Source organism: Wolbachia endosymbiont of Wuchereria bancrofti (genome assembly GCF_002204235.2).
GTDB lineage: Bacteria > Pseudomonadota > Alphaproteobacteria > Rickettsiales > Anaplasmataceae > Wolbachia.
On record NZ_NJBR02000093.1, the window covers coordinates 1 to 56332 of the forward strand.

Genomic DNA, 56332 nt, shown 5'->3' on the forward strand with positions numbered 1-56332 from the left:
GATTATTGTGACATTGTAGAAACAAAGCTCATAATAGTTGAGATTAAAGCTAAACTGCTGTATAATTCATAGATATTGTTCCAATGACAAAATATGTTAAAATACACACATAAATAAATCAGAAAAAGCCCATTTAGGCCGGTTAAGTACAAAGGGATACATGACTTCACGCAACTATAATGTAGATTATGTTCAAAAAACGTTGAAGCAAGTATCCAGACACTATCTCTATGTCAAACAATTATTTCACTAAATTATGATTGAATGGTTGATTCTTTTTAAGAAGACCAAGAAAATGTGCTTTAAATTCCTCATCAATGCTAAAATTATAACTTTCAAGCATTTTCCCTTGTTAGCGAGAAGTTGACAAAATTTTAAAAAGTGAAGATTATGGCCTTTGCCCACTGTAGCTGGCATGCAAAGAGCTTTTTGAACACACTCAGACCCTATTATGAAATACTCAGCCCTTCTTGTACCTGTAATATACTCTAGCGAGCTTTATGATACACTAAACCAATATAACCAGTGGGATTGGTAGGTCTCGAACCTACGACCAATTCGTTATGAGCGAACTGCTCTAACCAACTGAGCTACAATCCCCTTCGTTAACACTTATAATACATACAAAAACAAATTTGTCTATTAGCTTATTTCATCATCAACCCAACTTGACAGATCATTTATGGTACCAATTTTGCGTGCAATTTCTTTACCGTCTTGAAATATGATTAATGTGGGTATAGATTGAATCCCATATTTACTTAGCACTTCAGCCCCTTCATCTATATTGAACTTGCAGATTTTGATCTTACCTTTTTTATCTTTAGCCAATTGCTCAACACGCGGCATTAAATTTTTACATGGTCCACACCACTCTGCCCAAAAGTCTACCAGCACAAATCCTTTGTAATCAGTGACCTCAGACTTAAAATTTTGATCATTTACTGATGTAATATCATCACCCATAAAATACCCGATCTAATTTGCAAAATATAGCACATAAATCAGTAATTAATCAACTAAATTCTTACCAAAGAGCTTGAAAAACTGCCCCAAGTGCTTTGATAAGCAAAAAATTTTCCACAAACCACTACATTTGGTGATTAAAGATATCCACATCTTCCCATCCCATTAAATCTAATTCAACACGAATAGGAAGAAATTCAAAGCATTTTTGTGCTAACTCCTTTCTGTTTTCACGTTCCAACATTAAATCTAGCTTTTCCTTTATCTTATGAAGATACAAAACATCAGATGCAGCATAACTTTTTTGCTTGTCTGTCAAATTTTCACTTCCCCAATCAGAAGATTGCTGCTGCTTATTTAATTTAGTATCGAGTAGCTCTAAGCATAACTCTTTCAGACTATGATTATCCGTATAGGTGCGAACTAAACGTGAAGCTATTTTTGTGCAATAGCATGGAAGTGCCCAAGTTTCTAGATAATAACATATTATGCTGACATCAAATCGTGCAAAGTGAAATATTTTAGTTATATTTTTATCCCCCAATATTTTTCTTAAATTTGGAGCTGTATAATCATTTTTGAATTGAATCAGGTGAGCATTTCCATCATTAAAAGAGAGCTGTATAAGGCATAATCTATCTCTAACATGAAGTAACCCCATTGCCTCTGTATCAACAGCTATAGATCTTACATTATCTGGTATTGAACTAGCTGGCAAGTCGTCTTTATATACAAATATCCTCATAAGGCTCTGTAGAATAACAAAACGTCAATAATAATTGAAAGTGAGTTTTAAGTACACAAATATATAGACACAGTTCTTCACATTTCGGTATGTATGGGGTTTACAAATTATTACATATGCCTATAATTAAGAAGTAAATTTAGGTTAATTGCGGGAGTAGTTCAGTTGGTAGAACGCAACCTTGCCAAGGTTGAAGTCGAGGGTTCGAACCCCTTCTTCCGCTCTCTTTTCCGAGATAATGCCATAAAAAATTACTTTGCTTATTCAATTAATCTAATTACTCTGACAATAGAGAGGGTTTAAAGCTTTGAAGAATGTTATTATTATCAAAATTAGGGAAGTTGTATGGATAAAGATTTAATACTTTTAGGCATAGCATCAGTAATAGGAGCACTTACAGGTTTAGGGTTAAAAAAGTTTCACAGCTTTGTCACATTTGATAATAGGTGGAGTTATTGCCGCCATTCCTGTAATGTTATTGAGTGCATATTATATGTGCGATAGTGTAAGAAAAGGAAAGTTCTCCAGAAAAGATCTCTTCGAGTTTACTTGTGCATGCTTCACAAGTGCCACAATTGGAGTTGGTCTTGTTGTAAACGCAACTGCTTTTTTCCTGGTACGATGATTGGAATAGGTTATGCAACTTTAGCAGGTGGAGCAATAGCACCGATTGTATCGATATTTGCAATGTACAGTATTATAGTACCAATAGCTGAAAAAGTGAATGAATATATTATTTTCCCTATAGTTGAGTGTTTTTCTCTAAAAGGAAAAGAGCATGAGCCAGTTTAAGCTCATCAAAAAAGTTTCTATTTTCTGTTATTCTAGTGTGCAACATTGGAGTAACGAAGAAGCAACACTGTATTACTGTAAAATTTGACATTGATTATTGATAATTGGAATAATAGTAGAGTAAGAATTACTCAAGAAGGTATGCATAAATATGACGTAGTGGTGGTAGGTGGTGGCCATGCAGGATGCGAAGCAGCTGCGGCTGCAGCTCGCCTCGGTGCAAGTACGTTACTTATAACCCATAAAATTTCAACTATAGGAGAAATGTCTTGCAATCCAGCAATTGGAGGAGTTGCAAAGGGTATTGTAGTCAGAGAAGTTGATGCTCTTGACGGAATAATGGGAAGAGCAATCGATCAAGCAAGCATACATTCAGTCATTTTAAATAGCAGCAGGGGCGCAGCGGTGTGGGGGCCGCGGGCACAGGCAGACCGAGAATTATACAAGAAAGCGATACAGGAAATTATTCTAAATCATGATAATTTGACAGTAAAAGAAGAGTTAGTTGATGATTTTCTGATCGAAAGTAATAGCAATGGAGAACTGTACATTAAAGCTATCATAACAAGCTTAGGAAAACAGATACTAACAAGCAAAGTTGTTTTAACTACGGGAACTTTTCTGCAAGGTGTGGTTCATATAGGAGAACAAACAACCCCTTCAGGAAGAATGGGAGATAAATCTGCAGTGGAACTTGCAAATACATTGAAGAAGTATGATTTTAAATTAGGCAGATTGCGTACCGGAACCCCGCCGAGGCTTGATCGTAGTACTATAAACTGGTCAATATTAGAAGAGCAAGTAGGTAATAATCCACCCATGCCGTTCTCTTACCTCACAGAAAAAATTAATCAACCTCAAGTTTCATGTTTCATTACCTATACTAATGAGAATACACACAGAATAATCCAAGCGAATCTTCACAGGTCAGCTTCTTCTTATCTGAATGACATCGTCGCACCAAGATACTGCCCATCAATTGAAGCTAAAGTTAAAAAATTTGCAGAAAAAAATAGTCACCAAATATTTTTAGAACCAGAAGGGCTTGATAATATTACTGTATACCCAAATGGAATTTCAAATTCATTACCTATCGAAGTGCAGCGTGAAATGATAAATAGTATCAAAGGGCTTGAAAACGCAGAGATGTTAAGACCTGGATATGCGGTTGAGTATGATTACATTGACCCACGAGAGCTATTTCATACTCTCGAAACTAAGAAAGTTAAAGGTCTATACTTCGCTGGCCAAATTAATGGTACTACTGGATATGAAGAAGCAGCAGGGCAAGGAATTATCGCCGGAATCAATGCAGCACTCTCTGCATCTCAAAAAAAAGAAAGTTTTGTTCTTCATCGTACAGATTCATATATCGGCGTAATGATAGATGATCTGGTCACCAAAGGAGTGACCGAGCCTTATAGGTTATTTACCTCACGTGCAGAATATAGGCTAGCAATTAGATCAGATAATGCAGATAGAAGATTAACGCAAAAAGGTTATAACATCTCTCTTGTATCACATGAAAGATACTCTGCTTTACAAAATAAACTTAAATCCATTAAGCAGCTTGAAGAGAAGTTAGAAAGTCTGAAAATTACTCCTGAGCAGCTTAGGTTTTGTGGTATTAAAATATCTTATGATGGAATAAGAAAAACAGCATTAGATCTACTTAGCTACCCAAATATCGATTGGAACAAATTACAAGAAATATGGCCAGAGTTAACTAATGTTACACGCTGGAATGACAACAAAGCGGATCAAACTGTCATTCAAGCAGTTAACACTAGAATCCAGAAAAAAAATGCAGATTCTAGCGTCACGTGCTGGAATGACAAAATAGGGCACTGGAATAATAGTAAAACAACGAGCAACACAATTAAAAATGAAATATGTGAAGCAGTTGCAATTGAAGCAAAATACAAACCTTATTTAGTAAGACAAGAAGCAGATATGAAGTTTTTGCGAGAGGAAATGAATACTCAAATTCCAACCAATTTCAACTATTCACAAGTTAAAGGCTTGTCAAGTGAAGTAATAGAAAAACTGCAGGCAATTAAACCAGCAACGATTGGTATTGCAAAGCAAATACAAGGCATCACTCCAGCAGCAATAGTTAGCATATTGGTGTATTTGAGAAATAGGAAAACGAAGGTAGCTGCTAATTCTGCGTAAGGTATTCTATGTCAAAAATAGAAGAGTTTCGTTCTTTTATGTGTGAAATAAACGTTGATGCGTTTATGTTGCATACCAAAGACAAATATTTAAATGAACATTCAGACGAATTAACTAAATTGTGTGGCTTTACAGGAACACATGGGCTACTTATCGTTACAAAAGACAACAAGTGTCCATTTTTTACGGATGGACGCTATATCACACAAGCTCGTAATCAGCTCGACCAGGACAATTTTCAAGTATATAATATACAAGAAGAGAATCCATGCGAATGGCTAAAAGCAAACTTAACATTGACTACCTCACTAGGTTACTATTCGCAATATTTTACCGTAAAAGAGATAAGAAAATATGAAGATATTTGTAAATTGGTACCATATTCAATTAAAAAAGAAATTAGCCGTAGAGAACAAACGATAGTTTCGCATGCAGTTGAGCATTCCGGTGAAAGTAGTAAGAGTAAATGTGAAAAAGTAGCTAAAAGCATAAATAAAGAAGCTGAAGCAGTATTTTTAATTGATTCAAATTCAATTTCATGGTTATTAAATCTAAGAAATGAAAATGCTAAATATACTCCATGTATATTGGGCTGTGCTATATTGTACAAGAACGGCAACGTTGACTTGTTTGTTCAAGATAAAGAATACTCGACCATAGAAGCAAATTTAGATAATCATACAAACATCTTTGATATTAGTAAACTCAAAAGTTCACTATGCAAGTTAAATTCGATAATTATAGATCCAAACACAACTCCGATGAGTATTATGGCTATAATAAAAAATAAGCAGATAGTTGAAAGGGAGGATCCTTGCTTGATTTACAAAGCAGTAAAAAACCAAACTGAAATAGCTGGAGCTATAAAAGCACACATCAGAGATGGAATAGCAGTTACAAATCTTCTACATTGGCTTGAAAATAATACCAGTACAGAACTTGAAGCCGAAGAAAAGATTTTAGAATATAGAAAAGAGCAGGATTTGTTCAAACAAGCGAGTTTTCCAACAATCTCCGCATTTAATGAAAATGGAGCAATAATCCATTATCGTGCAAGCAGTGAGACAAACAAAGTCATTCAGAAAGATGGATTATATTTGATTGATTCTGGTGGCGAATACCTCGATGGCACAACCGATGTAACAAGAACTGTAGCAATTGGCAATCCAACTAATGAACAAATAACTCACTATACAATAGTATTGAAAGCTCACATCGCTTTAGCAAGTGCAGTCTTTCCTTCCGGCACTACCGGTGGAGAATTAGATACATTGGCACGCATTCACTTATGGAAATTTGGAATAGATTATATGCATGGCACAGGGCATGGGGTAGGAAGCTATTTATCAGTACACGAAGGGCCGCAAGCAATATCAAAAGGAAATAAAGTAAAACTCATGCCAGGGATGATACTTTCCAATGAACCTGGTTATTACATTCCAGAAAAGTATGGAATAAGAATTGAAAATCTGATGTATGTTGACAAGCAAGAAAATGGTTTTTTACACTTTAAACAACTGACCTCCATTCCATATGATAGAGGGCTAATAGATGTGCAAATGCTCACTAAAGATGAAATTGAATGGATAAATAGCTATCATCAATTTGTCTATAAGAGCTTAGAAAATAGTGTTAAAAATAAGGAATGGTTAAAGAAAATATGTGCTTCTTTATAAGCAAAAGAGCAGCTTTTTTATTATTTAATAAAATATTAATACAGTTGTAGTGGGTGTTTTGTATTGCTTTTAATTTTAAAACAATATATAATAGAAAACATATATTTTTAAGTAGGTGTAATCATGATGGATAAAGTACAAGAAGATGAATTTATGAAGCAGTATATGGATACTTGTAAAGAGCAAATAGAAAAATTAGCTAAGGATCCTGAATTACTTAATCAGGCCTTAAAGCCATTTATGCAAATGTCCCAGCAACTTATGGCTGGTGGTATGTTAGATACTTCTATACCTGAGATAGTATCTAGTTTAGGTAGTATGGATATTAACAAGATGATTGCTCAGATGAAGGAAATGATTGACTATATAAAAAGTAATTATAAGGAACTCATGAAAAAGGATAGCTTGCAGATTCAAGAGCTTGACGAGTCGAGTAAAAAACTAAGAGGCTTGGTCAAGAAATTAATGGAAAAGATCGAAAGTAACAAGTAGGTAGTAGTTGGTAGTTATTAATAGCGTAGCAGCACGGAGCCCCAGGTTAAGCCTGCACCTATTGCAACCAGTATCCCTAAGCTTCCCGGTTTTATTTTTGGTTTTTGTATTGCATAATCAAGTGCTAGCGGAATTGATGCTGCCGAGGTATTTGCATGTTGATCAACTGTATTAATTACTTTCTCCATAAGGAAATCTAATTTCTTTACTACAGCTTCAATAATACGAATGTTTGCTTGATGGGGAACTAACCAGTCAATATCAGTAATCTTCAAATTATTGCATCTTAATGTTTCTTCTATTGAGGCTGTTAACTTATCCACTGCATGCTTAAACACTTCTCTACCATTCATGTATATTTTTCCAGAACTACCAGTTGAGAATATCCCTCCGTTTGTGCATAACACGTCTACATTACCATCAGAATATAAGTTGGTTGATATTATACCTCTTGCGGAATTTTCTGTCATTTCATTACAATGTGCTGTAGATTTCATTATCACTGCACCAGCACCATCACCAAACAGTACACAAGTTGACCTATCTTTCCAATCAACAATTCTAGACATTATTTCAGCACCTATCACTAATGCATACTTAATTCTATCGTTAGATTTTATGAGCGAATCAGCAATTGTAACTGCATATATAAAACCAGAGCATGCTGCCTGCACATCAAAGGAAAATGCGTTTTTACATTTTAACTTATTTTGCGCAATCGTTGCACAGCTAGGCAAAGTTTTATCAGGCGTTGTTGTTGCAACTATGATTAACCCAATTTCATCTACTGAAATTTGAGCTTTTTCTATAGCATTTTTTGCTGAATTAACAGCCAGATCCGACGTTAACTCTGCTTCATCTGCTATATACCTTTGAGTTATTCCTGTTCTCTGTCTAATCCATTCATCACTTGTCTCAACCATTAATGCAATCTCATCGTTGCCCAACTTTTTTTTTGGCAGGTAAGATCCAGTGCTTAATATAAAACTTTTATTCAACTTGATTTACCTCACTAATTATCTTCTGGTTTAAATTTTCACTAATGGAATCTACTGCAAATTTTATAGCATGGGCAAAAGAAACAGCATCAGAATTCCCATGGCTCTTAATGACAATACCATTCAGCCCTAAAAACATAGCTCCACTTCTAATTTTAGGATTAAAACGTGTTAATGCCTTATTCAGCTTGGATTTTAACAACATACCAACAAGCATTTTCGTTGCCCATGAATTAAACACTTCCTGTTTTATTAGGTCAATAAAAGTGCTAGCAGTTGCCTCAGCTGTTTTAATCATCACATTGCCAACAAAACCATCAGCAACAATTACATCTATATTACCCTCTAAAAATTCACTTGCCTCTATATACCCTTTGAAATTAATGTCTGGAGCACTTTTTAGTAGCTCAAAAGCACCACGTACTGAGTCATTACCTTTAACTTCTTCCGTACCAATGTTTAGCAAAGCAACTTCAGGATTGTCAACTTTTAATGCTATTTTTGCAAATACGCTTCCCATTAATGCAAATTGAAATAACGAGCCAACATTGCAATCAACATTTGCACCAAGATCAAGCAATGCAAAGCTCTTTGCCTTAGTTGGACAGACAGATACTATAGCAGGACGATAAACGTTTGGTAATGTTCCTAAAATAAATCTGGAAATTGCCATCAACGCTCCCGTATTACCTGAAGATACCATCCCAGAAGCTTTACCTTTTTTCACTGCTTCAATGGCAGCCTTCATACTTGAATTTTTACGATGTCTCAGTGCAAAAGACGGCTTATCATTTGCAAGAACATTATTAGAGTAGTGAGTAAACTCAGAATTATCACTTACTTTTCTATATTTTAAAAGCAAAGGAGATATTTCTTTCTGATCTCCATAAATATGAAAAAAAACTTTTATGCCTGGATCAACAAGATTATCCAAAAAAAAACCAGCACCCTGAATCACTGAGAGAGGTGCAAAATCACCCCCCATAGCGTCAAGTGCAATGACTATGTTATTGTTAACCGTAGGTAACATATCATGATAATTATTCTGCCTGTTGTTTGACGAAAACCCGTTTTCCTTTGTAGCTGCCATCAACTGCTATACTGTGAGGTAGCATAAATTCCCCAGTTGTTGTGCATACTACAATATTCTTAGGCTTAATAGCATGATGAGAACGATGCATATTACGCCTTGACTTTGACTTCTTTCTTTTTGGAACTGCCAAAACTTCCTCCATTCTACTTAAAAACTCACTATTTATTAATAGCATGTTTTTTACAAAAAGTAAACAGCGATAGTAAAATAAGTAAGGTTTGTTTACACAATTAAGCTCCATAAGTTTCAAACTGAAGCATTTTGACCTAAGTATATTGAACTTAAGGCACATCTTAGCTATACTCTGCAATGAAGTTAACAAAAATTTTAACAAAATCAATAAAACTAATTTCAGCTGAGACAAATGCAAAGTGAGCTCGTTTGATATAAATGGCATTAGAATAATTGGTAGGTGTTTCATCAATCTCTTGTTGAGGCTTGGTAGCGCACTCATATTTTTTATTCAATCCCTATATCACTGCTTTGTGCCACCATATTATTTGGGTAATGTAGCAAAGCAAATCATAGAAATAGGCTTTTTCTCTCTGCCAATTGTTGGACTCACAGGGATTTTTATAGGGGCAGTGATAGTTTTGCAAAGTAGTTTGAGTGGCCCGTTGATTAGTCCAGAACAAATAATACCTAAACTTGTCACGGTCACCATTATTAAAGAGTTAGGACCAGTTTTAATTAGTTTAATAATGGTAGGAAAGGTCGGATCATCAATTGCTGCAGAAATTGGCACGATGCGCATCACCGAACAAATAGATGCACTTACAACTTTGAATATCAATCCTTTCAAATATCTAATTGCACCAAGGATTTTAGCATCAGTTATAGTATTTCCCATATTCACAATATGTGCAGATCTAATAGGAATATTCGGAGGATACATCACTGCAGTTTTCGAATTTAATCATAACTTAAATATATATATTAAATACACAACTCAATTCTTTAACATGTATAATTTTATCACTGGGTTAATAAAAGCAACTGCTTTTGGCGCTATAATTTCCTTCTCAAGCTGCTATTACGGTTACCATTGCCAAGAAGGAGCTCGAGGAGTTAGTATTGCTACAACATCAACTGTTGTTCTATCATCCATACTAATCATTCTAGCAAACTATATGATTACTTTGATCTATGCATAGCCCCATAATATCAATATCAAACTTGCACCTATCTTTTAATGATAAGACAATACTGAACGACATAAGTCTTGACATACCGAAAGGAGAATCACTAGTTATACTCGGCAGCTCAGGAAGTGGCAAATCTGTATTAACAAAAACGATTATCGGCCTGCTGGCACCGGATTTAGGGTCTATTAAAATAAATAGCAAAAGTAAAAACAAATTTGGGGTTTTATTTCAAAATTCCGCTCTATTTGACTATGTTGCAGTATGGGAAAATATATCTTTTAATTATAGAAAACGTTTCAATATCAGCAAAAAGGAGGCAAAGCAATTAGCAATTGAAAAATTAAATGATGTCGGGTTAGAGGAAAACATAGCAGATATGTTCCCAATAGAGTTATCAGGCGGAATGAAGAAAAGGGTAGCACTTGCAAGAGCAATTGCACACAACCCAGAAATTATTATGTTGGATGAACCAACTTCGGGATTAGATCCTATTATGTCAGATATAGTAAAAGAAACAATAGTAAAGCTGTCTAAAGACCCTAGCCCTACAATTATTACAATTACACACGATATTCATGGCGCATTCAAAATAGCTGATAAAATAGCAGTATTATACGAAGGAAGCATTATTTCTCATGGAACTGTTCAAGAAATAAAAAATACTAAGAATGAATACATAAAGAAATTTATTCGCTATGTAGGTACAAAATAATAAAATCCCCTGCCTTATCTCTTACTTTCGAGGCATATAATTCTCGTCATGTTTTGCAAACACCGTGTCTGCCAAAAAGGTATTGCCATCAAACATTTTACCTTGCACAACAACACCACTCTTTTCTGAGAACATTGGAGGGAGTATTCCCTGATATTTTATCACAATGCTCTTGTTAAAGTCTGTCATTTGAAAGACCACTTCACTCTCACTACGTATTACACTATCCTCAACAACCATTCCACCTATACGGATTGGTTTTTGATTGTTTGATAAAGTTATTGCTTCGCTTACTGTGTAAAAAAATGAGATATTTTCTCTGAGCATTGTTAAAACAAAGAAAACTATGCAATTTAAAAAGAAGAAAACTCCCGAAGCTATGAGTAATCTCTTATGTTTCTTCTTCATTATTATTTTTAAAACCTTCTAAATTTTTTTTACTTTTAATATAGCAAGAAATGGTAAAAATCAGCTCTCCAGCAATCAATGCAAAACTAATAAGGTAAGCAAAAATTACATATGTACTCATAATATATTATTAACAAATAACTCACCTGCATCAAAATAAATTAAGCTTCCATCTTTTTGTTGCAATACTAATCTACCACCTTTATCTATATCAATAAAAATCCCCTTATGCAATTTACTAGCAAACTTTACACTGATTTGCTCATTCATTTTGAATGCCCTTTTCAACCACATTTCTCTTATAGCACAAAACCCATCAAGTATCCACTGCTTTCTTAAATTATTAAAGTTTATTACTAATTCTTTTAGAATATATATATTTTGTAGAGTCATTCTAGCACGTGACATCGGAACCTGCATCTGTATTTCAGTGTCAGTTACTGGAACAACAGAAGATGAAAGAAGTTTATTAATGCACGTTGCTTCCAAAAGTGGTGCATGATCAATGTTAATTCCAATTCCTACTACCAGCCAATTTGAATTAGATTTTTTTTCAAGTAATATTCCACTTATTTTTTTTCCATCAACAAAGATATCATTTGGCCATTTATATTGAACGTTACTATCATTTATAAATGATAGTAACGTATTGCCAACAGCAAGAGCAGTAACAAAAGTCAACTCTGTTAATTTGCTTAAACTTTCTCTGTCATTCCAGCACTGGATTTTAGCGTCATGTGCTGGAATAACACCCAAGTGGGCTGCTACAGCTAATCTGCCATCCCAGTGTGTGATACTGGGACCTAGTGATGGAATTTGCAAGAGATCTATGATAAAACTTGCATAAAAATTACCCTCGGGAGAAATCCAATTCCTTCCAGTGCGCCCCCTACCTTCTGTTTGTTTATCGGCAATAATAACAGTTTCATTTGATATTCCTCTATCAATCAAATCCAACGCCTTCCCATTAGTGCTTGAAACTTCTTCATAATGATAAATATGAAAGCCCTCGAATGTTTTAGGGGTCATTTTATAAACTTTTAGTTACTAAATGAATCAGTGAATATAAATCCTCTACGCACATAAAAAGAACAATATTAATTAATGAAGCTACTGAAGTAATAATAAATAGACTCTTAGAATAAATAACTTTACTGTCACTAGGCTTATCGAAATACATAGCTTTTATGATACTTAAATAGTAGTAACATGATATAACACTTGCTACTATGAAAATCAAAGACATACCAATAAAGCCGGAATTCACCAAGCTTTTAAATATAAAAAGTTTAGCAAAAAAACCTGCAAGTGGAGGTATTCCTGCCATCGAAAATAATAGTATAGAAAGATGAAATGCCAAAACCGGACGCTTTTTTCCTATGCCAGATAAATTTGCAACACTGCAATCGTCATCATCAATTTGTATAAAATATGAGAACAATCCTATATTTGTAATGATATAGATAACCAAATATATCAAGGAACTATCTGTCCCCATTCGTGTAAAGATAGAAAGTGAAGCAAGTATAAAGCCAAGATGACCAATTGAACTGTAAGCTAGAAGCCTCTTTAGATTCCTTTGGCGTAAAGCTCCAAAAGCTGAAATAAGTACGGATAGTGCTGAAATGTATAAAAGAACAGGTTGAAAATATTTTTCTACACCTACTAACTCTTCACCCATAAAAAATCGAATTAAAAACGTCACAAGTGCCGCTTTTGGAACTGTAGAAAAAAATGCAGTTACTATAGTTGGTGCACCTTGATAGACATCTGGAGCCCACATATGAAAAGGAGCAATAGCAAGCTTGAAACATAAACCAATAAGGATAAGTACTAACCCAAAAACTATTCCATAAGTTATCTGATGATTTTCCAAAAATGAACTTAACTCAGAAAAATTGACCAGTCCTGTATATCCATAAAGTAGCGACATTCCATACAGCATGATGCAGGAAGATAACGCACTGAGTGTAAAATATTTTACTCCTGCCTCACATGAATAAACTGAATCCTTATTAAAGCTTGCAAGAACATATAAAGGTATACTCATCAACTCAAAAGCTAAATAAAAAGAAATTAAATTATTTGCTGAAACCAAAGTTATCATGCCAAACAGCGTAAAAAGAATCAGTATTGAAAATTCATACTCATAGTCATACTTTGATAAATTTAGCAGTAAAAGTACTAAAATTCCCGCAATAAGGATCAACCCCTGGGCTGACCTAATGTATAGATCGAGTTTCAACAATGAATTAAAGGGGAAAAACCCACTATCTTTCGCTGACAGAATTAAAATAATTAATGTGACCACTGTGCAGCCAAGCGCCAATAAGTTAATAGTGCGGCGGTTAAATACAATTCCAAGCAGCAGCAATACTAACGAGGAAATAATAGAAAAAGTTTCCGGCAATATCTGTATGTAGTTCATAGGGCATTATACTTGACTAACAAATTTACCATGCATGGCTTTAAATAATTCAGTGCAAGAGTTGGGTAGAATCCAAGCAAAATAACAAGCACTGCAAGCAGAACTAAGATAGAAAATTCTATCCTATCCAAGCGGTTATTTAACAATTTAGAATAGCTAACTCCCCATATTGTTTGCTTACATAAATTCAGCATATAAACTGCGCTCAAAATAGTGCCAAGTGCGATGAACCCTGTAAAAAATCCTATGCTTTTAAACATCCCAACCATAGCCAAAAATTCACCTATAAACCCAGATGTTCCAGGTAGCCCTATCGAAGACATTGAAAATAGAATAAACATAAAACCAAATTTTGGCATTGTATTTACTATGCCGAAATACTTCGAAATCTCTAAAGTTCCAGTTCGAGTATATAGCATTCCAACACATAAAAATAAAGCAGAAGAAATAAGCCCATGACTGATCATTTGAAATATAGCACCAAGCACTCCCTCTTCACAAAATGAAAAGAGGCCAGCAGTAACGATTCCCATATGTGCTATTGAAGAATAAGCTATTAACTTCTTTATATCATCCTGAGCAAATGCAACTAGTGAAGCATATATTACTGCAACCGCGCTTAACACAATAATGAAATTTGCAAAGTGGAAACTTGCCTGAGGAAGCATTGGAATCGAGAATCTTAAAAATCCGTATCCCCCCATTTTAATAAGCAACCCAGCTAAAACCACAGATCCAGAAGTTGGCGATTGCACATGTGCATCAGGAAGCCAAGTATGAAATGGAACCATCGGTACTTTTATTGCAAAAGAAGCAAAAAATGCAATCCATAGCAATGACTGCACTTCAGGATCAAGACTTGGTACTAATGTAGCTAATTTCCGTATATCAAACGTTCCAAAAATATTATGAATATATACTAATCCAAGCAAAAATAACAATGAACCAACCAGTGTATAGAGGAATAACTTAAATGCTGCATATATCCTCTGCTTCCCTCCCCAGATGCTAATAATAAAGAATATTGGTACTAAAACAGCTTCAAAAAATACATAAAAGCTTATAGCATTCAGCGAAATAAAGAAACCAACTACAAAACCCTCAAGCAGTAAAAATAATGCCATACATGACTTGAGGGTCGTATAACTCATTTTGCAATTGTAGAGCATACAAATAACAAACAAGAAAGTTGTAAGTAGAAGGAAAAGCAACGATATACCATCCACTCCTATTCCAGCATTTTTAATTGGATAGCTGACAAACTGAAAGTCTGTATTGTTATAATTAAACTTTATACAAACTACAACGTTAAGCAAAAATGGAAGTACAGAAAAAAGTAGAGAGATGAATCTTAGATATATTGATTTATAATCAATCTTGATTAAAGATAAAATCAATGCTCCTATTAGCGGAAGCAAAAATATGCTAAGTAATAACACTGTTTATTTAATTCCAATAATATACAAAGCACTGATTACTAAAGTAACAAACATAATAAACGCATAATCAAATATATAGCCAGTTTGTAACTTTATAGCATTCTTTGAACATTCATCAACTAACCTTACGACACCATTTGGTCCAAACGAATCAATAGCCTTAACATCAAATTTCCATAGGAGCCTAGATACAAACTTCACCGGTGCAACTATAATAAGTCCGTATACTTCATCAAAGTACCATTTATTCTGTAAAAACTTAAGTAAAAAACTACCCTTAATTTGTTTTATTATTTGATAGTGGTAAACCAAATATGCAAATGTTACTCCACTTAGGCTCGTTATGGTCGGTAATAATTTTATAAAGAAACTATGAACTGTATGCCCACCAACAACTACTAAACTTGACTTCCAGAATGTACTACTAGTTATGTTCAAAATATTTGTTCCCCACATTCCAGAAAATACTGATCCAAAAGCAAGTATCAGTAGTGGTATAAGCATAATCTTTGGTGCTTCATGCATATTGATTTTACTTTGTCTTTGGCTATGAAATACAAGAAGTAACAACCTCCAAGAGTAAAGCGCTGTAAAGAATGCAATAACTAAACTTACTACAAAAGCAAAACTATCCACACTATAAGCATGCTCAATTATTAAATCCTTTGAGTAAAAACCTGCAAATGGAAATATTCCAGAAAGTGCAAGAGATCCAATCCACATGAGAGCATAAGTGTAGGGAATTTTCTTCCAGCAATTTCCCATTTTTTGAATGTTTTGCTCATGATGCATTGTATGAATCACATTACCTGCACCAAGAAATAATAGAGCCTTAAAAAAGGCGTGCGTCATTAAATGAAAAATAGCAACATTGTAAGCAGAAAGGCCACACGCCATAAACATATAACCAAGTTGGCTGCAAGTTGAATAAGCAATTATTTTCTTTATATCATTTTGAGTAATTGCAACAGTAGCTGCGAAAAAAGCAGTGAGCGCACCAACAGTAACTATTAACTCTTGCGTTACATTTGATAGCTTAAACAATGGAGAACATTTTGCTACTAAAAATATACCAGCCGTCACCATCGTTGCTGCATGAATAAGCGCAGACACGGGAGTTGGCCCTTCCATCGCATCCGGCAGCCAAACATGTAAGCCAAGCTGAGCAGATTTACCCATACAGCCAATAAAAAGTAATACACATATTATATGAATTACTTTAAACTCACAGCAGAATGTCCTGATGTTCTGTGCACCAAAAAGGTCAGCCGTGTCAAAAACTTCAGTAAAATTCAAAGAATGAAACATATAATAAATAAGAAAAATTCCAATTAATAGCGCAAAGTCTCCTACCCTATTTACAACAAATGCCTTGACTGCCGCATTATTTGCAGAATATTTTTGAAACCAAAATCCTATGAGCAAATAAGAGCATAAGCCAACTCCCTCCCAGCCAAAGAAAAGTTGCACGAAATTGTCGCTTACAACTAGCACAATCATGCAAAACGTAAATAGTGATAGGTAAGAAAAGAACCTAGATTTCCCCTTATCATGCTCCATATAACCAACAGAATAGAGATGAACTACCAGCGAAATAGTAGTAATTATAATTAGCATCAAAGATGAAAGAGCATCAACATTAACTGCCCAATCTACTTTCAGGATGCTCAATGAAAGCAGAGGAAATAAAACGACATGATGATTTTTAGAGAAGTTGAGGAAAATATACCAAGATAAAACTGCAGATATTCCAATCCCTGCAATTGTAATTAACTGGCTAAAAATATCCCTTCTAAAGAACGCTGCAAATAATGAACCAAAAAGCGGCAAAAATACTATCAATTTTAGTATACCTGTCATACCTTCATTCTTTCATTAAATTTGCTTGCTCAACATCTATGTTGCCACGTCTTCTATAATACACAACCAGTATTGTAAGTCCTATACCCGACTCCGCTGCGGCAACAGTCAACACAAACATGACAAAAAATTGTCCAACTATATCATGCATAAAGGCAGAAAAAGCAACTAAGTTGATATTAACTGCCAGAAGTAATATTTCCACTGATAACAGTATATTGATTATGCTCTTACAGTTGATAAAAATACCGCACACTCCAATAGTAAACAAAATAGCAGCAACTACCAAGAAATGATTCAATCCTACTTCCATTCCGCTCCTTTTCTAAACTTAGCCTTAACCAACTTTACAGACGAAGACTGTGTCAATTGCTTTAATACATTCTGTCTTTTAATTCCCTTCTTCTTGTCCTGCAAAGTAAGAGCAATTGCACCGACAATCGCAACAAGCAGTAAAATACCGGAAAGATGAAAGGCATACATATAGTCAGTATATAACAAATCACCGATAGCTTTCACGTTATTAGCATTATAGTCTATAACATTGCTTATATTCAGTGCTGAGCTGCGGATTATAAAGCTGATAATCAGAAAAAACACAACACATAATATAACACTAAAAGTGAAATGCTTTGCAAAACCTTGGTGTACTTTTATATAGTCAATATCAAGCATCATAACCACAAAGAGGAATAATACTGCAACCGCACCGATGTACACTATCAATACCATCATAGCAATAAACTCAGCCCCAAGGAGGATAAAAAGCACTGTAGAGCTAACGAAGGTAAAAATCAAAAATAACACTGCATGCACAGGATTCCTTACGCTAATCACACAAGCAGCGGATAAAATGCTCAAAATTGAAAAAAAATAAAAGAAAAAAGGCATTAATACTTTAACTGCAATAACAGTTACTAATTTAAAGTAACTATTATTGTAAAGTCAACAAACTTCTCGCACAGCAGCGTATTGGATACATAGAAACTACTTGATAAATTTCAACAACCTCATTATCACAGTACCAAGGGTATTTGTGAACTCACAACTTATTTTTGACCTGCAGGTTTAACAATAAAATTCAGTAAAAAAACTCAGGTGTTTATTGGTGGATTACATCAAATTATCGTGGCTCCATGTCTTTTAAAATTTTCTACATACAGCCAAATCGAGCTTAAGCTAAGTGTCAACATATTACTACAGCGCTAGTTTAATTTATTATAGGGTCAAAACTCGCTATCCGGCTTTTTTGTTTTTTTTCGATTAGTAAGTTTCTTAGCATTCTCAGTTGCAATCTAAAAGCAAGAATAAAAAACACCAATATTTTAAAGTAAATACAGTCACCACAGGGTTTCTTTTGCCTTTCTTCTGTAAGAAAATTATAGCAAACTAAGTTTTGCTGAAATGCGACTTTTCAAAATTTTGCAAAAACCCCCTGACTAAAAAGGTCGACCTGCTTTTTTAGTGTTTATAATAGAGGCGAGGTTGTCAAATAGCATAGGTGAAGCGTAATTTTCTGCAGGCAAAAAAGTATTTAATCGTATTAATCTTTAATATAAATGCTTGTTATGCAGAAAATGTTTTACTACAAACTCCACAAAAGGTTTCCGCAGAAGATATCGACAGAATAACAGCTAATCAGTCAGTAGTATGTGCTTTACCTAGTAGAACGGAAACAATTGCATATGAAATGGTGTTAGAATTTCTGCATAGACCAGGAAATAGCAAACTAGGGTTCCAACTTACTTTTAGTGGTGAAAACTTAATTAAAGAATTAACAAAGCAAGAAAACGCTTTGTTCAGCAATAAAGGAGGATAAAAAAATTACGAACATGGTTGTGTGGCTAATAGCAAAAAACCAAGTAGTAAAAAGTTAAATAATGCCTCTCATTTTACTCAATCTTTGTATGTACAAAATACAACCCCAGATAGGATGTCAGTACCACAAATTGCTAAACTCATCAATGACAAGAATGTAATTTTCTAGACTGGCGCTGAAATATCAGCACTAGTAGTACCAGATGTATCTGAGCTTAACAAACAACTTGGGGTAGCTTCTTACAATCGCAATTTAAAGCAACATGATGCTGTTACGCCTATCCATAAAATTCTTAAATAACCAGAAAAGTTTTTAAAAATTATAGATAATCTCTACAGAGCTTATTTTATGGCACGCCAACCCCGGCTCATTATGCAGTAAAAAACACAGTTCCACTTTAAAATTGGTAGCTACTAACTGTAAATGTAGATTTACTTCACCAATGTTCAGGGGCTGAGATTTTAGGAAATATGAGTAGCAAAATGAATTTTGATTGGCTAATAAATAACATCAAACCAGAACATTTAAAACGAATTGATTTTATTGTTACTTGTAGGCTTAGTAGTGACAAAGCTGGGTCTCTTGCTTTGTATAAAAACACAACCCTAAAGAAAAATAATCGTAATGGACCCAGCGCAACCAAATTATTTAGGGAATGATGACATTTTGGTAGCTGGTGATCTGCAAGAAATTTTGCCTGATCTATTTGAAAATTTGCCTCAGCTTTAATTACGCGAGAATAAAAATTTTACAGAGCACAAACAATAAGGTTAACTTATGTAACTATATTTGTTAGGGCTGCAATGAACGATTATCTCTCACTGCTAAATCCGGAACAACAATCAGCTGTAACTAAAGTAGATGGGCCAGTTTTGATACTGGCTGGCGCTGGAACAGGAAAGACAAGAACGATTATCTCAAGAATAGCACATATAATTCGAAATGGTTACGCTCATTCTGATGAGATATTGGCAGTCACATTCACAAACAAAGCAGCAAATGAAATGGTATCGAGAGTGCTCAAACTCACGGGTACAAATATACTATGGCTTGGCACTTTCCATGCAATTGCAGCAAAAATTTTACGTCGTCATGCTGATATTGTGGGCTTAAACCCCAATTTTACAATTATTGGCGTGGATGACCAACTACAAGTAATAAAAAATATTATTAATGAAGTAAGCCCCAATAATTTGTCAGAAAAACACAGTACCATTATGAACACAATTCAAAAATGGAAAGAAAAGTGCTTACTGCCGTCTGAAGTGGAAGAAACTCAACTATTTAGACCAATATACGTAATTGCATTAAAAGTTTATCATCAATATCAGGAAAGGCTAAAGTTCCTTAACTCCGTTGATTTTGGCGATTTACTACTGTATAATATACAACTCTTCAATCAAAAAACTGAAATTCTGTCCTATTATCAGGGCAAGTTTAAATATATTATGGTAGATGAGTACCAAGATACAAATGTAATACAATATCTTTGGCTGAAATACCTTGCAAAAGAGCACTCAAATATTTGTTGTGTGGGAGATGACGATCAATCGATATATAGCTGGCGTGGTGCAGAGGTTACAAACATTTTGAAATTCTCCGACGACTTTAAAAATGCAAAAATCATCAAACTAGAGTGTAATTACAGATCAACATCTCATATACTTGCAACTGCGTCATACGTCATCAATCACAATAAAACTCGCTTAGAAAAAAAATTGTGGACAACAAACATCAAGGGGGAAAAGGTAAATCTAATAAAATTATGGGATGGAAAAGCTGAAGCAAGATTCATAAGTGAACAGATATTAAAGCTCAATAAATACAGATTCAGCGACATGGCAGTACTGGTTAGGGCTATTTTTCAAACTAGAGTTCTGGAAGAGTATTTTATAAAATATTCGATCCCCTACAAGATTATAAGTGGCATAAAATTCTATGAACGTCAGGAAGTCAGGGATGTAATTGCATATTTAAGACTCATTACAAACAATAATGATGACTTAGCTTTTGAAAGAATAGTGAATCGGCCAAAAAGGAGAATAGGGCCTACCACTTTAAAAAAGATATACACGGTTGCCCAAGGTAACAACACTTCTTTCTTTGAAGCGGCAAAAATATTAGTTGATAGTAATCAGGTAGCTGAGAAAATCAAACTTTCACTAAATGATTTTTTAAATAAAATTAAAGCTTGGGAAGAAATGATAAGTGTAAAACCACTACACAAGTTTGTTAAAACTATAGTGAACCAATCAGGATATATTGAAATGCTTGAAAATGAAAAAGTAACAGGCTTAGTACGAATAGAGAATGTCAAGGAGCTCATTTCATCTTTAAAAAATTTTGACAATGTTACAACTTTCTTGGAGCATATAAGCTTAGTTATGGAGGTGGACAATATGAATAATGACGATACCGTACACGTCATGACCCTTCACGCAGCTAAGGGGCTTGAATTTCCATGTGTGTTCTTACCTGGTTGGGAAGAAGGGCTATTTCCTCACCAAAGGTCTTTTGAAGATAAAAGCGGCAAAGCCTTAGAAGAAGAAAGAAGGCTTGCATATGTCGGAATAACTAGAGCAAAGGAAAAGTTAATCATTTCATGTGCAGACAGAAGGGAAATTAATAATCAGTGGCAACCAATGTACGCTTCGCGATTTCTTAAAGAGCTACCAAGGGAAAATGTTGAAGTGATTAAGAGTAATATTGCCTACTGTTGAAACAGGCAATTTTGCTATGTTTATACAGTTGTAGGCCAAGTTATAGAATGGCAGAAACAAAGCTATAAAAAAAATTACTTGACACATTTTCTAGCCTCCTTATTATCGGTAATAAGGTTGTTTCACAATTTAAAGCCTATCGAAAGTTAAGATCCAGGGGGGGTGTATTTTTTAGTATGTTGCGCTTAATTTCTAGGGTGCCTTTCCTGCATTCTTCCTGAGCTTTTTCTATAATAGGATTGTATACCTAATGTTACGAATCGTGCCTATTAAGTGTTATCAAGAAACGTCAACATTATAAAATGGGTAGTGAATAACTGGTCACTACAGGGTTCCCTTTGCTTTTTTTAGTAAATTTCTTAATATTTATAGCTAAAGATTATACTAAAGATATTGTGATGGCATGACAAGGAAATCTAGCCCGCATTAGCTATAAAACTTAATTTATTTAGGAAACTTTTATAATATTTAATCCACTTACTTTCCTGTTTTCCATATCACGATGAGCCTTGATTATTTCATCAAATTTATATTTTTTGTTAATCCTTACAGTTAAAAGTTTTTTCTTCACCATCTCAAAGATTTCCATTGCAGTGAGGACTAATGTGAATCTGTCACGCTTATAATGATATATTGAGGTTCCTGTGGCAAATAAAGAACGTGAACTAAGTAAAGAAAAACTAACCGGAGCAATACCTGATATCTGCCCATAGGAAACATATATACCAAATTTACTCAGAGATTCAAAAGAAAGTCTGCTTGTAGAATAGCCTATCGGATCATACACTGCACCTACTCCCCTGTTTTGTGTAATTTCCATAATTTTAGAAACAAAGTTTTTATCATTATAATTTATTGCATACGTACAGCCATTCTGTAAAGCTACTTTCATTTTTTTGTCAGAACTTACAGAGCCTATAACTACACCCTTTTTATCCTTTGCCCATTGGCATATTATCTGTCCTAAACCGCCATTAGCCCCGTGAACTAGCACAAAAGCGCCAGGCTTTATTTTATAAGACTGATTAATCAAATAGTGAGCGGTCATTCCTTTAAACAGCACCGCAGCTACAACTTCATCCGGTATTTCATCTGGAATTCTTATCAGATATTTCTGGTGTATGACACGTTTTTCACAATATGCTCCAGGTGGTGCCGTACAATATCCAACTCTATCTCCAATCCGTAAACCATCATTTATTTTTTTACCAAGCTTTTCAATAACTCCTACTGCCTCCACTCCAAGCACTGATGGCAAACCTTTAACTTTGCGAATGCCTTTTCTATGCTCCAAGTCATAACGATTTAAACCTATAGCTGTGTGACGTATTAAAACTTCCTCGCCTTTTGGCTCACCTATACTCTTATCTATAAACTCTAATACTTCTGGTCCTCCAGTTTTTTTAATTTGTACAGCTCCAACCATAATGAATATAAGATAAAAACTTTAATTATGTTACCTAACAACTAATCTCTTGCAAAACTATTTAGAGACTATACTGTAGGATGTATTAATAGTGAGGTAAGTTATGACAAATAAAACTTTTTATTATACTCTATGCAGAGTATCAAATAGCGCAAACAATGATTGTAATTTAAGTGCAACTAATATAATAGAAAAAATGAGAGAAAAGTTAAAAGAGGAGGCCAATCGACCTGAACCAGAAGCAAAAAAAACTCCATAGTACCTGGAAAAAAATTTTAATATTGATCACAAATTCGATATAGAAACAGAACTTCGTCATAAATCAAGCAGTTTGCTTGAATAGCTATGGGTTACGCTAGCACCTATTCTAAATTCTTCTTTTTGCTAAATGTGGCCAAAGCTTTAATAGAAGCAGGAGTTAACATACAAAATAGAAAAAAATATCTATATGCCTGTGCTTGGTTCGGTTCCGTAGACTTATTGACAGTTTTTCTAAAAGCAGAAGCAAGTGATGGTCAAATGAAGACTGTTGTGAAGAAACCGCTTTAGACTATCCTGTTTGCTTGTATAATGAAAATAAGTCAATCTAATATGGAATTTGCTGTAGGCTCTTAATTGAGCGTGCATTAGAAAAAAATCCTAATGCAAAAATACCAGATCCTATAAAAAAAACGAAGAACTAGTTGAATATTGGAACGTTTGTAAAGTAAACAACGAAGAACGGAATTTGATTGATTTAACACTAAATACTAAATACATGCAATCAGTCCACGAAAAGTAAATAAGAACTCTTATTCAATTTAACAGTAAATGATACTGGAGTTTAGAAAGTTAAACCCCAGTATAAAGATAGCATTCACTTGAGAATCAAGATAAAATTTATCATTTTTACTATGATAGTAAAAATGATAATAATTTTCTCATAACAGCAACTAATGCAATTTTAGCAATTTTGTCAGAATTAACCAGACGCTGATAAAATGCTTTCACTTTTTTGCTGCGACACATAGCGACAAGACAAAACGTAAAAAAGTTGAATATTTATGTAGAGCAGTGTATAATTATTAATATTCTCTAAGTGCTTTGACTATGGCTTTTTCTAAATTTTTAGATCCTAAGTTAGACTTGACATTCAAAAAAATCTTCGGCACTGAAAAAAATAAGAACATTCTTATTTACTTTTTAAATGATGTCTTAGGCTTTACTGGTATCAATACCATACAAGAAGTTGAGTTCCTTAGCATTATTATGAATCCTGAGATAGCTTCTGATAAACAGAGTATCGTTGATGTTCCCTGTGTAAGGATTTTCACGGTAACAGATATACTGTAGAAATGCATCTCGTTAGAGACAAAGGCTTTGAAAAACGTGCTCAACTTTATTCTGTTAAAGTTTACTCAAAGCAGTCTGGTAATTACTTGGACTTAGATTTTAAGGAAGTATTCTTTATTGCTATTTCCAATAATACTCTATTCCCTAAAGAGATTGATTATATTTCCACTCATAATATACATGAAATAAAAACCAATGGACATTATTTAAAAGACTTTCAATTTATCTTTATTAAGTTGCCTAAATTTACAAAAGGTAAAGACAAGGTAGAACAACTAGAGACTACAATAGAGCGTTGGTGTTTTTTCTTTACGCATGCAGAGGAAACAACTGATAAAGATTTAAGAAAAATAGCAGAAAAATTACCATAATAAACCAGCATATAATGAATTAGACAAATTTCATTGGGATGAGAAAGACCTAGTAGCACATGAAGAAAGGGTAATGGATTTACAGAAAGAAGCTGCTATTTTAGAACAAAAACCCGATGATGCTACTGAAAAAGGCAAAAAAATCGGCAGAGACGAAGGCATCCAAATCGGACATCAAAAAGGCAAAGCAGAGGGCAAAAAACAGGCTAAAATAGCCATGGCTAAAAATTCACTTAAGGCTGGTGCCTCCATAGAGGTTATAGTTGAAATTACTAGCTTTTCGGTAGATGACATTAAAAAACCCCAAGGGGGAGTTACCTAAGATGGTTTCTTTGATTGTTCAAGGCTTTTTTTAATTCGTCATACTTTTCACCTATTTGCCTAATCCATTAGGAATTACATCTAATCTACTTCTTTTGAGCAAGATCACTGAAATGACACCATTTATTGTGTACATTGCCTTAATAAAAGCAAATGTTCATACAGTTATATAACACAGCCATAGATTACATGAACAACCAACTCTAACTTCCTCTTTTTGCTGAATATAGTGAAAACTTTTAAAACTTCAGTATGAAAATCTTTAATCACTCGTTTCGTAGTACTTCTCAACCAATTTATTGAGTAATCTTACGCCAAAGCCCACTGCTCCTCTTGGAGAAATATCAGTGCCTTTTTCGTGCCAAGCTGTACCTGCAATATCTAAATGTGCCCAGCAAGTATCATTTACAAAACGCTGTAAAAATTGTGCAGCCATTATGCTATCTCCACCAGAACCTGTAGGAGCTATGTTTTGCACATCAGCAATCGGCGAATCGATAATCTTATCGTAAGTTTCATTCATAGGAAAACGCCATAACTTCTCATTTGCTTCATTCCCTGCCTCAACGAGACGATTTGCTAATTCATCATTGTTGGAAAAAAGACCGGCATATTCGTTATTCCCAAGCGCAACTACTATAGCACCAGTTAAAGTTGCAAGATCAACCATAAATTTAGGTGCAAATCTGTCCTGCGTATACCACAAAGCGTCCGCAAGTACGAGCCTTCCTTCTGCATCAGTGTTTAACACTTCTATTGTCTGTCCAGACATTGAAGTTACTACATCGCTCGGCCTTTGAGCACTACCATCTACTGCATTTTCTGCAAGTGCAACCACACCGACTGCATTTATCTTCGCTTTTCGCCCAGCTAGAGTGCGCATCACTCCAACCACAGCAGCAGAGCCTGCCATATCATACTTCATTGACTCCATACCACGTGAAGGTTTGAGCGATACTCCACCAGTATCAAACGTTATACCCTTACCCACAAAAGCTATCGGTTTTTGTTCTTTAGAAGCTCCATTCCATCTTATTACTACCAATTTAGGCTCTTTACTACTTCCTTGTGCTACTCCAAGCAAAGCTCCCATTTTTTTCTTTTCCATCTGTTTTTTATCAAGCACTTCAATTTCAAGACCAAATTTAGTAAGTTCGCTTTTTATACAGTCAGCATAGGACTCTGGGTACAAAACGTTAGGTGGCTCAGTGATGAAAGTACGCGCAAGAAATATGCCTTCACCTTCTTGTCTTAAATGCTCAAATGATTTTTCAGCATTGTTTAACTGCTCATCTTTTGCTAGTACCATAATCTCTTCTACTTCTGTAATTTCTTCATCCTTCTTAGTTTTATACTTATCAAACTTAAAACTACGTAGGAATGCACCATATGCAATATTTTCTGCACTGCCTTCAATTGAAACTGTTGCTTGTTTTATCTTTAATCTGCCTAGCTCACAATATATTTTACCGCCAACACTTAATTCCTTATTTTCATTCCATTCATCTCTCTTACCAAGCCCAACAATTATAACATTCTTACCATCTGATAAAGCAACAGAAAAAAATTCACCAAAGCCTCCATTGAAGTGACTAAATTTCTTGATGCGATTTATAATCTGCTTGTCTTGCAGAACCCTGCCATTACTTATGAACTCACCATCTTCAAACAAACCTACCACTAGTGTTTCAAAATCAGGTAAAACTTTAGAAATTGTTATTTTCATCATTCATAGCTCCATACTTAATCAGGGTAATATTTAACAGAACGGCCGAAAAATACAAGTTTTATTTCTTACCAGAAAACTTATTACATCCGCTCAAGGTAATGTTAAACGTATAGGTTTTAATGGCCCGGTTGTTATAAGCAAATGGTGCTATCAGAAGGCTTGCAAGCCCACTGTCGATAAAACTTCCAAGAACAGAATCAGCACAGTTGTCGCAATTATGGTCAGCAAAAAACATTTGTGTTGCGAATTCTGGAAAATCTGGATGTTGAACCAAAAAGTTGACGTGTGGAGCCCTATCACCAATTTTACCAGGTGCTACTGTAATAAAATTATAATACCCAAGGTTATTCACTATAAACCTGCCTGACCCAGCAAAATTTGGATCAAGTTGGTTACCTTCCATATTCTCATCATAATGGTTCACGCCACATGAATTCGCGTGCCATATAGAAACTACAGCATTTTGTATTGGCAAACAGTTTACATCAGTAACCCTACCTACTATATTTATCAATTCCCCTGTTGCACTACTTAGAGAACCAGGCTTTCTTCTTAAATTATTTGAAGAGTTAAAAGTTTTTGGCCTCGCATCAAGATCATATACTCCCGGAGTTTCAATACAGTTGAGCAAAATAGGATCAGCTGCAAACAACGGTAAACTGAGTACAGCTTGTGCTAAAAAAGCTAATAAGATACTTCTTACATTCATTTTACTTACAATGCCTTCTTTTGGATTATAGCAATTTTTTCTCTTTTTTAAAAGATGTTATTATTCTACATCAAGAACAACCATGAGTTTATTAGGATTCACATAATCCAAAGCATCTTTTGCTTGTTAATCAAACAAATCTAAGCCTTTTTCATATAAGCCAAATACTTCATTACCCAACATCTCTTTCTTAAAAGAGATATCCTTTAGCAAAAGTTTATTGTACTCTATCTCTTCTTTTTTAATTTATTAATACCAATAAACCACGTCTACCTGTGACTGTACTGATGCCAAAATACAGTGTAAGAGAAGAAATGAGTAAAGCTACACTTAAATACAGTAACTTTTTCTTTTTTTGAGGCACACTTCTACACATAAGAAATTGAGAAACATATAACACGAAAAAGGTGAACAAAAAACTAAACCCCCTCCAGGACTCTTTTATGATACCTTTCCAAACCAAGCACTTACACTAGAAAGTACACTAACACCCATATGTAGTATTGCACTTTCCCCTTGCCTTAAGACAACTAACCTTAAGAGCCCTGGCGTGTTTTGCACCTTGGCTTTATTTCATTTACAATGTAAATCTTACCACCCCTTTTTACAACCTTACAATTTTTATCTCTGTTGCGGTGGGATTTCAATGACCCTTTGACTTTCATATCCATTTCAGCACTAAATAACTAATATTATAGTCATCTATAAAAAGTTAGTCAATTGATAAATTACCTACATCCTATTAAAATATTGTATAATTGTTGCTGATACTTCCTCGATTGACTTTTGTGTTACATCAATAATCGGCCAACTATTTTGTTTAAAGAGCTCCTCTGCTTTTTTAATTTCCTTTTCTACTTTCTTGGGATCAGCATATATATTATTATCTTCGTTATTAATTGAAGTAAGCCTATTTTTTCGTATTTCGACTAGCCTATTTACGTCTATTGTTAACCCTATTGTTAGTTTGCCTTTTAATTTTGCTAAGTCAAAGTAAAAGGGCATCTCACCGACAAAAGGAACATTTGCAACCTTATAGCCACGATAAGCTAAATACATACTAGTAGGAGATTTTGACGTGCGCGAAACTCCAATCAAGATTATGTCTGATTTATCAATATCTTGAATATTTTGTCCATCATCATGATTAATAGTGTAGTTTATCGCCTCGATGCGCTGAAAATATTCATTATTTATCTCAGTATGCAAGTCGAACTTTTCGTCTTTTTCAATCTCAAGATAGGATGAAATCTCTCTCATAATATGTGATAATATCGCTCTATAGGGAATTTTCAATTTTACACAGTTATCTTTTAGATATTTTCTTAGCTCATCATTAGTAATAGTACATATAACAAAGTTATGCTCATTACTTTTCTTATTGATTTCCTCCAAAATTTTATCAATTTGTCCTTCTTCTTTCACAAAAGACCAAACATATTCTACTGTTTCTACAGAACGAAAGTGCTTTAGAGCTGATTTTGCAACTGATATGACAGTTTCACCGCTTGAGTCCGATACTAAGTGTAGATTGAGCTTTTTAAGAGTCATATTTTATACAGCATCATGTTAAATAATAGTATAGATCTAAGCAAACTGCTACTAAAATTGCACGAACATATAAAAACAGAGAGTTGAACTAAAAACTGCTTGACAACTTTGCCAGTTCCCTTATTGTAACATTGAAGCTATTTATTTACCTTTAGTCTATGCAAATTAAATGATAAAAAACTCAATGTACTTAGTGCTTCATATTTAATTTTTTGCACTATATGCACCGTATGTCTTTATAACTTTTCAAGGTTTTTACTTAATATAAGTTGAGGTATGCTTGTTAAAGCATTCGACACAGTAAAAAATGTCAATTTAAAAATAGATAATGAATAACTAGCTAACAGTTTTTTTGCCTTTTTTTTGCTTAGTAAGTTTCTTAAATATTTGTAGCTGAAGCAACTTAGGAGCAAACCAAAATAGTATCATTTCAGTGTATGACATCGTAATACAGATCGGACACTAAGTTGGTAAACGTAAAAGTAGCTAATCTCATGTTAAAATACAATTTTTAACGGGATTGCGTGAAAGTTGATTGTGCTAATTTGCTGGCTCATATAAATATAGACACTATCCTGTTGATAAAGCTCAAACCAACTGATAAATTCTTAACACAATTATTCTTGAAGTAAATGTTTTTATTAAAGCCTAAAAATTTCTCTTACTTTGCTAAGAAAGCTTTGCCTTGGCTCGGGGTTATTTGTTCTGCATGTTTTTTAGCCGGAATGTTTTTAGCCTTATTCTTCTCTCCAGAGGATTATAAACAAGGAGAAATTGTACGTATTATGTATCTTCATGTGCCTTCCGCATGGTTTTCTCTCGGAACATATGGATTAATTGCACTACTCAGTTTCATTTCCTTAGTGTGGAGTAATAGCATTGCCAGCGTTTTGGCACACGCTGCTGCTCCTGTAGGGGTGGTCTTTTCTGCAATATGTTTAATCACAGGCAGCATCTGGGGAAAAGGAACCTGGGGTACTTGGTGGGTATGGGATGCAAGGCTCACTTCAATGTTGATTTTATTTTTTCTATACGTTGGATACCTTTCATTATGGAGTGCTTTTGACAATGAAGAAAGAGCTAAAAAATCAGCAGCAGTATTTGCCATCTTTAGTGCTATAAATATCCCTATAGTAAAATTCTCTGTGAATCTGTGGGCTACTCTCCATCAGCCAGCAAGCATTCTCAGAAAAGGTGGAATAGCAATAGAAGGTTCTTTACTGTTGCCATTAATTGCAATGTTTATATTTTGTACCACATTTTTTTTAGTAGTGTGGGCATTGTATTCACTTTACCTGATTAATTTGTATAAGATAAAGAGAGAGATTAGTGCGCGTTATTAAACCTACTACAAATGTACATATATATAACACTTTCCTTGTGTCATTACCTGACTCAGATGGCTTTACGTAAACACTTTTTTTATTGAAAAATTCAGAAAAATGTTATACTGCTGTTATAGTATTAGACTTCAGTAAAACTTATGGCAGATTCAGAATTTACATAGCACTCGACCCAAAAATCTCATATCACCTTACTAGACTAGCTGAAGTTACTAAGGAGACTGTTCAAGAGCTGGCAAAAAGGTAATCACAGAAGGAATAGAATGCAAAATAGAGGGAGATTACATTAGCCGATGTTATTAAGGAAGAGGATATAAATTAGAGCACAGTGCTATCTGAAAGAGCGAGAATATGAACTGAAATATAACATTATCTACTCAAAAAATTTTACTGAAATAGACTTTCTAAATCTTCCAAAAACAACAAGATCAAGAATTACAAAGGCGATAAATGATCGACTCATAACTGATCCAATTAAATTCGGCAAACTATTACGTAGTAGGTTAAAAGAGAATAGAAGATTATCAAAGGAATATAATTTACTTACAACATCTAATGAAAATTTAATATATCTGGTTATAGCTAGGATTATGATAAAGAGGTGCTTTCCTTAGTTCACTAATTTGTAGACAATCTCCAAGATACATAGATTTGATTTTTTTAGGATATTAGCATGATACAAATTTGAGAGTATATAAATACTGGCCTATTCAGTTTTAGGAAGAAAAAAGTAGAATTTTATCTAAATTCATATCGTTGCTTAGAATAGTAAAAACCATAAAGACTATCTGTTATTACACAATTACTTAAGAGAAAATTGTAAAAAAGCAAAAGAATACTCTGAACTAAAGTACAAATTAAATAAAACTTTCGTTGAAAATAGAGAGGCATACACAGAGGATAAAGCAGGTTTTATAAAAGCCCTATTGATTCAGGCAGAAAGATGGAAGAATTTGAAGGAATAATTATACGTAAGACTTTAAGCAATGAAAATGGTGTGAATCTGTTTTTGATCGAACACAAAAAAATCTTCGATATAAATAATAGTCCTTTATGCTATCAACAACACTAAACCCTTTCACTGAAACTTTGAAAAATGTAATCTACTTCTATATTCAAATATATCAAGCAGTAATTCAAAAGACTTACTCTCAGCAATTGCACTTTTTGTATTATTGTATGCAAGGTTGAGCAATTCTCTGTCCTTGTATAAATCAGCAAACTTAAATTCCATGCATCCTGATTGCTTTAGGCCTAGGATATCTCCACTGCCTCTTAGCATCATGTCCTTTTCAGCAATGTAAAATCCATCCTGTGACTCGCACATGATTTTTAATTTTGAAAATGAGCTTTTACTTATGTTATCATATAATAATACACAAAAAGATGGCTTATTTCCTCGCCCTACTCTGCCTCTTAACTGATGTAATTGCGATAGTCCAAATTGCTCTGCATTTTCTATAATCATAATGGTTGCGTCTGGTACATCTATACCAACCTCTATTACAGTAGTTGCAACAAGAAGAGGAAACTCATTCCTTTTGAAGGAAAACATAACTTGATCTTTCTGATCTTGAGTTAATTTTCCATGTATTATCCCAACTTTATTAAAAAATGTCTTTTGTAATTCCTGAAAGCGCATTTCTGCTGCAGCAATATTTAGCCCTTCATTCCTTCCTATATATGGACAAATCCAATACGCTTTTTCGCCTCTGTTTATAGCACTTTTTAGTTTTTCAATAACGTCTGCTAATTTTTCGATGTTCATAGCTACAGTTTTTATTGGTAGTCTGGATTTTGGTTTTTCTCTCAGAATTGAACATTCAATATCACCATATATAGCTTGTTGCAAAGTTCTTGGGATTGGAGTTGCCGTAACAAAAAGTATATCAGTATTTTCTCCTTTACCCACTAAGCAGTTTCTCTGTATCACTCCAAATCGCTGTTGTTCATCTATGACTGCAAGTCCTAAATTTTTAAATATAACATTAGCCTGAAATAGCGCATGAGTACCGATTATTATTTTTAAAATACCACTTGCAAGTTCGTTTGTAATAATCTTTCTTTCCTTACGTGTGGTTTTACCAGTAAGCAAAGCAATTTTTATATCGGTATAAGACAATGCCTCCTCGATCCAGTTATAGTGTTGCTCCGCCAAGATAGTAGTTGGTGCCATCAAAGCTGCTTGCATGTTGTTTTCTATCACATTTAGCATCGCAAAAAGTGCAACTACAGTCTTGCCACTACCAACATCACCTTGCAGTAAACTTACCATGCGGCATTTGGATTTTTGCCTCTCTGAGATTTCATCTATTGCACGAATTTGATCATTTGTTAATTGAAACGACAATTCATTTAAAACTTGTTCTTTATATTTGTTGGATATTGTAAATTCTCGTCTCCTTTTTCTTATATGATTTTCTCTTGCAAGCTTCAGCGCCATCTGGTATGCAAATAATTCATCATAAGCAAGCCTTCTCCTGCAAATTTCCGCTTCTGCCAACGAATTCGGTCTATGCAGCTTTATGATGCTTTCCTTCCAACTTAGCCATTTGTTTTGTTTAATTAATGTATCACCTATCCATTCTGGTAAGTCAGGCAATTCTTTTAGATTGAAGTTTATTATGTTCTTAATGCTCTTGTTAGTAATACCACGACATAATTGGTAAACTGGTTCTACGCGAGCTATTTCTTTAAACTGATTGGTGTCAAGCAACACATAATCTGGGTGGGTAACTTGCCAATGCTCAGCAAATTTTTCGAGTTTACCACTGATGATTACATTGGCTCCAATTGGAAATAATTTATATAAATACTTAATTGAGTAATTAAAAAAAACTATAAATATATACTGACTTTTACTTTCAACGACTATCTTATATGGCCTACCTCTAAAAGTAGGAGGCTGATGCTCACAGATTTTCGCGATAAAAGTTGTAAGTTCTCCAACTTGAGCGTCAAGTAGTGACTTACTTCTATCTACATAACTGAGTGGTCTATAAAACAGTAGGTCCACCACTTTGTTCCCACCACAAAGTTTAGATAGTATTCCAAAATGGAACTTAGATATGCCTTTCAGATTGCTGTTTAGAAAAGTCAGCACATCTGGTTGCTCGTTGAGATTCATACTGTGTAAAACTGTTTATTAATCTTCTTAAAGTCCTGTCACCCTATAGTCAAGCTATGCATTGTTCTCTGCCATAAAGTCTATACTAGATGGACCTATTAAATTATTAATAATTTTTATATATTATTGTACTATTATTAGTATATATTAAGATACTAATAATGAACAACCCTACGCCAGATGAAAAGGAAAATCCAGTAGTCACTCTAAAAGCTCAGACAGAAAAACTTGATTTCAATAAGTTAAGAGTTCCAAAAGGTAATAAAGGAGCAAATTCTGGTGCAACTATGTATGCCGATTTTCGAAGAATGAGATTTGCTATTAATGGCAAAAGTATAGACGTAATTTTAATTGCTACATTAATAAACGGAGCTAAGCAATGTAAATTTGGTAAAGTTTGAAATGACCATCGGAAGATAAAAAAGTTCCTGGCCATAAAAAAACTGATCAATACTTTGAAAGTTTTTACAATATATGTATAAAATATACTAACCTATTGCCAAAAGAAAATAAAAACAAGAGTTACCGTACGTTTGTAAAGGAAATTTTTAAGTAAATGTTTAAAGATGTTGGAGCAAAAGCGCCAAGCGATCATATTCTGGAGGAACTAATCACTAATTGTAATCAAGTAGGGTATGAATTTATATATGCGCCATTTATTTGTGAACTCTCTAATAAATATGGATTACATATGGATATTAATAGTAGTAATGTTAATAGAAGAGTACTGATTGATCGTGAAAAAAATTCAAATTCTGTAAGAGTTAAATGTAACGCTTCAACAATACCTATAGAAGTGCCAGGAGAAAAAAATAGGACAACATATAATATATCGTCCTCAGTAGGATTTACACTTGAATCTCAAGATGGGAAAGATAGTGTGACATAACAAAAAGATGGTAAATTATTTCCCACTGTTCCTAAGAGACTGAAGGATTATAATATAGATAATAAAAGCTTGCTTGATGTCACGAACGAATGTTTCCAGAATTTGTACAAAAAGCTTGGATTCTTTAAAAACAAAATAGAGCACGGGTTAGGCGATCCGCTAAAAGTGAACAGTTGTGTAAAAAACCCAGATTTAGATCCTTTTAACAATGAACGTGAGACTTTACCTTGATAATAATCAAAATATCTCAAACTCTATCAACTTGTTTGCACAGTCAATTACTTCAGAATTTGGAAATTGATTTTTAAACCAGGTGTACTGACGTTTTGCGTAATGCCTTGTGTTTGTTTGAGCGACTTGTATTGCCTCACTTAAAGTAATCTTACCTTTTAAGTACTTTATGATTTCTGGCACTCCGTGCGCTTTCATAGCTGGCAAGTGTGGAGCTAGGTTCATGTTAAGTAGTTTTTTTACTTCGTCAACTGCCCCACTTTCAATCATTGTAACAAAACGGGAATTTATTTTTCGGTATACATCCTCACGTTTAGGCAAAATCGTATATATCTTAAAACTACCGAATAAAGGGAGCTGCCTATTTTCTTGCCATACGAAAATTGACTTGCCAGTTGCAGTAATAACTTCAAGTGCCCTTGAAAGGCGATGTAAGTCATTTGTGGATATTTTACCTTGAATTTTTGAGTCTTTGCTTAGTACTAATTTGTAGAACTCCTCTTTACTTAGATTTTTCCTGAGTTCACTTACATTTTTTCTTATTTCCTCGCTTATTTTTGGTATTGACGATAAGCTATTGATTAAACTGCTGATATAAAGCCCACTTCCTCCAGTGATGATAGGCATTCGTGCATTTTCTAATGCGTGATCAACTTCCCCTTTTAGGTCTTCCAGCCATAAACCCACAGAATAATTTTCTTTTGCTGGAACATAACCATATAGTCTATAAAATTCTTCTTGCTTTGGTGGCTGAGCAGTAATTATGGGAATTTCTTTGTACACCTGCTTTGAATCACAGTTTACTATACTGATATTTCCATACTTTTTTATCAGGTTATCACATAATTCTGATTTACCTGAAGCTGTGATTCCTGTAATAATTATTATGTTATCTCTCATTCGTATTAATTTAATTAATGTATGATAGGGTGTAGTAAAAATTTGGATTCCACAATCTAAAATTTGGAGATTTTTATGGTAGAAAACAACGACGATAATTTATTTATTAAGCGTTTCGCAAACAGAACCTCTAGCAGTACAGGAGGAAGTTTTTCTAGTAAATATTCATCTCAAAATACCAAAGCACGTGCACTAGAAGAGAGAGGAAAAATTTCTCAGTTAGCAAGCAAAAAAACTGAACCGAAAGAAGCTTTTTCTGAGAGTGGTAGCATAAAAGGCAAAAGCAGAACTGTCAATGAAAGATCTTTTGCTGATGCAACAAGAAGAAGTAGGTCAGATCTCATATATTTGGTCCGCGGTAAAGACCGCGGAAGATCAGCATGGCACTATGTATTAGTTGATAAAGATAAGAGAGAAATGTTTCTTGCAAAAAGCAGAACTGGTTCTATGGATGTTGCAGACTATGGAGAGGTCTTATATTCAGGATGGGGAGAAGATCCATCACAAGAAATAGTTGATAAAATCAATGAAGAATTTGGGATTTAGCAAATCTGCGGTAAACTTATAATATTCACAACAACTAGAAAGTGCTGGTAAAGTTCAATATAAGTAGCTATTCAACTGCTTATGAAAAGGCCTATCTGATTACTATATTTAGCTTATGGTATCTGAAATAATAAATGCAATACAGAACAACTTGCTAGTGTGTTTTCCAACAGAGACAGTGTATGCTCTTGCTTGTAATGCACTAGATGATAGAGCTATCGAGAAAATATATCAGGTAAAGAAACGTTCTCAAGATAAGCCACTATCTATATTTGTTAGTGATGTTTGCAGTTTGGTAAAAATAGCAAGGCTAGAGGAAAAATATATTGATTTAATAAATCACTTTTCTCCTGGACCAATTACCTATATTTTACCGCTTAAAAATAACAACATGTTACCAAATAGATTTTTTAAAGGCAGTATAGGCATAAGAATACCTGATCATCCTATTACAATTTCAATATTAAATAGGTTGAAAATTCCAATAGTTGCAACTAGTATAAATGTTTCGGGAGAAAAAAGTGTGTGCAAGGCAAGCGATATACCTCGATCTATTAAGCAACATTTATCTGCAGTGATTGAAGATGATGAATTAGTTTCTGGTATAGAATCTACTATTACTGACTTAACTGGGAATAGGATTAAGGTTTTAAGAGAAGGTATAATTTCATTGCAAGTGGTAAATAATATGCTTTCTAACTGAGATTTATAGGAAAAAGAATGAAAAAATTAATAGGTCATAATCAAGCAAAAAGAAAACTAATGGATAACTTGTCTGTTCAATCTTGGCTAATCTGCGGTAAAAAAGGTATAGGAAAAGCAACCCTCGCAAAATTCTTTTCCAATTGGTTTCTTGTAAAAAACTGTGATGAAGTAGCATTGGACTTACACATTGTTGAAGGTGATACTATTGGAGTAGAAAGAGTGAGAGAGATGAAAAACTTTCTGCACTTAAGTTCTATTCAATCAGAATACAAGATAGCTATAATAGATAGCTTAGAAGCAATGACGAATAACGCTAGAAATGCAATATTAAAAGTATTAGAAGAACCGCCAAAAAACTCCAAGATATTTATAATTAGCCATAGGCCGTACAATATACAAACCACTATTCAATGCAGGTGCCTTCAGCTAAATTTACTATCATTAACTTACGATGAAACGAAGCAAGTTGTTTCATCTCAGTGTGAATTGGACGATAGCACATTTGATGAAGTCATTACTTTATTTCCTGGAATGCCAGGAATGATAATAAATGCAATAAGTAGTGATGCTTATGACTCATACAAATGCTTTTATAAATTCCTTCATAATTTAAAGAATCCTGATATGATCAATAAAGTAATTAATAGCGAAGTTGAACTGGAACTAGCATCATATATAATTCAGGCCTTCATTTTAGAAAGCATAAAGAGAGAGGCTAACAATATTGAAATCCTACTTAGCCAATGGAGAAAAATAGATGAACTTTTTTCTGCTGCTGGGCAATTTCACTTAGATAAAAAGCATGTTTTAGCTAACGCAGTTAATATCTTAGCATCAGTTTACAAAGTATAACGCTTTCAACATCAATTTGTGATAAAATTCTGCTAGCTTGACATTTGAAGTACGTGGTTTGACTGATAGTAAATTAACTGTGTGGCAATCGATAGAAGTTTTAACAAAAGCATATTAAGCATGCAGAAAGAACTAAACTTAATTAAAAATACAGCTCTAGATCAGAATGTAACCTTAGAGAAAGGGAAAGAGTTATCGAATGGTATTTATGAAGCAAATTTTTAGCTAAACAATGCAATCAATATAGCTACTTTGCCCAAAAATTGGCTATCACATGTTTAATGGTGAGTTAGTTGTACAGCAATCATATTACAAAAGAGGAGATAAAATTCCTAGAGATTTTCATTACCTTAAAGTCGTTAAATTAAATGACGGTGATTATAAATTAACGTTTTGTAATATTTCAGGTAATGAGCTTTTTTGAATATAAAAAATATGATCCACAATATTCTAGCGTTTTAGATGAATATAAGTTTGCGGATTTTGGTAATGTGAAAAAGACTTATGGTCTAAAACTTAAGGAATATGTTGGTCACGCACCTAAGTTTTTTACTGTGGAAGAAGCTGTTTAGCCCGAGTCTCAAACCATGCAATCAATTTGTTTGGGCTAGTTAAAGGTGGTAGAGGTAGAAAGGTGAGAACCACCGTTGATGAATTTGGTTATTTTAATGACCAAGATAAATTACATCATCAAATTATCACAAAAGTGTAGAAAGTAACACTTATAATTCTAAAAATTTCAGTGTAAAAATGATAAATATGGATATGAGTAAAATTGACAAATTCTATCCTATTGCGGAACAAGGTAATATAATCATTCATCTTGTTTTAGAAAATTTAAATATATTTTAAAATTTTTAGGATTTATTATTGTTATAATAATTCTAGGACCTTATATTATGGAAGATAAGCTGCTTGAATCAGTAAAAAATAAGAGTTATTTCAATAAAGCAATTGAATGGTACTGTTATAGATATCTGTTTTGTGTAGCAGAAAGATCTTGGATGGCGTTGATAGTATCATGTCTCCTAGTGTGCTTGTGTCTATTACTATTAAATATATACTTATTGTTCCCTATTAAAAAAGATTTAAACTTTGTGAAGTATATAAGTCACACAGAGGATGAGTTTTCTGTAATACGTAAGCTTAGTTTTAAAAAAGATGAAGATGAATACACTTCTGCAGCAAGGTACTTAATGAGTAAATATGTTGAAATGCATGAATCTAATAAAGTTGTCGAGCCAGGGTACCAGAAAAATTTCATAAAAAATAACTCTACACATAAAATCTATCAAGGTTTTCAGGAGAAAATGAACGATGAGGCTGGTGATTTGCCTTCATCTAAAAGAAAAATTTCCAACATAAATGTAGTAAAACTGTCCATTGACCGATCAATCAAGGATCTAGTCACATTTGTTGGAAATGCTACTGTGATTTCTACAATTGAGCAAAATAAGGAAATGAAGGATCAGACTATTGAGATTAGCTTTACTTTATCAAATATAAAAGCAACTCTAGCTGGTATAATACCATTTAAATTTATTGTTAATGGTTATGAATATAAGTAATCGCGTTAAAGTAGTGCCCATTTAGTGGAGTTTAAAATGGGTGCGAAGCTTTTTCTATGATGTTCTGTAACACCATAGAGGTTTATGGCATCTATATGCCCTTTTGTTCCATATCCTTTATTCTTATACCAGTTATATTCTGGATATTGATTATGCAATTCTTGCATTAGTTGATCTCTTGTAACCTTTGCAACGATTGAAGCTGCTGCAACTGATACGCTCAAACTATCGCCTTTTACTATGGACTTTACTTGCCATTTTACTTTAGGTGGCTGATTACCATCAACTAGCACATAATCTAACTCTATACCTAAGTTTACCAATGCACGTTCCATTGAAAGTTTCGTTGCTTGCAAAATGTTATACGAATTTATTTCTGCTACGCTTGCTATTCCTATACCAAATTTTGCAACGGATATTATTTTTTCATATAGAACTTGCCTATTTCTAGCAGTCAATTTTTTCGAGTCGTTAATTCCTTCAATGATTGTATCTCTATTAGTAAACACTACAGCCGCAGATATTACTGGACCAGCTAGTGGACCCCTTCCAACTTCGTCTACTCCTGCTATCACTCCTGATAATTTATTTTCTAATGTAAAATCTGGATATGCCATAAGTTTCTACAACAAGAAAGCAACAGTAAAAACTGAACAGATAACAGTAATTATCAAAAATTTTATAACTATTTCGTTTTCTGACCATCCCTTCTCTTCAAAATGGTGGTGTATTGGTGTCATAAGAAAAATCCTTTTTCCTTTTCCATGCTTAAATCTTGTATATTTGAAGTACGATACCTGAATAACAACAGATAAAGTCTCTATCACAAAGATCACCCCAATAACAGCAAAAAGCACTTCTCTTTTAATTAGAACACTGGTTAATCCTAGAGCTGCACCAATCGATAAACTACCAATGTCACCCATAAATATCTTTGCTTGATGTGTGTTAAACCACAAGAAACTTAAAGTCGCTCCTATAAACGTGATGCAGAATAGGATAACACTTATATCTGCTTGAGTCATGTATGCAACTAATCCCAAAGAAACAAAAGAAGCGATGATTTGAGTTGCTGCAAGGCCATCTAGGCCATCTGTAAGATTCACAGCGTTAGAAGAGCCGACCACTATAAATGCAGCAAATGGAACATATAGGTAGCCAAAGTCGATCATTATTCCTTTAAATAGGAAAGTTTTTGTAAAATCTTCAGTAAAGCATAACTTAAATACAGACATGCCAACCAGGGCAACAATAAATTGGATAAGTATTTTAGTTTTCGCGCTTAACCCTTGATAGCTATTCGCTTTTAACTTTAAATAATCATCAATGAACCCAATTAGAGCGAAGGATAGAGTTATAGATACTAGCAATAGAATCTCTGGCGTTGACTGAACCCAAAATAAAATTGGTAATAAAGAAGAAGTCAGTATTATTACCCCACCCATGGTAGGGGTATTTCTTTTTGTAATTAAATGACTTTCTGGACTGCATAACCTGATGGGTTGTCCATTTTTGCTAATTTTTTTTAGAAACTTTATAAAATAAGGAGAAAGAACAAACCCCAAAATAAACGAGGTGAAAAATATTTTTGTGGGTAAGTTCATCTACCTATTTAAATTAACTGATTGAATACTACATCTGATACTCATAAATATATCATAGCACAGAGATATTGGTAGTCATTCTACCAATATCTCTCTCTTTCCTAAGTAATTTGGAGCGCTAATAATACCTTCTTTTTCCATTCTTTCAACAATATTTGCAGCTCTGTTGTAGCCTATTCTAAGCTGTCGTTGAATGTAACTAGTTGAAACTTTTTGATCCCTTTGAATAATAGCCACTGCTTGCTTGTATAGATCATTCTCTTCATCCTCTGTTTCACCTTTTAGTTCCGCAGAGGAATTTTCATCTTCTTTGGTGATTTCCTCCATGTAGTTTGGTTCACCTTGCATTTTCAGATGATCAACTATATTTTGCACTTCTTCATCACTCACAAATGGGCCATGAACTCGAATAATCTTACCACCAGAAGCCATATAAAGCATATCACCCATACCGAGCAACTGTTCAGCCCCTTGTTCACCAAGTATTGTTCTGCTATCTATTTTAGAAGTGACAGCAAAACTGATTCTCGTTGGAAAATTTGCTTTTATCACGCCTGTTATCACATCTACAGACGGACGTTGTGTTGCCATTATAATGTGTATTCCTGCAGCACGAGCCATCTGAGCTAAACGTTGAATAGAACACTCTATTTCCTTACCAGCAACAAGCATCAAGTCTGCCATTTCATCTACAATTACTACAATATACGAAAATGTTTCCATCTTTATTGGCATCTTTTCAAATAAGGGTCTACCTGTTGTTGAGTTAAACCCAATCTGTACAACACGCTCCAATTCTATCCCGCTATTCATCGCTTCCGTGATTTTTTGGTTATAGTTTATTACATTGCGTACATTCAAATACGACATCATGCGATAGCGATTTTCCATCTCTTTTACTATCCACTTAAGAGCAATAACAGCCTTTTTTGGCTCTGTCACTACTGGCGTCATTAGGTGTGGTATTGCATCATATATTGAAAGCTCAAGCATCTTTGGGTCGATCATTATCATCTTACATGCGTCAGGACTTAATCGATAAATGAGTGAAAGAATCATAGTGTTAATTGCAACTGATTTACCAGATCCTGTGGTTCCAGCAACAAGCAAGTGAGGCATTTTAGCCAGATCAGCAATAACTGGTTTTCCACTTATTTCTTTACCAAGCGCAATTGGAAGGTTTAAATTTGCATTTTGATATTCTAATGATTCAAGTAAGTCACGCAGCATGACGATTTCTCGTTCCTTGTTTGGTAATTCTATTCCTATAGCGTTTTGTCCACGAATTATTGAAATACGTGCAGATAATGCACTCATTGAACGTGCAATATCGTCTGCAAGGCCAATTACTCTTGCAGATTTTGTGCCAGCTTGTGGTTCAAGTTTGTATAAAGTTACAACTGGCCCATAACATACACTAATAATTTTTCCTTGCACACCGAAATCACTAAGGACCTGCTCCAGCAGAGATAAATTCTCATTGCTCTCCATTTCATTCAGCTGCTTTCTCTGCAAAGATTCCTCTGCTTTAGAAAGTAAGTGAATGCTTGGAAACTCAAACTTGCTGGAAGATTCAAAGATCTCTCCAATAACTTTTTTCTGCCTTTCTTTTGGTTGCTGTCTAGTAGTAATTTGAGCTCTGTGTTTTTCTTCCACTACTAATAATGGTACAGTCGGATACTCAGCGGCTTTATATAACCTAAAAAACAGAACCTTTGCTAAAAGAGAAGCTACTTTTTTATATAAGAGGAATAGCGAGTAAATTGTTCTCTTCCAACCAATTAGCCCTACAATACCTGTTGACGTTGCTATTATGAATATGTAAAAAGGGCAGTTATTAATTAGTATATTTCCTATTATTCCACTGTGCATATACCTTGCAGTGATACCTAGTGAAAGTTGTGGTAACATAGCACATATTCCTAAGTTGATTAATATTGAGTAGAGAATTTTCAGCAGCCTTTTTGATGGTCTGAAGATCAAAAAACAAATTATAGTAGTGGCTACTGTAATACTAGTTAATCCAAGAAATTGAACTAATATATCAGCTAAATATGAACCTACTATCCCACCTAAATTCGTCACTTCTTTATCTGTGACTGTGTTTAAGGATAAATCTTTATAGCTATAGCTAAAAACTGATATATATATATATATTAAAAGTGATAGGTATATTACTGCTTTTAGATATTTTTTTAGCATCTACTTAAAGTAGTAAGTCATTATATATTTTACAAAGTGAATTGCTATTAGCAATACCATTATAGATAAATCCAACCCGTTGAGTGGTCGTACATACTTTCTGATAACTTTTAGCGGTGGATAGGTGAGCCGGTTCAAAGTGTGCATTACGTTGCTTACAACCTCGTTATACATATTTACCACATTAAGCTTGATCAGCCAATCCAGAATAATCCAACATATTAGAATGAAGCTATAAAGATCAAGTAACATGTTGAGTAAATATATGATTGGATGCATGCGTGTCTATTACATGGAAATTATATAAAAGATAAGTATTTAGGAGTTTTAAATCAATCCCCTTCTCAAATTCAAAATATTTTTTATCATAAGTTAAAAAATGTGCCGGGAAAGTGACTGCATAGAAATATATTTAAAGCTTTGGCAGTAAGTCAAACAATCCTACCCGCTTATTTTTTATTTACATAGTATACTTTCAAACATCCCACAAATCACTACTTGTCACGCAGTTGGTCTATGGATATAATACTGCCATTTGATGAGTTTTCAGTACATTTTTCACTTTTATATTCTTTGTCAAAATCGACATTGATTTTGTCAAATATGAAAACATCTCCTAAAATTTTATCATGAAATTCACTAATAGCAAAAAATGGCACGGTGATTTGCTCTTGTTTTCCACGAAAACTTAAACTAACGCTAAATTTATCCTCAAAAACTTCCAAACCATAAAATTGATGCTGTAATATAATAAGCATTTGAGTAGGGTATGACTTTCTTAAGTAATCTGATATGACAACATCATTAAAATACGTGAAAAATAATATTTCTAAGTTAGGAGTGAAGCTATTACCTGATATAACACCTAAAGCCTTTTTGATAACTTGAAACTTGGCAGAATTGAGTAATTTCTTGTAACCTATCTTATCCATACAAGTTTTAAACACGTAAATTCTGGGGGAACTTCTGTTACCCGGCGTTCCCTAAGCCGTGCTTGTAGCAATGAAGTTATAGTGCTTAAATTAAGCAGCTACCGCAACATCGCCTTCAGCAGCAAAATTATCGTTTGCGTTTAAATTATGAACTCTTAGCGGTGGTGTCTAACCGAGCAAAGTTACCATCTTTACTATGCATGTCGATCCTTATTCGCCCCCATGTAAATTAAAAACATGGTGGAGGCGCCGAGTACTGCCCTCGGGTCCAATACACCTATTACAAGGTAATTTTATTGCCATAGTGTATAAAATGCACATAGTTATTGTATAGTAATATTTAATAAACGTCAAGATATTTTACTTTAAGTTAATCGATAGCTAAAATAAAATTAAGATTTCCAGAAAAAGAATTACTTCTCCTGCTTATTGATGTGATCATAACTGCAGTAGAGATATTCAGATAGCTAGAAATCTATGTCCGCAGATTTTTCATCCACACCTAAAGTAACTTAGATCTACCAATGATTCTATAAACCGTTGCCCCGCTACTTGTGAGCGGAATCTATGCTAAGCCACGCCAATGTTCACACAGTCATAAAACAGTATGCCCGTCTTCGTTAGCTATATTTAATTTGGCTAATTATAACGTGATTCTGCTACACTTTCTTTCTTTCCAGAATGCAAGTGGCAACCATTATTCTCTAACAATTTCTCGTCATAAGCTTCAATATCAAAATATTTTTCATATTTATCCATATTATCACAAAGCGAAAGTGCCCTGACCTTACTCATAATCAAACCTGTACCAGCAGGAATTAATCTTCCTACTATAACATTTTCTTTTAATCCACTTAAAGGGTCTTCTTTTCCACAGAATGCTGCTTCTGTCAGCACTTTTGTTGTTTCCTGGAAAGAGGCAGCAGAAATAAAGGATTTAGTTTCAAGACTTGCTCTAGTAATTCCTTGCAAGATAGGAAGATAACAAGCAGGCCGCTTGCCAGAGTTACTCATAACATCATTTCCCTTATCAACTTCCAACTTGTCAATGCTTTCGCCGACCAAGTACATAGTATCACCAGGATCAGTAATTTCCACTTTCTGCAACATTTGCTTTAATATCACCTCTAAATGCTTGTTGTCTATACGAACACCCTGCAATCTGTAAACTTGCTGTATTTCAGAAATCATATAGTGCGCTAAAGCTTCTAATCCAAGTACACGTAAAATATCATGGAGATCAGGATCACCATCCATTAACAGATCACCTTTACGTACAAAATCACCCTCATTAACTATCACATGTTTACTTCTTGACACCAAATACTCAATTGGAGAAATCTGTTCATTCAAAGGTTTTATGAGTATGCTACGTTTTCCTCTCCGATCTTTCTCAGAAAATGCCACATGACCATCTATTTCACTAACGATGGCATGTTCTCTAGGGCGCCGTGCTTCAAACAACTCTATAACTCTCGGCAAACCGCCAGTAATATCACGAGTTTTAACTGACTCCCTTGGTGTTCTTGTAATAACGTCACCTGCGTGAACCTTCTGGCCATCTTGTACATTGAGTACTGCACCAATTGGTATAAAATAACATGCTTCAATACCGCTTGCGAGCGTCATCACTTCACCGTTATCATCAAGTAGCACTATGCGAGGACGTAAATTAGCTCCACCGGAGTACAGTTTCCAATCTTTTACTACTTTACTTGATATTCCTGTAGATTCATCCATAACTTCAGTGATTGACACCCCATCTTTTAAATCTTGATATGACACTGTACCAGTCTTTTCCGTGATAATAGGTAATGTATAAGGATCCCATTCTGCAATCTTATCACCGATTTTTACTGACTGACCTTCATCTACACAAAGTTTAGCACCATAAGGTACACTATGTCTTAACTTCTCACTACCAAGACTATCAATTAACACCACCTCACAAGAACGACTTATTGCAATTTTATCTCCATTTTTGTCTATAATTATGTTACTGTTACTCAATTTTATTTTGGCATTAATAGAAGCTATAATATTTGAAGACTCAACACCTCTAGTCATTACTCCACCTATGTGGAAAGTACGCATCGTTAACTGAGTACCCGGCTCTCCAACAGATTGAGCAGCTATTACACCAACTGCTTCACCTATTGAGACAATTTTACCGGTTGCAAGATCTCTTCCATAGCACAAAGAACATACTCCTGGACTTACTTCGCAAGTTAAAGGTGATCTAATTTTTACAGCATCAAGACCTGCAATATTGATTTGCTTTACCTTATCCTCATCAATTAACTCTCCTGCTCTCACCAATAACTCTTTTGTCACTGGATTATATATATCATTTGCAGCTGTTCTGCCCAGCACAACACTTTCTAGAGATGCAACTATAGTGCCTCCTTCAACTGTAGCTCTCACAACAAGACCATTTTTTGTTTTACAGTCATGCTTTGTAACTATACAGTTTTGAGATACATCAACTAAACGACGAGTTAAATATCCAGAATTAGCAGTTTTAAGCGCAGTATCAGCAAGACCCTTACGTGCACCATGAGTAGAATTAAAATACTCAAATACGTTTAATCCTTCACGGAAGTTAGAAATTATAGGTGTTTCTATGATCTCACCAGAAGGTTTAGTCATGAGCCCTCGCATCCCAGCTAGCTGCTTCATCTGTGAAGTAGAACCCCTTGCACCAGAATTAACCATCATGTACACTGAATTATACTTACTATTTCTATCATATACAGATATTGATTTTAACATGTCATTAGCTATCATATCTGTACATTTAGACCATTCATCTATAACCTTATTATATCTCTCACTTCTAGTTATTAGCCCGTCTTGATATTGCATAGAGAACTTCTTGATTTCACCCCTCGCATGATCAACGTGTTTAGCTTTAGTTTCAGGTATAACCAGATCACAACGGCTAAAAGAAATGCCAGAAAACGTAGCATACTCAAAGCCAAGTACCATTAACCTGTCAGAAAATTCCACCGTAGCACTTTGACCACAGTTGCGATATATCAAATCAACTATACTAGTTACTTCTTTAACTGTTAATACCTGATTTACAAGATCAAAATTTAGATTCTCATGTTTAGGAAAAATCTGCCATAATATTAAGCGACCAGGAGTTGTGCGAATAGTTTTATAGCAAGTTTCACCTTCGCTATTCGTATACTCTATTCTATATCTTATACTAGAATGAATATGTAAAGTACCATCACTCAAAGAATGCTCAACTTCACCAAAAGTGCCTAAAAATGGCAAATCATCACCTTCTTTATTAGTTTGTTCCTGTAAAGTTAAGTAGTATATACCAAGTATTATGTCTTTACTAGGGACTATAATTGGTCTGCCATTAGAAGGGCTTAAGACATTATTGGTTGACATCATCAGCACCCTTGCTTCAAGTTGAGCTTCCAATGAAATCGGCACATGTACTGCCATTTGGTCGCCATCAAAATCTGCGTTAAATGCTGTACAAACAAGTGGATGAAGTTGTATCGCTTTGCCTTCAATAAGGATTGGTTCAAAGGCTTGAATACCAAGCCTATGTAAAGTAGGCGCTCTGTTTAGCAAAACAGGATGCTCTTTTATCACTTCTTCTAGCATATCCCAAACCTCTGGCTTCTCTGCTCTTATCAATTTACTAGCAAACTTGATAGTTGGAGCCATACCATACATCTTAAGCTTTGAATAAACAAAAGGCTTAAATAATTCAAGAGCCATTCTTTTTGGTAACCCACATTGATTCAACTTTAAAGCTGGCCCAACAACTATTACAGAACGTCCAGAATAGTCTACCCTTTTTCCTAAGAGATTTTGGCGGAAACGGCCTTGTTTTCCTTTTAGCATGTCACTAATAGATTTTTTATATCCAATAGCACCAGCTTTATTTGTTAGAGCATTGCGACGGCTATTATCAAAAAGAGAATCAACTGCTTCTTGTAACATCCTCTTTTCATTACGAATCATAATCTCAGGAGGATTCAAGCTTAATAATTTCCTCAATCTGTTATTTCTATTAATAATAGTCCTATAATGATGATTTAAGTCAGAAACTGCGGGGCGACCACTTTCAAGCGATACTAAAGGACGCAAGTCAGGTGGTAAAATAGGTATAGTCGTAAGTATCATCCACTCAGGTCTGTTTCCAGATTTAATAAAGTTTTCAATAATACGTAACCTCTTTATAATTTTCTTTCTTCTTATTTCAGAAGCAACAGACTCTAATTCCAGTCTTAAATCCTTTCTGATTTGATGTAAATCAAGACAAGTAAGCAACTCTCTTATAGCTTCAACACCCTGCATAGCTACGAAACTATCGATACCATAGTCATCTTTAGCCTCATTATAAGTTTTCTCACTAATAATCTCACCCTTTTCAAAAGGAGAAACAAGGGGATCTATCACAATGTAGTTATCGCTATACAAAATATTCTCAATATCCCTAAGAGACATGTCTAATAATGCTCCAATTCTTGAAGGGAGTGACTTCAAAAACCATATATGGGCAACAGGGGACGCAAGCTCTATATGACCCATTCTTTCTCTTCTTACTTTAGAAGATGTAACTTCTACTCCACATTTTTCACATATGCGGCCTCTGTGTCTTCTTTTTTTGTATTTTCCACACAAACATTCATCGTCATTGACTGGACCAAAGATCTTAGGACAAAATAATCCACCTTTCTCAACTTTGAATGTACGATAATTTGCAGTTGAGACGTCTTTTACCTCGCCGTAAGACATAGATTTAATATTCTCAGGGCTAGCAATCGATATGCCAATCTTATCAAAAGACTGTGCAATGTTAGTGTGAGATATGTCTTCAATAACAACATTATTTTGTTTTAAAGCCACATTTAAACATAAAGAACGTAGTTCTTTTATCATCACATTGAAAGACTCAGGAGTTCCACATTCAAAGTTGCTGTCACCTTTTATTATCGATTCATAAATCTTAACCCTGCCATTAATATCATCAGACTTCACAGTTAGCATTTCCTGTAAAGTATAAGCGGCACCATAGGCTTGCAATGCCCAACATTCCATTTCACCAAAGCGCTGACCGCCAAAATGGGATTTTCCTCCAAGAGGTTGCTGAGTAACCAAACTGTAAGGCCCTACTGAACGCGCATGAATTTTATCATCGACCAGGTGGTGCAGCTTAAGCATGTACATATAACCAACCGTAACCTTACGGTCAAATTTCTCACCAGTGCGGCCATCATATGCCTCAGTTTGTCCAGAAGGATCTAAGCCAGCAAGTGTAAATAATTTTATTATATTTTTATCCTTTGGACCTTCAAAAACAGGTGCAGCAACAGGAATGCCATTACGTAATTTATGTGCAAATTCAATCAAGTTACTATTGCTAATATCGCGAATATTATTGCAAATAGATACATCACTACCACAGCTATAAACCTCAATGAGGAAGCTACGTAAATTGTCATACGCACTTTTGCAAGAGTTTAAATAATTTTCCACTAATGTGTTTAATTCATCATTTAGTGAGCCTTTATTAGGTATATTAACAAGGGAATCTGTTATTTCATCATCTCTAATCTCTTCAGTTTTTTTATTATCAAAATACACCGCTGCAAATTTTGCAAAGTTGTTATCGTCAAGAGATCTAATTTCCTTACAGAAATCATTGTTAATCTTGTTAATTTCATCCAGAATGTTGCCTACTCTTTCTCCTAATTTTTTGCAAGCCCAACCTACATGGGTTTCCAATATTTGCCCCACATTCATTCTTGATGGAACACCAAGAGGATTCAGAATAATATCAACAGGGGTACCATCCTCCAAATAAGGCATATCTTCCACTGGTACAACTCGAGAAATTACCCCCTTGTTTCCATGTCTACCAGCCATTTTATCTCCTGGCTGTAGACTATGCTTTACAGCAATGAAAACTTTTACCGACATTAACACACCTTGAGGTAAGTCATAGCCTTCATCTAACTTTTCCACTTTTTGTTTAAACTGTGCTATTGTATTCGATACTTTTTCATCAAAATCTTTTTTTAAGTTCTTAACCTGTTCAGAGATAGATCGATTTTTTAATCCTATACCCCACCATTGTTCACGTTCAATAGCGTCAAGTTTTTCTTGATCTTGAAAGCAAGAATGAACAAGAAGTTTTTTCAGTTCGTCATAAAAATATTCACTAGCAACATTGATTATATAATCTCGCTCCTTTTCTAAATCATTCATTTCTTTCTGCTTGATAAGCAGTGCCCTTTCGCTTTCTTCGACCCCTCTACGTGTAAAGACCTGTACATCAATGACTGTTCCTTCAACGTCTGGGGATGTGTATAAAGAGGAGTCTGCACAATCGAATGACTTTTCACCAAAAATCGTCATTAATAATTTTGTTTCAGGAGGCAATAAAAGAGAAGGTTTAGGTGTAATTTTACCTACAAGAATATAGCCCGGACCAACTCTTGTACCAATTTTTACTATACCACTATCATCTAAGTGATATAGATTTTCTTCATTAACGCCAGGTATAGCACGAGTTATTTTCTCTGACCCTAAAGGAGTATCGTGTACAACACATTCGAATTCTTCTATATGTATTGAAGTGAAGAGATCTTTTTTAACAATTTCACTGGAGATAATAATAGAGTCTTCAAAATTATACCCTTGCCAAGACATAAAAGCGACCAGCAAGTTTTGACCAAGTGCTAGCTCACCACTGTTAATTGCAGGGCCATCAGCTATTACATCACCCTCTTTAACATAATCACCTACACGTACTAGCGGTTTTTGATTAATGCAAGTATTATGGTTAGAGCGTTGAAATTTTTTTAAATGATAAATATCTACGCCAAGATAGTTAACCCTTTCTTCATCAAAAGCACGTATAACTATAGAGTTACTATCAGAACTATCAACTATGCCGTCGCGTTTTGCTAAAACTACGGCACCAGAGCCAGAAGCTACAAAAGACTCTATGCCAGTACCAACCAAAGGAGCAGTAGGCTTCAATAAAGGCACAGCTTGACGTTGCATATTTGAACCCATTAATGCCCTATTAGCATCATCATTTTCTAAAAATGGGATTAAAGAGGCTGCAACTGATATTACCTGTTTAGGGGATACGTCAATGTAGCTCACTTGATCACTGCTGACCATGACAAAATTACCAGCATACCTACAGTATAGCATGTCGTCGATAAAACGATTATTATTGTCAAGCTTTGCGCTGGTATCGGCTATATAATATAAACCTTCATCTATGGCAGATAAGTACTCAATTTGATCAGTGGCAACCCTATCAACTACTTTTCTGTAGGGGCTTTCAATAAAACCATATTTGTTAACTCGTGCATATATAGCTAAACTGTTGATCAACCCTATATTTTGCCCTTCAGGAGTTTCAATAGGACAAATTCTTCCATAATGAGTTGGATGAACATCCCGCACTTCAAACCCTGCACGATCTCTCGTTAAACCACCAGGACCTAATGCTGACAACCTCCTTTTATGTGTTATTTCAGATAACGGATTAGTCTGATCCATAAACTGAGATAATTGAGAAGAGTTGAAAAAATCTCTTAAGACATTAGTTAACACTTTTGGATTAATGAAGTCAGGTGAAGAAACTTTATCTAAACTAGAAGTAGACATAGAGTCAATTACTGCACGTTCCAGCTTTAATAGCCCAGCTCTAAACTGATTTTCTATAAACTCTCCAACTGACCTTACTCTTCTATTTCCCAGGTGATCAATGTCATCTACAGATCCTTGGCCGTCACGCAGCAATACTATCTTTCTTATAATTTCAATAATATCCTCATATGTTAAAACAGTTAAATCCTCATCATAATCTAACCCAAGATAAGAGTTAAGTTTCAATCTACCAATGTTAGATAGATCGTAATACTCAGGGTTAAAGAAAAGATTATGAAAAAACTCTTCTACTATTTCTAACACAGGAACTTCACCAGGACGCAAGACCTTGTATATTTCATACAGTGCGTCTTGATAAGACATGTTTTCGTCTAAGAAAAGCGTGTTTAATATATAAGGACCGACAGACAAATTATCGATGTTTAGTACTGATATTTCACCTATGGACAACAACTCAAGCTTTTTTACATCTTCTATCTTTATAGACTCACCAGCAGATAAAATTTTCGTAGAGCTAACACTATCTATTAAATCTTCTGCAAGGAATAAACCACATATAGAATCAAAAGGTACTAAGTACTCCTTTAATTCGTCATCATGTAGCTTTTTAGCTAATCTTGAGGTAATACGAACATTAGCCTTAAATAACACGTTACCTTCAACATCCATTAAGTCGAAAGGTAATCTAACCCCCTTAAATTTGTCAGGAACAAACGGTACTTTCCAACTATTCTTATATTTTATGTACTTTATCTTTTCATAAAATCTACTGAGTATATCATTATTTGATAAGCCCAATGCTTTTAATAAGACTGAGATTGGTAATTTTCTTTTCCTATCAATACGAAAATATAAGAGGTCTTTAACATCAAACTCAATATCAAGCCAAGAACCTCTATAAGGAATAACTCTAGCGGAATAGATTAGTTTACCAGAGTTGTAGGTTTTTCCCTTATCGCTATCGAAAAATACACCAGGAGACCTATGCATTTGCGAAACGATCACTTTCTCTACACCATTAATGATGAAGGTGCCTTTATCGGTCATCATTGGCAATTCACAGAAATGGACCTCTTGCTCCCCTATAAACTTTATAACGGTTGAAAGCTTAGAATGATCTCCACTCCCTTTAATCGATTTATATTCGTCAAGGGAAATACCATCCTGCATAATAACAAGGCGTATAGAAGCAATGACTCGAGCAGAAAAAGTTATACTACGCTTTATACACTCAGACTCATCGTACTTAGGATTATCTATCCTACAACTTATAAATTCAATAGTAGCCCTGTGCAAAGGATCGTTTATCGGAAAAACTGAACGAAAGATAGACTCAAGTCTCTCATTACCATGATTTCCAGGAGTAAATGACTTGTATGACTCTTTTTGAACTTTAACTAAATCCAATAAAGAATCTTTTAAATCAATTGACCTAGAGTAAGAAACTCTAGGAATAAAAGCATTAGAAGCACACATATAAGAAGAACCAACCATTAAAACACCTCAAACTAACTAAAAGGGCTATATTAATATAAAATTAATATATTAAATATAAACATCCTATTCGAGTTCCACTTTGGTTGCTCCTGCATCAATGAGCTGTTGCTTTATTTTCTCTGCCTCACCCCTAGGAACACTGGCAGTCAAATCTTTAGGTAAGGATTCGACTAACTCTTTTGCTTCTTTTAAGCCTAATGTAGGATCAACTTTTCTCACTGTTCTAATGATTTCCATTTTTTTACTTGCATCAATTTCTTTAATCACAACTTTACATTCAGTTTTTTCTTGAGCAACAGAGCTGGCAGCATTATCACTAGTAGGTGCACTAGCACTAACAGCCCCATCAACAAAAGAACCAGCAGGTAATCCTATTTTCTCTTCTAGAACTTTTACAAGCTCAGAGGCCTCTAATAAGTTTAAAGATAATATTTTATCAACTAAATCGTTTGTTACATTACTCATACTACTACCTTACTTGACAATAAATTTATTTTTTAGAACTATAATAACCCAATACTCCCATAAGCCTAATAGAGGGTGAATTAATAGATAACGCCAACCGGGCAGGGATATTATAAAATATTAAACGCATAATTTTAATACGCAACTCATCCAGAGAAGGCAACTTAGCTAATTTATTAACATCCTCCATTGTAAGCAATTGGTTTAAGTGAGCTGCGCAAATCACAGACATCTTTTCTTTATTAGCATTAGTGAAATCAACTATTAGCTTTGCAGCTTCTACTATACCACTGGAGTATATAACAGCAACGGGACCAGAAAATCTATCTAATAAATAAGAAAACCTACCAGCTCTTCCTAAAGCTAAGCGGGCTAGAGTATTTTTAACTACTAGCATTCCACTAGCTGCAGACTTTAAGCTATCCCTAAGGATTAATGAATCGCTAGCATTTATAGATTTAAAATTTACCAGTATCAAAAAATCATTATTTACAAACACGTTTATTATATTTTGTATAAACTCATCCTTATTCTCGCGCTTCACGGTATTACCCCCTAAATTATATCTTCCACTTTACTCATTTTATAAGCCTTACCCATAGTTGAATTTAAAAAAACGCTCTTAAAGTACACCCCTTTTACAGAAATGGGTTTATTACTTTTAATTACTTTAAGAAAGGCTTTTAAATTTTCTAGCAAATCATCAACGCTAAACTTGATATTCCCTAATTTGCCGTGGATAATACCGTTTTTATCTGTCCTAAATTTTATTTGACCAGACTTGATGGTTTTAATAGCTTCTGCAACGTTGGAAGTCACGGTACCAAATTTAGGATTAGGCATTAACCCCTTAGCACCCAACATCTTTGCAATAGGAGTGATTTTTGCTATGAAATCAGGAGTAGTGATACACCAATCAACATCCAGTTTTCTACCCTTTTTTATCTCTTCAACTAAATCTTCTCCCCCTACAATATTAGAACCAGCTTTTTCAGCTTCTAGTAAATGTTTGCCTTGAGTGAAGACAGCTACTTTAATATCTTTCCCAATACCTTTAGGTAAAACTACTGTACCACGCACTTGTTCTTCAGATTTACGTGAATCTATACCTAAATTAACTGCAACGTCAATTGATTCGTTAAACTTTGCTGAAGCAGACTTGATAATTTCTTCTAAACATTGCCTGGGACTGTCGCTATGTATATTCATGCTTCTAACCTTCTATAACTTCTATACCCATAGATTTAGCAGTGCCTATAACCATTTTCACTGCTGAATCTTCATTATCCACTTTCATGTCAACCATCTTATATCTTGCTATCTTAATTATAGCAGACATAGGCAATTTAGCTACCAATTCTTTACCAGGATTGCTAGAACTTTTGCTCAATTTAGCTTCTTGCTTAAGCAAGTAAGCCACAGGTGGGCCACTGACAGTAAAATCGTGAGAGCGGTCATCCTTTATGGAAATCCGCACTGTTACTAAATCACCCACTTTATAATTGGCGTTAGCTGTGCCAGTCACTTTATTGAAAGCCTCGCAGAACTTAGGAACAGGTATGCCGCGCGGACCAAGCACTGAAGCAATCTTTGGTCCAGGAACTGCCTTTCCCGCTTCCATCAGTAAGTTAATCTTGGCAATTACAACACTCATAATTAATCTTCTATTTTCTCTACTTGAGCTAGATCAAGCTCTATTATTGTTGGCTTCCCTAGAATTGACACTTCTACATTAATAATTTTTTTTTCATCATTAATCATATCTACCTTACCAGTAAAATTCTGAAAAAGACCATCATTAATTTTCACCTTTTCACCTTTTTCATAACCATGGCTTAATTTTTTCGTTTCTTGAGCATTGTAAAGCGCATTGCACATTGAGTGAATCTCGTCATCCGAAATCACTTTTGGAACACTACCATTTTTTAAGAATCCATAGACTTTAAGAGACTTTGGTATATTATTCACAAAATTTAGCACTTCATCACACAAATCCACATATAAAAAAACATAACCAGGAAAACACTTTCTTCGTATGGCAGCTTTTTTAGATCTTAGTTCCACTTCACTTGGTTCCTCATATGGAATGAAAACTTCCTTAAAATAATCATTAACCCCTAATCTCACAGAATTTTCCAGTACATGTTGACACACTTTTTCTTCATAATTAGAAGCAACCCTCAAAATATACCATTTATATTTATTGAATTCCTTGCGCTTTAAATCCACCTCCTCATCTAAAACTATTTTAAAACTGCTGGAATCACCACTGTGAAATCCAAGCGTTTTGCTTAAAATATCTCTACTCTCATCACACAGATACATACATACATACACTTCACATACTTCTTTTATATCAGACTTTGAGTTACATACTGTCTGATAAGGAATAAATACCTCCTTAAAATAGACAGCATTGCTTACTAATTCAAGTATATTCTTCTCGTACCCATAATTAACTTTAACGATGTACCATTTATGTTCATATGCCATAGACAATTCCAAATAAAGTCTTAATCGCATAAAGAGACATAAAATCTACAAAGCAAAAGAAAACCGAAAAGCATAATATAACAATTACTACAACAAATAGAGATGACAACACTTCTTGCTTCCTCACCCAAGCAATTCTTCGTATTTCCTGCTTTATGTCACAAAAAAAGACACTCAAACTTTTTAACATTTCTACCACAATATTAATGCAGGAGTGATAGGAATTGAACCTACAACCTCTGGTTTTGGAGACCAGCGCTCTACCAATTGAGCTACACTCCTATTACTCAAACTCTTTTACTCCAAAACTTCAGAAACAACACCAGAACCAATAGTTCTACCTCCTTCTCTTATTGCAAAGCGCAATCCCTTATCCATCGCTATCGGTACTTGCAATTCTACCTCT

Annotated in this window: 54 protein-coding genes, 3 tRNA genes, 1 other RNA gene and 5 pseudogenes; 25 read left to right on the forward strand and 38 right to left on the reverse strand. The window is 34.4% G+C overall.

Annotation, left to right across the window (positions count from 1 at the left end; all coding sequences use genetic code 11):
• Nucleotides 1-241: 241 nt before the first annotated feature.
• The 4 genes and pseudogenes from CCY16_RS07140 to CCY16_RS04685 form a co-directional block, all read right to left on the reverse strand.
• Nucleotides 242-450 (reverse strand): annotated as a pseudogene (locus CCY16_RS07140) (IS110 family transposase); the annotation flags it as partial.
• A 76-nt stretch (nucleotides 451-526) separates the two neighbouring features.
• Nucleotides 527-600: transfer RNA gene (locus CCY16_RS04675), tRNA-Ile, on the reverse strand.
• Nucleotides 601-642: 42 nt separating this feature from the next.
• A complete protein-coding gene (gene trxA / locus CCY16_RS04680; RefSeq protein WP_088415329.1) occupies nucleotides 643-966 on the reverse strand; it encodes a thioredoxin in 324 nt (107 codons plus the stop codon).
• A gap of 124 nt (nucleotides 967-1090) precedes the next feature.
• Nucleotides 1091-1711 carry a ribonuclease D gene (locus tag CCY16_RS04685; protein WP_088415331.1) on the reverse strand — a complete coding sequence of 207 codons (621 nt, stop codon included), beginning with the start codon at nucleotides 1709-1711 and terminating at the stop codon, nucleotides 1091-1093.
• Between the two features lie 150 nt (nucleotides 1712-1861).
• Between CCY16_RS04685 and CCY16_RS04690 the strand changes: the two genes are divergently transcribed.
• The 6 genes from CCY16_RS04690 to CCY16_RS04710 all read left to right on the forward strand — a co-directional run bounded on the left by CCY16_RS04690 (nucleotide 1862) and on the right by CCY16_RS04710 (nucleotide 6846).
• Nucleotides 1862-1934 (forward strand) — tRNA-Gly (locus CCY16_RS04690).
• A 122-nt stretch (nucleotides 1935-2056) separates the two neighbouring features.
• On the forward strand, nucleotides 2057-2215 hold the full coding sequence (locus tag CCY16_RS06540) for a hypothetical protein (RefSeq protein WP_245800813.1): 159 nt from the start codon (nucleotides 2057-2059) through the stop codon (nucleotides 2213-2215).
• A 117-nt stretch (nucleotides 2216-2332) separates the two neighbouring features.
• Nucleotides 2333-2503, forward strand: coding sequence for a hypothetical protein (locus CCY16_RS06545; protein WP_245800814.1), 171 nt, complete (start codon nucleotides 2333-2335; stop codon nucleotides 2501-2503).
• 141 nt (nucleotides 2504-2644) lie between these two features.
• Nucleotides 2645-4678 carry a tRNA uridine-5-carboxymethylaminomethyl(34) synthesis enzyme MnmG gene (gene mnmG, locus CCY16_RS04700; RefSeq protein ID WP_088415414.1) on the forward strand — a complete coding sequence of 678 codons (2034 nt, stop codon included), beginning with the start codon at nucleotides 2645-2647 and terminating at the stop codon, nucleotides 4676-4678.
• Between the two features lie 8 nt (nucleotides 4679-4686).
• Nucleotides 4687-6354 carry an aminopeptidase P family protein gene (locus tag CCY16_RS04705; protein WP_088415333.1) on the forward strand — a complete coding sequence of 556 codons (1668 nt, stop codon included), beginning with the start codon at nucleotides 4687-4689 and terminating at the stop codon, nucleotides 6352-6354.
• A 123-nt stretch (nucleotides 6355-6477) separates the two neighbouring features.
• A complete protein-coding gene (locus CCY16_RS04710; RefSeq protein WP_088415334.1) occupies nucleotides 6478-6846 on the forward strand; it encodes a hypothetical protein in 369 nt (122 codons plus the stop codon).
• A 17-nt stretch (nucleotides 6847-6863) separates the two neighbouring features.
• On the opposite strand, the gene CCY16_RS04715 is transcribed toward CCY16_RS04710, so the two are convergent.
• Genes CCY16_RS04715 through rpmF form a run of 3 tightly spaced genes read right to left on the reverse strand, consistent with a single transcriptional unit; the run spans nucleotide 6864 to nucleotide 9067 of the window.
• Nucleotides 6864-7844 carry a beta-ketoacyl-ACP synthase III gene (locus tag CCY16_RS04715; RefSeq protein ID WP_088415336.1) on the reverse strand — a complete coding sequence of 327 codons (981 nt, stop codon included), beginning with the start codon at nucleotides 7842-7844 and terminating at the stop codon, nucleotides 6864-6866.
• Nucleotides 7837-8874 (reverse strand): phosphate acyltransferase PlsX, encoded by a 1038-nt coding sequence (gene plsX / locus CCY16_RS04720; protein ID WP_088415338.1) that lies wholly within the window; start codon nucleotides 8872-8874, stop codon nucleotides 7837-7839. The genes CCY16_RS04715 and plsX overlap by 8 nt, the downstream gene beginning before the upstream one ends.
• 10 nt (nucleotides 8875-8884) lie before the next feature.
• The gene (rpmF, locus tag CCY16_RS04725; RefSeq protein ID WP_088415416.1) at nucleotides 8885-9067 is read right to left on the reverse strand and encodes a 50S ribosomal protein L32; all 183 of its coding nucleotides are present in this window, start codon (nucleotides 9065-9067) and stop codon (nucleotides 8885-8887) included.
• Between the two features lie 241 nt (nucleotides 9068-9308).
• On the opposite strand from rpmF, the gene CCY16_RS04730 reads away from it, so the two are divergent.
• Nucleotides 9309-10091, forward strand: coding sequence for an MlaE family ABC transporter permease (locus CCY16_RS04730; RefSeq protein WP_088415340.1), 783 nt, complete (start codon nucleotides 9309-9311; stop codon nucleotides 10089-10091).
• Nucleotides 10084-10794 carry an ABC transporter ATP-binding protein gene (locus tag CCY16_RS04735; protein WP_088415342.1) on the forward strand — a complete coding sequence of 237 codons (711 nt, stop codon included), beginning with the start codon at nucleotides 10084-10086 and terminating at the stop codon, nucleotides 10792-10794. Before CCY16_RS04730 ends, CCY16_RS04735 begins: the two co-directional genes overlap by 8 nt.
• Nucleotides 10795-10815: 21 nt before the next feature.
• Here the strand turns inward: CCY16_RS04735 and ccmE are convergent, their stop codons facing one another.
• From ccmE to CCY16_RS04770, 8 genes are read right to left on the reverse strand one after another with little or no spacing between them, the layout of a single operon-like run.
• Nucleotides 10816-11202 carry a cytochrome c maturation protein CcmE gene (gene ccmE, locus CCY16_RS04740; RefSeq protein ID WP_088415344.1) on the reverse strand — a complete coding sequence of 129 codons (387 nt, stop codon included), beginning with the start codon at nucleotides 11200-11202 and terminating at the stop codon, nucleotides 10816-10818.
• The gene (locus tag CCY16_RS05715) at nucleotides 11186-11323 is read right to left on the reverse strand and encodes a CcmD-like small membrane protein (protein ID WP_167896085.1); all 138 of its coding nucleotides are present in this window, start codon (nucleotides 11321-11323) and stop codon (nucleotides 11186-11188) included. Before CCY16_RS05715 ends, ccmE begins: the two co-directional genes overlap by 17 nt.
• Nucleotides 11320-12231 (reverse strand): biotin--[acetyl-CoA-carboxylase] ligase, encoded by a 912-nt coding sequence (locus CCY16_RS04745; protein WP_088415346.1) that lies wholly within the window; start codon nucleotides 12229-12231, stop codon nucleotides 11320-11322. Before CCY16_RS04745 ends, CCY16_RS05715 begins: the two co-directional genes overlap by 4 nt.
• A gap of 1 nt (nucleotide 12232) precedes the next feature.
• Nucleotides 12233-13630, reverse strand: coding sequence for an NADH-quinone oxidoreductase subunit N (locus CCY16_RS04750; protein ID WP_088415348.1), 1398 nt, complete (start codon nucleotides 13628-13630; stop codon nucleotides 12233-12235).
• Entirely contained in the window at nucleotides 13627-15069 is a 1443-nt protein-coding gene (locus CCY16_RS04755) for a complex I subunit 4 family protein (RefSeq protein WP_088415350.1), read from the reverse strand. The genes CCY16_RS04750 and CCY16_RS04755 overlap by 4 nt, the downstream gene beginning before the upstream one ends.
• 3 nt (nucleotides 15070-15072) lie before the next feature.
• On the reverse strand, nucleotides 15073-16929 hold the full coding sequence (gene nuoL / locus CCY16_RS04760) for an NADH-quinone oxidoreductase subunit L (protein ID WP_088415352.1): 1857 nt from the start codon (nucleotides 16927-16929) through the stop codon (nucleotides 15073-15075).
• A 4-nt stretch (nucleotides 16930-16933) separates the two neighbouring features.
• Nucleotides 16934-17242 (reverse strand): NADH-quinone oxidoreductase subunit NuoK, encoded by a 309-nt coding sequence (gene nuoK / locus CCY16_RS04765; RefSeq protein WP_088415354.1) that lies wholly within the window; start codon nucleotides 17240-17242, stop codon nucleotides 16934-16936.
• Nucleotides 17233-17820 carry an NADH-quinone oxidoreductase subunit J gene (locus tag CCY16_RS04770; protein ID WP_088415356.1) on the reverse strand — a complete coding sequence of 196 codons (588 nt, stop codon included), beginning with the start codon at nucleotides 17818-17820 and terminating at the stop codon, nucleotides 17233-17235. The genes nuoK and CCY16_RS04770 overlap by 10 nt, the downstream gene beginning before the upstream one ends.
• A 610-nt stretch (nucleotides 17821-18430) precedes the next feature.
• Between CCY16_RS04770 and CCY16_RS04775 the strand changes: the two genes are divergently transcribed.
• The 3 genes from CCY16_RS04775 (at nucleotide 18431) to CCY16_RS04785 (ending at nucleotide 21468) form a co-directional block, all read left to right on the forward strand.
• On the forward strand, nucleotides 18431-18748 hold the full coding sequence (locus tag CCY16_RS04775) for a hypothetical protein (protein WP_088415358.1): 318 nt from the start codon (nucleotides 18431-18433) through the stop codon (nucleotides 18746-18748).
• A 21-nt stretch (nucleotides 18749-18769) separates the two neighbouring features.
• Nucleotides 18770-18916 carry a hypothetical protein gene (locus CCY16_RS05720; RefSeq protein ID WP_179946084.1) on the forward strand — a complete coding sequence of 49 codons (147 nt, stop codon included), beginning with the start codon at nucleotides 18770-18772 and terminating at the stop codon, nucleotides 18914-18916.
• A 635-nt stretch (nucleotides 18917-19551) separates the two neighbouring features.
• Nucleotides 19552-21468: an ATP-dependent helicase gene (locus CCY16_RS04785; protein ID WP_088415360.1), complete on the forward strand. Its 1917-nt coding sequence runs from the start codon at nucleotides 19552-19554 to the stop codon at nucleotides 21466-21468.
• Between the two features lie 448 nt (nucleotides 21469-21916).
• Here CCY16_RS04785 and CCY16_RS04790 read toward each other — a convergent pair whose 3' ends face one another.
• Complete coding sequence (locus CCY16_RS04790) at nucleotides 21917-22894, reverse strand: quinone oxidoreductase family protein (protein ID WP_088415362.1); 978 nt, start codon at nucleotides 22892-22894, stop codon at nucleotides 21917-21919.
• A 103-nt stretch (nucleotides 22895-22997) separates the two neighbouring features.
• On the opposite strand from CCY16_RS04790, the gene CCY16_RS05725 reads away from it, so the two are divergent.
• A complete protein-coding gene (locus CCY16_RS05725) occupies nucleotides 22998-23153 on the forward strand; it encodes a hypothetical protein (RefSeq protein WP_179946085.1) in 156 nt (51 codons plus the stop codon).
• 632 nt (nucleotides 23154-23785) lie between these two features.
• Here CCY16_RS05725 and CCY16_RS07145 read toward each other — a convergent pair.
• Nucleotides 23786-23884 (reverse strand): annotated as a pseudogene (locus CCY16_RS07145) (IS110 family transposase); the annotation flags it as partial.
• A 99-nt stretch (nucleotides 23885-23983) separates the two neighbouring features.
• Here CCY16_RS07145 and CCY16_RS04800 point away from each other — a divergent pair.
• A pseudogene (locus tag CCY16_RS04800) lies at nucleotides 23984-24919 on the forward strand (Rpn family recombination-promoting nuclease/putative transposase).
• A 261-nt stretch (nucleotides 24920-25180) separates the two neighbouring features.
• On the opposite strand, the gene CCY16_RS04805 reads toward CCY16_RS04800, so the two are convergent.
• From CCY16_RS04805 to CCY16_RS04825, 4 genes are all read right to left on the reverse strand, one after another.
• Nucleotides 25181-26644 (reverse strand): leucyl aminopeptidase, encoded by a 1464-nt coding sequence (locus tag CCY16_RS04805; protein ID WP_088415366.1) that lies wholly within the window; start codon nucleotides 26642-26644, stop codon nucleotides 25181-25183.
• Nucleotides 26645-26705: 61 nt separating this feature from the next.
• On the reverse strand, nucleotides 26706-27356 hold the full coding sequence (locus tag CCY16_RS04810) for a protocatechuate 3,4-dioxygenase (RefSeq protein ID WP_088415368.1): 651 nt from the start codon (nucleotides 27354-27356) through the stop codon (nucleotides 26706-26708).
• A 536-nt stretch (nucleotides 27357-27892) separates the two neighbouring features.
• A complete protein-coding gene (locus tag CCY16_RS04820; protein WP_088415418.1) occupies nucleotides 27893-28021 on the reverse strand; it encodes a ribosomal protein bL36 in 129 nt (42 codons plus the stop codon).
• 67 nt (nucleotides 28022-28088) lie between these two features.
• Nucleotides 28089-28907, reverse strand: a complete 819-nt coding sequence (locus tag CCY16_RS04825) for a pyruvate, water dikinase regulatory protein (RefSeq protein ID WP_088415370.1) — start codon at nucleotides 28905-28907, stop codon at nucleotides 28089-28091.
• 632 nt (nucleotides 28908-29539) lie between these two features.
• Here CCY16_RS04825 and ccmC point away from each other — a divergent pair.
• From ccmC to CCY16_RS06765, 4 genes and pseudogenes are all read left to right on the forward strand, one after another.
• Complete coding sequence (gene ccmC / locus CCY16_RS04830) at nucleotides 29540-30250, forward strand: heme ABC transporter permease CcmC (RefSeq protein ID WP_088415372.1); 711 nt, start codon at nucleotides 29540-29542, stop codon at nucleotides 30248-30250.
• 503 nt (nucleotides 30251-30753) lie between these two features.
• Nucleotides 30754-30864 (forward strand): annotated as a pseudogene (locus CCY16_RS06550) (IS5-like element ISWpi1 family transposase); the annotation flags it as partial.
• A 165-nt stretch (nucleotides 30865-31029) separates the two neighbouring features.
• Nucleotides 31030-31215 (forward strand): annotated as a pseudogene (locus tag CCY16_RS06970) (GrpB family protein); the annotation flags it as partial.
• Complete coding sequence (locus CCY16_RS06765) at nucleotides 31194-31322, forward strand: hypothetical protein (protein ID WP_281250525.1); 129 nt, start codon at nucleotides 31194-31196, stop codon at nucleotides 31320-31322. The pseudogene CCY16_RS06970 and the gene CCY16_RS06765, both read left to right, overlap by 22 nt.
• 6 nt (nucleotides 31323-31328) lie before the next feature.
• On the opposite strand, the gene CCY16_RS04850 is transcribed toward CCY16_RS06765, so the two are convergent.
• Entirely contained in the window at nucleotides 31329-33377 is a 2049-nt protein-coding gene (locus CCY16_RS04850) for an ATP-dependent DNA helicase RecG (RefSeq protein WP_088415374.1), read from the reverse strand.
• A gap of 161 nt (nucleotides 33378-33538) precedes the next feature.
• Here CCY16_RS04850 and CCY16_RS04855 point away from each other — a divergent pair, with 161 nt between their 5' ends.
• Together CCY16_RS04855 and CCY16_RS04860 are read left to right on the forward strand one after the other, a co-directional pair.
• Complete coding sequence (locus tag CCY16_RS04855; protein ID WP_088415376.1) at nucleotides 33539-33778, forward strand: hypothetical protein; 240 nt, start codon at nucleotides 33539-33541, stop codon at nucleotides 33776-33778.
• 155 nt (nucleotides 33779-33933) lie between these two features.
• On the forward strand, nucleotides 33934-34266 hold the full coding sequence (locus CCY16_RS04860) for a hypothetical protein (protein WP_088415378.1): 333 nt from the start codon (nucleotides 33934-33936) through the stop codon (nucleotides 34264-34266).
• 237 nt (nucleotides 34267-34503) lie between these two features.
• Here CCY16_RS04860 and miaA read toward each other — a convergent pair whose 3' ends face one another.
• Entirely contained in the window at nucleotides 34504-35397 is an 894-nt protein-coding gene (miaA, locus tag CCY16_RS04865; protein WP_088415380.1) for a tRNA (adenosine(37)-N6)-dimethylallyltransferase MiaA, read from the reverse strand.
• A 75-nt stretch (nucleotides 35398-35472) separates the two neighbouring features.
• On the opposite strand from miaA, the gene CCY16_RS04870 reads away from it, so the two are divergent.
• The 6 genes from CCY16_RS04870 (at nucleotide 35473) to CCY16_RS04890 (ending at nucleotide 39068) form a co-directional block, all read left to right on the forward strand.
• Nucleotides 35473-35943 carry a hypothetical protein gene (locus CCY16_RS04870; protein ID WP_088415382.1) on the forward strand — a complete coding sequence of 157 codons (471 nt, stop codon included), beginning with the start codon at nucleotides 35473-35475 and terminating at the stop codon, nucleotides 35941-35943.
• A 115-nt stretch (nucleotides 35944-36058) separates the two neighbouring features.
• On the forward strand, nucleotides 36059-36646 hold the full coding sequence (locus tag CCY16_RS04875; RefSeq protein WP_088415384.1) for an L-threonylcarbamoyladenylate synthase: 588 nt from the start codon (nucleotides 36059-36061) through the stop codon (nucleotides 36644-36646).
• A 17-nt stretch (nucleotides 36647-36663) separates the two neighbouring features.
• Complete coding sequence (locus tag CCY16_RS04880; RefSeq protein WP_088415386.1) at nucleotides 36664-37500, forward strand: DNA polymerase III subunit delta'; 837 nt, start codon at nucleotides 36664-36666, stop codon at nucleotides 37498-37500.
• A gap of 81 nt (nucleotides 37501-37581) precedes the next feature.
• Nucleotides 37582-37725 (forward strand): hypothetical protein, encoded by a 144-nt coding sequence (locus CCY16_RS06555; protein WP_245800815.1) that lies wholly within the window; start codon nucleotides 37582-37584, stop codon nucleotides 37723-37725.
• A gap of 185 nt (nucleotides 37726-37910) precedes the next feature.
• A complete protein-coding gene (locus tag CCY16_RS06560; RefSeq protein WP_245800816.1) occupies nucleotides 37911-38072 on the forward strand; it encodes a hypothetical protein in 162 nt (53 codons plus the stop codon).
• A 327-nt stretch (nucleotides 38073-38399) separates the two neighbouring features.
• Nucleotides 38400-39068, forward strand: coding sequence for a conjugal transfer protein TraJ (locus CCY16_RS04890; RefSeq protein ID WP_088415388.1), 669 nt, complete (start codon nucleotides 38400-38402; stop codon nucleotides 39066-39068).
• A 5-nt stretch (nucleotides 39069-39073) separates the two neighbouring features.
• Here the strand turns inward: CCY16_RS04890 and CCY16_RS04895 are convergent, their stop codons facing one another.
• The 15 genes from CCY16_RS04895 to CCY16_RS06770 all read right to left on the reverse strand — a co-directional run.
• Nucleotides 39074-39685, reverse strand: a complete 612-nt coding sequence (locus tag CCY16_RS04895) for a ribonuclease HII (RefSeq protein ID WP_088415390.1) — start codon at nucleotides 39683-39685, stop codon at nucleotides 39074-39076.
• Nucleotides 39686-39691: 6 nt separating this feature from the next.
• Complete coding sequence (mraY, locus tag CCY16_RS04900) at nucleotides 39692-40672, reverse strand: phospho-N-acetylmuramoyl-pentapeptide-transferase (protein ID WP_088415392.1); 981 nt, start codon at nucleotides 40670-40672, stop codon at nucleotides 39692-39694.
• Nucleotides 40673-40747: 75 nt separating this feature from the next.
• Nucleotides 40748-42874 carry an FtsK/SpoIIIE family DNA translocase gene (locus CCY16_RS04905; protein WP_088415394.1) on the reverse strand — a complete coding sequence of 709 codons (2127 nt, stop codon included), beginning with the start codon at nucleotides 42872-42874 and terminating at the stop codon, nucleotides 40748-40750.
• On the reverse strand, nucleotides 42875-43153 hold the full coding sequence (locus tag CCY16_RS04910) for a YggT family protein (RefSeq protein WP_088415396.1): 279 nt from the start codon (nucleotides 43151-43153) through the stop codon (nucleotides 42875-42877).
• Nucleotides 43154-43368: 215 nt separating this feature from the next.
• A complete protein-coding gene (locus CCY16_RS04915) occupies nucleotides 43369-43806 on the reverse strand; it encodes a ClpXP protease specificity-enhancing factor SspB (protein WP_088415398.1) in 438 nt (145 codons plus the stop codon).
• A 23-nt stretch (nucleotides 43807-43829) separates the two neighbouring features.
• Nucleotides 43830-44164, reverse strand: a transfer-messenger RNA (tmRNA) gene (gene ssrA / locus CCY16_RS04920).
• Between the two features lie 281 nt (nucleotides 44165-44445).
• On the reverse strand, nucleotides 44446-52965 hold the full coding sequence (locus tag CCY16_RS04925) for a DNA-directed RNA polymerase subunit beta/beta' (protein WP_088415400.1): 8520 nt from the start codon (nucleotides 52963-52965) through the stop codon (nucleotides 44446-44448).
• 66 nt (nucleotides 52966-53031) lie between these two features.
• Nucleotides 53032-53433: a 50S ribosomal protein L7/L12 gene (rplL, locus tag CCY16_RS04930; protein ID WP_088415402.1), complete on the reverse strand. Its 402-nt coding sequence runs from the start codon at nucleotides 53431-53433 to the stop codon at nucleotides 53032-53034.
• 25 nt (nucleotides 53434-53458) lie between these two features.
• Entirely contained in the window at nucleotides 53459-53977 is a 519-nt protein-coding gene (gene rplJ, locus CCY16_RS04935) for a 50S ribosomal protein L10 (protein ID WP_088415404.1), read from the reverse strand.
• Nucleotides 53978-53988: 11 nt separating this feature from the next.
• The gene (gene rplA / locus CCY16_RS04940; protein ID WP_088415406.1) at nucleotides 53989-54642 is read right to left on the reverse strand and encodes a 50S ribosomal protein L1; all 654 of its coding nucleotides are present in this window, start codon (nucleotides 54640-54642) and stop codon (nucleotides 53989-53991) included.
• A gap of 4 nt (nucleotides 54643-54646) precedes the next feature.
• Nucleotides 54647-55087 carry a 50S ribosomal protein L11 gene (locus CCY16_RS04945; protein WP_088415408.1) on the reverse strand — a complete coding sequence of 147 codons (441 nt, stop codon included), beginning with the start codon at nucleotides 55085-55087 and terminating at the stop codon, nucleotides 54647-54649.
• Nucleotides 55088-55089: 2 nt separating this feature from the next.
• Entirely contained in the window at nucleotides 55090-55926 is an 837-nt protein-coding gene (gene nusG, locus CCY16_RS04950) for a transcription termination/antitermination protein NusG (protein WP_088415410.1), read from the reverse strand.
• Nucleotides 55916-56116, reverse strand: coding sequence for a preprotein translocase subunit SecE (gene secE, locus CCY16_RS04955; protein WP_245800817.1), 201 nt, complete (start codon nucleotides 56114-56116; stop codon nucleotides 55916-55918). Before secE ends, nusG begins: the two co-directional genes overlap by 11 nt.
• 19 nt (nucleotides 56117-56135) lie before the next feature.
• A tRNA-Trp gene (locus CCY16_RS04960) sits at nucleotides 56136-56208 on the reverse strand.
• 15 nt (nucleotides 56209-56223) lie between these two features.
• The coding region (locus tag CCY16_RS06770) for an EF-Tu C-terminal domain-related protein (protein WP_143696920.1) at nucleotides 56224-56332 on the reverse strand (109 nt) is incomplete at its 5' end.

Coding starts and splice junctions, on each gene's coding strand:
- trxA (WP_088415329.1), bottom strand. CDS start 966: ATGGGTGATGATATTACATCAGTAAATGATCAAAATTTTAAGTCTGAG.
- CCY16_RS04685 (WP_088415331.1), bottom strand. CDS start 1,711: ATGAGGATATTTGTATATAAAGACGACTTGCCAGCTAGTTCAATACCA.
- CCY16_RS06540 (WP_245800813.1), top strand. CDS start 2,057: ATGGATAAAGATTTAATACTTTTAGGCATAGCATCAGTAATAGGAGCA.
- CCY16_RS06545 (WP_245800814.1), top strand. CDS start 2,333: ATGATTGGAATAGGTTATGCAACTTTAGCAGGTGGAGCAATAGCACCG.
- mnmG (WP_088415414.1), top strand. CDS start 2,645: ATGCATAAATATGACGTAGTGGTGGTAGGTGGTGGCCATGCAGGATGC.
- CCY16_RS04705 (WP_088415333.1), top strand. CDS start 4,687: ATGTCAAAAATAGAAGAGTTTCGTTCTTTTATGTGTGAAATAAACGTT.
- CCY16_RS04710 (WP_088415334.1), top strand. CDS start 6,478: ATGATGGATAAAGTACAAGAAGATGAATTTATGAAGCAGTATATGGAT.
- plsX (WP_088415338.1), bottom strand. CDS start 8,874: ATGTTACCTACGGTTAACAATAACATAGTCATTGCACTTGACGCTATG.
- CCY16_RS04735 (WP_088415342.1), top strand. CDS start 10,084: ATGCATAGCCCCATAATATCAATATCAAACTTGCACCTATCTTTTAAT.
- ccmE (WP_088415344.1), bottom strand. CDS start 11,202: ATGAAGAAGAAACATAAGAGATTACTCATAGCTTCGGGAGTTTTCTTC.
- CCY16_RS05715 (WP_167896085.1), bottom strand. CDS start 11,323: ATGAGTACATATGTAATTTTTGCTTACCTTATTAGTTTTGCATTGATT.
- CCY16_RS04745 (WP_088415346.1), bottom strand. CDS start 12,231: ATGACCCCTAAAACATTCGAGGGCTTTCATATTTATCATTATGAAGAA.
- CCY16_RS04750 (WP_088415348.1), bottom strand. CDS start 13,630: ATGAACTACATACAGATATTGCCGGAAACTTTTTCTATTATTTCCTCG.
- nuoL (WP_088415352.1), bottom strand. CDS start 16,929: ATGACAGGTATACTAAAATTGATAGTATTTTTGCCGCTTTTTGGTTCA.
- nuoK (WP_088415354.1), bottom strand. CDS start 17,242: ATGGAAGTAGGATTGAATCATTTCTTGGTAGTTGCTGCTATTTTGTTT.
- CCY16_RS04770 (WP_088415356.1), bottom strand. CDS start 17,820: ATGCCTTTTTTCTTTTATTTTTTTTCAATTTTGAGCATTTTATCCGCT.
- CCY16_RS04785 (WP_088415360.1), top strand. CDS start 19,552: ATGAACGATTATCTCTCACTGCTAAATCCGGAACAACAATCAGCTGTA.
- CCY16_RS04790 (WP_088415362.1), bottom strand. CDS start 22,894: ATGGTTGGAGCTGTACAAATTAAAAAAACTGGAGGACCAGAAGTATTA.
- CCY16_RS05725 (WP_179946085.1), top strand. CDS start 22,998: ATGACAAATAAAACTTTTTATTATACTCTATGCAGAGTATCAAATAGC.
- CCY16_RS04805 (WP_088415366.1), bottom strand. CDS start 26,644: ATGAAAATAACAATTTCTAAAGTTTTACCTGATTTTGAAACACTAGTG.
- CCY16_RS04810 (WP_088415368.1), bottom strand. CDS start 27,356: ATGAATGTAAGAAGTATCTTATTAGCTTTTTTAGCACAAGCTGTACTC.
- CCY16_RS04820 (WP_088415418.1), bottom strand. CDS start 28,021: ATGAAAGTCAAAGGGTCATTGAAATCCCACCGCAACAGAGATAAAAAT.
- CCY16_RS04825 (WP_088415370.1), bottom strand. CDS start 28,907: ATGACTCTTAAAAAGCTCAATCTACACTTAGTATCGGACTCAAGCGGT.
- ccmC (WP_088415372.1), top strand. CDS start 29,540: ATGTTTTTATTAAAGCCTAAAAATTTCTCTTACTTTGCTAAGAAAGCT.
- CCY16_RS06765 (WP_281250525.1), top strand. CDS start 31,194: ATGGAAGAATTTGAAGGAATAATTATACGTAAGACTTTAAGCAATGAA.
- CCY16_RS04850 (WP_088415374.1), bottom strand. CDS start 33,377: ATGAATCTCAACGAGCAACCAGATGTGCTGACTTTTCTAAACAGCAAT.
- CCY16_RS04855 (WP_088415376.1), top strand. CDS start 33,539: ATGAACAACCCTACGCCAGATGAAAAGGAAAATCCAGTAGTCACTCTA.
- CCY16_RS04860 (WP_088415378.1), top strand. CDS start 33,934: ATGTTTAAAGATGTTGGAGCAAAAGCGCCAAGCGATCATATTCTGGAG.
- miaA (WP_088415380.1), bottom strand. CDS start 35,397: ATGAGAGATAACATAATAATTATTACAGGAATCACAGCTTCAGGTAAA.
- CCY16_RS04870 (WP_088415382.1), top strand. CDS start 35,473: ATGGTAGAAAACAACGACGATAATTTATTTATTAAGCGTTTCGCAAAC.
- CCY16_RS04875 (WP_088415384.1), top strand. CDS start 36,059: ATGGTATCTGAAATAATAAATGCAATACAGAACAACTTGCTAGTGTGT.
- CCY16_RS04880 (WP_088415386.1), top strand. CDS start 36,664: ATGAAAAAATTAATAGGTCATAATCAAGCAAAAAGAAAACTAATGGAT.
- CCY16_RS06560 (WP_245800816.1), top strand. CDS start 37,911: ATGAGCTTTTTTGAATATAAAAAATATGATCCACAATATTCTAGCGTT.
- CCY16_RS04890 (WP_088415388.1), top strand. CDS start 38,400: ATGGAAGATAAGCTGCTTGAATCAGTAAAAAATAAGAGTTATTTCAAT.
- CCY16_RS04895 (WP_088415390.1), bottom strand. CDS start 39,685: ATGGCATATCCAGATTTTACATTAGAAAATAAATTATCAGGAGTGATA.
- mraY (WP_088415392.1), bottom strand. CDS start 40,672: ATGAACTTACCCACAAAAATATTTTTCACCTCGTTTATTTTGGGGTTT.
- CCY16_RS04905 (WP_088415394.1), bottom strand. CDS start 42,874: ATGCTAAAAAAATATCTAAAAGCAGTAATATACCTATCACTTTTAATA.
- CCY16_RS04910 (WP_088415396.1), bottom strand. CDS start 43,153: ATGCATCCAATCATATATTTACTCAACATGTTACTTGATCTTTATAGC.
- CCY16_RS04915 (WP_088415398.1), bottom strand. CDS start 43,806: ATGGATAAGATAGGTTACAAGAAATTACTCAATTCTGCCAAGTTTCAA.
- CCY16_RS04925 (WP_088415400.1), bottom strand. CDS start 52,965: ATGGTTGGTTCTTCTTATATGTGTGCTTCTAATGCTTTTATTCCTAGA.
- rplL (WP_088415402.1), bottom strand. CDS start 53,433: ATGAGTAATGTAACAAACGATTTAGTTGATAAAATATTATCTTTAAAC.
- rplA (WP_088415406.1), bottom strand. CDS start 54,642: ATGAATATACATAGCGACAGTCCCAGGCAATGTTTAGAAGAAATTATC.
- CCY16_RS04945 (WP_088415408.1), bottom strand. CDS start 55,087: ATGAGTGTTGTAATTGCCAAGATTAACTTACTGATGGAAGCGGGAAAG.
- nusG (WP_088415410.1), bottom strand. CDS start 55,926: ATGGCATATGAACATAAATGGTACATCGTTAAAGTTAATTATGGGTAC.
- secE (WP_245800817.1), bottom strand. CDS start 56,116: ATGTTAAAAAGTTTGAGTGTCTTTTTTTGTGACATAAAGCAGGAAATA.